The sequence below is a fragment of the Mycobacterium sp. Dal123C01 genome (genome assembly GCF_052566995.1).
On record NZ_CP199580.1, the window covers coordinates 911,595 to 969,265 of the forward strand.

A 57,671-nucleotide genomic window follows, 5' to 3' on the forward strand; every position below is an offset into this window, starting at 1 on the left:
AGCAGCGCCGCAGCGGGCAGCGACCCGCAACGCATCGGCGACCTGTACGCCAGTTTCCTCGACGAGGACGCCGTCGAACGCCGGGGAACCCAACCGCTGCTCGACGAGCTGGCCACCATCGACGACGCCGCCGATTCGGCGGCATTGGCCGCGGCCGTCGGCGCCCTGCAGCGCACCGGGGTGGGCGGCGGCGTCGGCGTCTACGTGGACACCGACGCCAAGAACTCGACCCGCTACCTGGTGCACGTCAACCAATCCGGCATCGGGTTGCCCGACGAGTCGTACTACCGCGACGGGCAGCACGCCGAGGTGCTCACGGCCTACCCGGGCCACATCGCGCGAATGTTCAGCCTGGTGTACGGCGGGGACGCGAACGACCACGCCGATACCGCAACCCGCATCGTGGCGCTGGAGACCAAACTTGCTGCCGCACACTGGGATGTGGTCAAACGCCGCGACGCCGACCTGACCTACAACTTGCGCACCTTCGCGCAGCTGCAGACCGAAGGCGCGGGCTTCGACTGGACCGGCTGGGTCACCGCACTGGGCGGTGATCCCGAGACTGTTTCGGAAGTCGTTGTGCGCCAGCCTGATTACCTCACTGCCTTCGCTGCGTTGTGGGAAAGCGAAGACCTCGACGACTGGAAGCGCTGGGCGCGTTGGCGGTTGATCCGCGCCCGCGCCTCGTGGCTGACCGACGCCCTGGTTGCGGCGGACTTCGACTTCTATGGCCGCCTGCTGACCGGGACCGAGCAGATCCGGGACCGCTGGAAGCGAGGGGTTTCACTGGTGGAGAGCCTGATGGGCGATTCCGTCGGAAAGCTCTACGTGGACCAGCATTTCCCGCCGGACGCCAAGGCCCGCATCGACGCGTTGGTGGACAACCTGCAAGAGGCGTACCGGATCAGCATCAGCAACCTGGACTGGATGACGCCGCAGACCCGGGAGCGCGCGCAGACCAAGCTGCGCAAGTTCACCGCCAAGGTCGGCTACCCGTCGAAGTGGCGCGACTACTCTGCCCTGGTGATCGACCGCGACGACCTGTACGGCAACTACCAACGCGGGTACGCGGTCAACCACGACCGCGAGCTGGCCAAACTGGGTGGACCGGTGGACCGTGACGAATGGTTCATGACACCTCAGACCGTCAACGCGTATTACAACCCGGGGATGAACGAGATCGTCTTCCCCGCAGCGATTTTGCAGCCGCCGTTCTTCGACGCCCAAGCCGACGACGCCGCCAACTACGGCGGGATCGGCGCGGTGATCGGACACGAGATCGGGCACGGCTTCGACGATCAGGGCGCCAAGTACGACGGCGACGGCAACCTGGTCGACTGGTGGACCGACGACGATCGCAGCGAGTTCGGTACCCGGACCAAGGCGCTCATCGAGCAGTACGAGGCCTACATTCCCCGGGAACTCGACGGCGCCCACCACGTCAACGGTGCATTCACCGTCGGTGAGAACATCGGCGACCTGGGCGGGCTATCCATTGCCCTGTTGGCCTACCAGCTGTCGCTGCAGGGCGAGCCCGCCCCGGTCATCGACGGCCTGACCGGTGTGCAGCGGGTGTTCTACGGCTGGGCCCAGGTGTGGCGCACTAAATCTCGTGGGGCAGAAGCGATTCGACGGATAGCCGTGGATCCACATTCCCCGCCGGAGTTCCGGTGCAACGGTGTGATCCGCAACGTCGACGCCTTCTACGAAGCCTTCGACGTTGCCGAGGACGACGAGTTGTTCCTGGCGCCGGCGCGCCGGGTCAGGATCTGGAACTGACTCCCGCCAACGCCTCGATGCGAGCCGGCACGTGCTTGTGCCAGGGCGTTCCGGCATAGGAGTCACGCCACCCCGTCGACGTCAGCGCGTTCGGCGCGACGCCGGGGATGACGGTTTCCCCATCCTTGTGGATGTAGTCGAGCCCAAAACCGTTGGGCAGGGCCGCATGTCCGGCAAGCATCGTCTCGGTGATCTCGATGGTCGCCTCGGCGCTGCCGGCGGCGGTGGTGATGCGCACCCGACAACCGTCGACAAGCCCGAGGTTCTGGGCATCCTCGACGCTGACGCGCAGTGCTCCGTCGGCGTCGCGTTTGCGCCAGGACGGGTCGCGGATTATGTCGTTGGCGGTGTAGGCGCGCCGTTCGCCGACCGATAGCACGATGGGCAATTCCGACGTGGTGAGTTGCGGCGGCATGGCGGCCAGTGCCCGTAAGTCGTCCAGCATTTCGGGGATTTCGAGGGCGATCCGGTGATCGGCGTGGCTGATCAGCGCGAAGTCGTCCTCGTAGTTGTGCGCGGTGAACGTGACTCCCGACGGGCTGTTCAGGATGGCGTCGAACAGCGCGTTGCCGTCGGCGTGGCCGGCTCGCCGCACGGCCTCGGGGTAGGTCATCGCGGTCTTCTGGGCCAGCCCCCACACCGCGGCGGCTCCGGACATACCGTCGGGCAGCGTCGGCCCGAGGGTTTCGTAGAGCACGTACGGAGCCAGCCTCGCCACAGTCGGATTGGCGGCCACGGCGGTGAGAAACGCCTCGGCAAAAACCTGGCGACCCTGTTCGGCGGCCTCGCGCAGGGGCCGCAGGTCCGCCTCGCCGAGGACGCCGAGCGCGCGCACCAGCCGTGCCCAGATCTCCGGCTCGGGCAGCGTTCCCGGTAGTGGTTCGAGCAGCGGCCGGCGCAGGTGAAAGCCGTTGTGCGGGAACTCGAAATTGAAGAAGGTGGCTTCGGTCTTCTCGTATTGGGATGCCGCGGGCAACACGTAGTGAGCCAGCCTTGCCGTCTCGGTCATCGCCACATCGACGACCACCATCAGTTCCAGCGCCTGAAAAGCCGCCCGGCACGCCGTCGAGTCGGCCAGCGAGTGGGCGGGATTAGCGCTTTCGACGATCATCGCCCGGAACCGGTCCGGGTGGTCGGTGAGGATCTCCTCGGGCACGGCGTTGGAGGGCACCAGGCCGGCGATGATGGGTGCGCCGGTGACGGGGGTGCGCCCCGAAACCTGGCTGAACAGCAGCGCCAGCGACGAATGCAGGTGCTGGCCGCCCCTTTTCGCGAAGTTGCCGGTGAGAATCCAGAGCAGTTTGTTCAGGTAGGAACTCAGGGTGCTGTTGGGCGCCTGCTGAACTCCGAGGTCTTCGAATACCGAGACGCTCTCGGCGCTGGCGACGCGACGCGCCGCGGCCCGCAGCAGCTCTTCGTCCACCCCGCAGCGCAGCGCGTAGTCGCCGACCGGGACGTCGCGCAGCGCGTCGCGCACGGTGTCGACGCCGTGCACGTGCTCGGCCAGAAATGCTTCGTTACAAAGGTTTTCCTGAACGAGGATTGCGGCCAGGGCGGCCAGGCACCAGGCGTCGGTGCCCGGCTGCACCCGCAAGTGGAGATCGGACATCTTCGCGGTGTCGGTGACGACGGGGTCAATCACGATCATCGCCCGGTTGGGGTCCTTGGCGATCTCGTTGAGCACCACCCGAGCTCGGGGAAAGCTCTGTGACATCCACGGGTTCTTCCCGACGAACACCGACACTTCGGCGTGCTCGAACTCGCCGCGGGTGTGGCCGCCGTACAGATGTCCGTCGACCCATGCTTCGCCGGTCTTCTCCTGTGCCAGCGCATTTGACCGGTACCGCGACCCCAGTGCCTTCAGGAAGGCGCCACTGTAGGCGCCGCCCAGATGGTTGCCCTGTCCGCCGCCGCCGTAGTAGAAGATCTTGTCCCCGCCATAGGTGTCACGGATGTGCTTGAATCCCTCGGCGATCTCGACAATCGCGGTGTCCCAATCGATTTCTTCGTAGGTCCCGTCGGCGCGCCGGCGCATCGGCGAAGTCAGTCGAGCGCCGTTGTTCTGGTAGTGGTCCAGCCGTAGCGCCTTGTTGCAGGTGTAGCCCTGCGACGCCGGATGGTTCTTGTCGCCACGGATGCGGGCCAGCGTGCGATCTTCGACGTTGACGACGATGCCGCAGTTGCATTCGCAGAGGATGCATGCGGTGGACTGCCATTCAGCGGTCATCGCGGGACTTCCCTTCAGGGGTCGTTTCTAAGCCAGCCAGCAGCGAGCTGCGCAGCTGACGGTGAATGAGATCCAGCGGCGCCACGTCGCGCCGCACCCGGGCCAGCACAATGGCGCCCTCGAGTGCCGAGATGGTCAGCATCGACAGTTCGCCGGCCTGCTCGGCGGGTATGCCGTCGGCGATCAAGCGCTGCGTGATCTGGCCGGTCCAGCGGTCGAATACCGCGGCCGCGCGTTCGACCACGGGCAGCATCCGCTCACGGTCCTCCCCGTCGCCGGATTCCACGGACACGGCCACGATCGGGCAGCCGGCGCGGAAATCGCTGTCAAGCAGCTGGCGCCGGTACTTGTCGATCAGCGTGTCCAGCAGTTCGAGGCCGCTGTCGGCCTTCGCGATAACGGAGCCGACGTGATCGCCGGCGTAATCGACTGCCTCGCAAAGCAGTTGAGTTCGACCGCCGGGGAAGTAGTGGTACGCCGACCCGCGCGGCGCGCCGCTGTGCGCCAGCACGTCGGAGATCGCGGTGGCGTGAGCACCCCGTTCCCGGATCAACAGCGCAGCCGAGACGACCATCCGCTCGCGTGGACTTCGCATCGGGACCCCCTCTACCAGGCTATGTATGATGCTATACATAATCAGTGGCCGGCGAAAGGCCCCAGCCCGACATTGGCGGGGATCAGCTGCTGCGGCGGCTCTGGGTATCGCGCGCGGGCGGATCTTCAGCGGCGGCGGCCCAAAGAACTTCGAACAGGTTGCGGTGCATCTCGACGTACTCGAGGCTCTCCACCACCAGCGCGAAGTTCTCGCGCTTGGACGAAATCATCGCCGCTGACACGTCGCCGATGATCATCGACATCGTGAAGAGGTATTCAGCGGGCACATAACGGGTGCGGCGATAGTCGTCATGGCTGGTGGGCCAGCCGCCGGGCAGATCCTTCTCGGGTGACCTCAGCACATGCAGCCACAATTGACGCTCACGGCGGCCGGCGATGTACTCCTCCATCGCCTCGACTCCCGGCACGCTCAACAAGTCGTGCATCGACAGCACGCCACGCAGCGGCGAAGGCCAGTCCAAGGTCTCGAACAACGCCGTCCTGATACCACTCGCGCCCGCTAGATACCGCATCCGAGGAGCCGTGCCGGCCTTGGCATGAAAGGCGCGCAGCTGTGGCACCACTGATTCCAGGACCCGGCGCCGCTGACTCCATTCGTCCAGCAGGCATTGCGGATCTGCCGCTCGCACAATGGTTCTGGGGCGTCCGCGGGCTTTCGGATCATCGCGATGACTGCCACCTTCGATCAGCGAGATCAACCCACGCTGGGCAAGGCGTTTGGCGATGTCGTAGGCGTTGGTGCGGCTGATCCGCGATGCCTCGGCGAGCTGGGCAATCGTTGCCGAGTCCATGTTGAGCGCAGCCAGGTAGAAGCGAGCCTCCTTCGGTTCCAGCCCGGCTTCAACCAGCTCTGCCCACATCGCGTGTCTCTCTGATCGTCAATGGACGAGGGCCTTTTCCACGCCGACGCCGGTGAGAGATCGAACTTCCATTTCTGCTTGCTTGGCCGGATCCTCGGGCCGGCGTCGCCCGAGGTAGGTTCCGGCGATGCCGAGCGCGAACGCCAGCGGAATGCTGACAATTCCCGGGTTCGCCAGCGGGAACCAGGCGAAGTCATGGTGAGGGAACATCGCCGAGCGATTTCCGGAAACCGCGGGCGAGAAGATGATGAGCACCAGACAACTGACCAGCCCGCCATAGATGCTGAACAAGGCGCCGGTGGTGTTGAACTTCTTCCAGAACAGCGAATACAGCAGGGTCGGCAGGTTCGCCGAGGCGGCGACGGCAAATGCCAGGGCCACCAGGAACGCCACATTCTGGCCCATCGCAAGGATTCCGAGAACGATGGCCAGGATCCCGATCACCACGACCATGTAGCGCGATACCCGAACCTGCTGCTCCTCGGTGGCCTCGCCCCGCTTGATCACACCGGCGTAGATGTCATGAGCGAACGAGGTGGCCGCGGTGATCGCCAATCCGGCCACTACCGCCAGGATCGTGGCGAATGCGACGGCGGCGATCACACCGAGGAACACGGTTCCGCCCAACTTGAACGCGAGCAGCGGCGCCGCGGAGTTCTCTTTTCCGGCGGTCGCGAGGATCACGTCAGGACCGACCAGCCAGGCCGCGCCGTAGCCGATGGCCAACGAGAACAAGTAGAAGCCACCTATCAAGGCGATCGCCCACGTGACCGAGCGGCGAGCCTGGATGGCGGTGGGAACCGTGTAGAAGCGCATCAGCACATGGGGCAGACCGGCGGTTCCCAGCACCAGAGCGATGCCCAGCGACAGGAAGTCCAGCTTGGTGATCTGAGTCGCGCCGTACTTGGCTCCCGGTTCCAGGATGTCTCGACCGGCGACGGCCTCGTTGTGCGAATGGTCTACCACCGCTTGGGCATTGGCGAGCAGCTTGGAGAAATCGCCACGCACCGCGATCACGACGAGTGCAAACATGATCGCCGCCCCCGTCACCAGCAGAACGGCCTTCACCATCTGCACGTATGTGGTGCCCTTCATCCCGCCGATGAGCACGTAGGCGATCATCAACGCACCGACGACCGCGACCACAGTCGACTGGCCAACCTGGCTCCGGACGTCGAGCAACAACGCGACGAGTCCACCGGCACCGGCCATCTGGGCAAGCAGGTAGAACAGCGAGACCGTGAGGGTCGACAAGGCGGCGGCCATGCGGACTGGACGCTGGCTGAGCCGGAAACTCAACACATCGGCCATCGTGAACCGACCCGTGTTCCGCAGCAACTCCGCGACCAAGAGCAGCGCCACCAGCCACGCCACCAAAAAACCGATCGAATAGAGGAATCCGTCATATCCGTAAATCGCGATGGCGCCGGACACGCCGAGGAAAGACGCGGCCGACAAGTAGTCACCGGCGATCGCGAATCCGTTTTGCGCGCCCGAGAACTGACCTCCACCGGTGTAGAAGTCGGTGGCCCTCTTGGTCGTTCGACCGGCCCGGATCACCAATGCCATCGAGCCGGCGACGAACACCCCGAAGACTGCGATGTTGACCAGTGGATTTCCGACGTTGGCAGCAGCAGCAAGGGTAGCGGTCACTCGCCCGCTCCTTCGAGTTCGTTGCGGATCATCGCGGCACGCGGATCGAGCGTTCGTCCGGCGAACCTCACGTAGAGAATCGTGATCCCGAAGGTCGTGACGAATTGGCCAAACCCAAGCACCACACCTAAGTTGATGTGGCCCAACACCTTTGTCGACATGAATGCGTGCGCATACGTGGCGAGCAACATGTAGGCCAGGTACCAGGTGAGGAAGAACGCCGTCATCGGAAAGACGAATCGGCGCAGTCGGTCCCGCAGATCCTGGAACTCCGGGGAGGCTTGCATGCGCACGAAGTCGTCGGGATTCGGCGTCGTTCTTGCCGCGTGCGGTTCTTCGCCCGGGCCGGCAGCGAGGCTTACCGAGGTCGAATTGTTCGCCGAATAGCCATTGTCGGGTGATTGCGGCGACGCAATGGGACCGGTAGGGTCCCTCTGCTGTTCGCTACTCGCCGTTGGCTGTGACACGTGAGCCTCCGAATTCAGCACAAAACGGTGTGTCGCTAAGTGTCGACACACTGGATGAGAGCATTGAATAGTGTTGTGCATCACTATAAGTGGCGATTCGCCATCGGCAACTTAACAGTGAAAGCCTTTACCTCCTACGTCTTTGGCAGAGACTTCCACCCGCACTTGGTTGTCGAGAAATGTCGACAGTCACGCCGGAATCAACGGCAGGACAATCCGATTGACAGCCAATCAGCCGCGGATAAAGTGGGATTCGCGTGTCGACCGGCACCCCAAATATTGTCAATGGATCAGAACAATCTCGAGAAGGGCAACGACATGTCATCGCTCGACCTCCCGAAGGTGGCCGTCGCCGCCGTCAACGCGGCCCCTGTCTTTCTCGACCTGCAGGCCAGTCTCGACAAAGTGGACGACCTCGTCGCAAGCGCGGCTCGGGACGGCGCGCAGTTGGTCGTCTTCGGCGAGGCATTTCTGGCCGGATTCCCGGTCTGGAACGCTGTTCTGGCTCCGATCGATCAACATGGCTGGCACGAGCGTCTCGTTGCCGAGTCGATCGTCGTGCCCAGTCCTCAGACGGAGCGTCTCGGCCGCATTGCCCGTGCGTACGGGGTGACACTGTCCATCGGGGTCAACGAACGCAACCCGAACAGCCTGGGCCAACTCTGGAACTCGAACCTGGTGTTCGACCCGAGCGGGCGGCTGGTGAATCACCGTCGCAAGCTCGTGGCGACCTGGTACGAGCGTCTGACCTGGTCACACGGCGACGCTCACGACCTGCGGCCGGTCGAACTCGGCGGATGGCACCTCGGCGCGCTCATCTGTGGCGAAAACACAAACACGCTGGCGAGATTCACCCTGCTCGCCCAGGGCGAACGGCTGCATATCGCGACCTACCCACCGGCTTGGCCGTTCGACGGCCGGTCCCAGGACTTCGACTACGACCTCGCCGAGTTCATCCGGCTTCGCAGCGCCGCCCACGCGTTCGAGGGCAAGGTGTTCGTCGTTGTCGCGGCGACGACGCTGGACGAGACTGCCATCCGGGCGGTAGCCCGCGGCGACGCCCGCATCGAAAAGGCCTTGACGGCAGCCCCTCCCGCCGCGATGGTGATCGGCCCCGACGGTCAGGTTGTCGCCGGACCGATGACCCAGCAGGAAGGGATCCTGCACGCCGAGGTCGACCTGCAGAAGGAGGTCATCGCCAAGCAGGCCCACGACATCGTCGGCACCTACAACCGTGCGGACATCTTCAGCCTGTCGGTCGACATGAGCCGCCCAGCGATTCTGCGTACGAATCACGCTGCGAGCGAACCGAATCACGGTTCAATCGATCAGCGGTCTTGGGCCCGGGCCGACGCACCAGCATCGACCACCGACGACCACGTCATCGTCACGAACAATTCGGCCTAGGGGCCGTCTGGCTAGTTGGTTATCCAGTCGCTCGAGCCGTCGTTCTTCTTGTACGAGCCACCGCTGGAGTTCTTCACGATGACGGGATCGCCCGGACCGAAGTTGTCGAAGAACCACTTCGCGTTGCTGGGGCTGATATTGATGCAGCCGTGGCTGACGTCGCGCTTGCCCTGGTCATCCACCGACCACGGGGCGCTGTGCACGAAGTCGCCGACGTTGTCGAACCGGACGGCCAGCTCGACGGTCACCTTGTAGCCGTATGTCGAGTTGACCGGAACCCCGTAGGTCGACGAGTCCATCACCACCGAGGGCATCTTCTCTTGCACGTAGTAAGTGCCGTTGGGGGTTTGGTGGTTACCGGACGTCATACCCATCGACATCGGGATCGTCTTCTCCACGGTGCCGTTGCGCGTGACGGTGAGCTGGTGGGTGGCGTCGTCGGCCGTGGCGATCAGCGAGTCTCCGGTCCGGAAGCTTGACCTGGTGCCGCCCGCGTCGATGTTCACCGCAGTGTTGGCGGGCCAGAAACTCAGCGGGCGCCAGCGCAACTGGGTCGGGGTCATCCAGTAGAACTTGCCCGGGACCGGCGGGATCGACGACACGTGCACGGCGGCTTGGGCGGCGCCGGAGTCATCAACGCGCCCCGGGAAATTGATGATGATCGGCTGTCCCACACCCACCATCGAGCCGGTCTTCGGGACGAACGACGGCGTCCCGAACGGCGCCGTGCCAGTGAACGGGGTCGGGTCCTGCCCGTCAGCGGTACCCGCGGCGGCCGGCAGTGCCACCGGCGGCGCCCACGGCGGCGGAGGCGGTGCCAGCGGATCACCCGGCGGAGGCGGAGGTGGCGGCGGCAAACCCGGCAACGGAGGCAGCTCGAAGGGCGGCGGCGGAGCAGGAGGCGCGGCGACCACGCCCGGGTCGCCGGGAACGGGGTCCGGATCCGCCAACGCAGGGCCGGATCCCAGCACCAACACAGCGGCGATTCCGGCTGCGTTCAGAGCCGCGAAGAGGCTTGCCCTCGTCCAGCCCGACATATGCATCCCTCCAGACAGTTGCTGGACCCAGTGTGGCATAGCGGCGTGACCAGCTACCTAATCCGCGCTGGGCGCGGTACCGAGCAGGCGTGCAATCCAGCGCGCTGAGCTGCCAAGTTATGAATCGAGTGAGCTTGACGGGGCAACGTCCAGCATCCGCTTGTTGGCCGCAACGCCGACCAATGCGATCCCCATCAAACCCGCCGACGCGGTGAGCATCAGCGCCACGCTGTGCTCGTACAACAGACCACCCGACAGCGAGCCGGCCATGATGCCGACCTGGAACGCGGTCACGTACAGGCCGGACGCCCCGTCGGGGTCGTCGGCCCCATTGCGCATCGCGGCGGATTGCATCATCGGCGACACGGCGGTGGCCAAGGCCCCCCACAGCACGATCGCGGCGGTCCCGACCAGGGCGGTCGCCGCGGTGGTGCGGTCGCCGAACGCCAGCGCGGTCAGCACCACGAAGGCGCCGGTCAATCCCGCCATGCACACGATGACGGCGCCGCGCGGCCGGCGGTCCAGCGGCCGCGCCACCAGGGGCACCGACAGCAGGCCGGCCAGCCCGTAGGCGGCCAGCAACCAGGCCTGATTCGGCCCGCGCACCCCGACGACGTCGCGGATGATGACCGAGATGTAGGTGTAGGAAACGAAATGCCCGGTGACCGCGACCATCGCGAGCACACTCACCGTGATCAACCGGCCGTTGCGGTGGTGACGCGACCGCGGGCCGACGCAAGCCAACTGACCCTCGGTGAGCACCATTTCCGGCAACATGACCCGGGCGGCGATCGTGACGATGACCGCTGCGGCCAGGACGCACACCACCGCCAGCCGCCAGCCCCACATCAGGCTCAACGCCGCCGTGAGCGGGCTACCGATCACCAGCGCCAGGCTGGTGCCGACATAGATCGACGTGGTCGCGCGTCCCGCATGGCTGGGTGGCACCAGCCGGGTGGCCATCGGGGCGATCACCGCCCACAGCAGGCCGTGGGTGATCGCGCACAGCACCCGTCCCGCGGCCAGCACTTCGAAGCTAGGTGCGAGCGCCGAGATGACCTGCGAGGCGGTCAGGCAGGTCAGGCTGAGCATCAGCGCGCGCCGGCGCGGCCAATGCGCGGTCCAGCGCACCAGCGGAACCGTCGTCAGGGCCGCGACCAGGGCATACCAGGTCAGCAGGGTCCCCACGTAGACGACGCTGACGTGCAGGTCCCGGGAGATCGGGGACAGGGCGCCCACCGGCAGGATCTCGGCCGTGACATAGATGAAGGCCGCCGCGGCCAGCACCGTCAGTTGCGCGGCGATCCGGGGCGTCCAGGTTCGCGCGGTTGCGGCGGCTGTTCCGGTTTCGGCAGTCATGGGGTGGGATGCGGTATCGGCCGGGCTTCCCAGTTCCTGGGTCGTCGTGCCTAATGCGATCACACTGCATTACCGTACGGACCGCAACAGCGCCTTCGGCCCGGTTAGGGCCGCAACATCGGTCTCAACTACGTCACCGATCAGGAACGAACGAGACGCGCGATCGCGGCCGATGCCTCCGCAAGCTTCTCGTCGGCGTCGCTGCCACCCTCGGCGACGGCGCGGGTCACGCAGTGGTTGAGGTGCTCGTCGAGCAGGTTCAGCGCCACCGACCGCAGCGCACTGTTCACGGCGCTGACCTGCGTAAGGACGTCGATGCAGTACTTGTCTTCCTCGATCATCCGCGCGATGCCACGCACTTGACCCTCGATGCGCCGCAGCCGCTTGGCGTAATTGTCTTTCTGCTGCGAATAGCCGTGTGCAGTCGTCATCTCGATCCTTCAAGCCCCTCTCGATACGCGCCTGACCTCACACTATACCCCTGTGGGGTATCACCCGCGTATTGCAGCGTGCTGCGCCCGCGCATAATTGAACGATGCCCTCAACCACCGATGCGGCCCAGCTCGTCGACATCAAACCCCGCAGTCGTGACGTCACCGACGGCCTGGAAAAGGCCGCCGCACGGGGCATGCTGCGCGCGGTAGGCATGGGCGACGACGACTTCGCCAAGCCGCAGATCGGCGTCGCATCGTCATGGAACGAAATCACGCCGTGCAACCTTTCCCTGGACCGACTCGCGAAGGCGGTCAAGGACGGCGTGTTCTCGGCCGGCGGCTATCCGCTGGAGTTCGGCACGATCTCGGTTTCCGACGGCATCTCGATGGGCCATGAGGGCATGCACTTCTCGCTGGTGTCGCGCGAGGTGATCGCCGACAGCGTCGAAACCGTCATGATGGCCGAGCGCCTCGACGGCTCGGTGCTGTTGGCCGGCTGCGACAAATCGCTGCCCGGCATGCTGATGGCCGCCGCCCGGCTGGACCTGGCCTCGGTGTTCCTCTATGCGGGTTCGATCCTGCCGGGGCTGGCCAAGCTCTCCGACGGCAGCGAGCGCGAGGTCACGATCATCGATGCCTTCGAGGCGGTCGGCGCGTGCGCGCGCGGGCTGATGTCCCGCGCCGACGTGGACGCCATCGAGCGCGCGATCTGCCCCGGCGAAGGCGCCTGCGGCGGCATGTACACCGCCAACACGATGGCCAGCGCCGCCGAGGCGATGGGCATGTCACTGCCGGGCAGCGCCGCTCCGCCGGCCACCGACCGCCGCCGCGACGGGTTCGCGCGGCGCAGCGGTCAGGCCGTCGTCGAACTGCTGCGACGCGGCATCACCGCGCGCGACATCCTCACCAAGGAGGCGTTCGAAAACGCGATCGCCGTGGTGATGGCCTTCGGCGGATCGACCAACGCGGTGCTGCACCTGCTAGCCATCGCCTACGAGGCCGAAGTCGCGCTGTCGCTCGACGACTTCAGCCGGATCGGATCGAAGGTGCCGCATCTCGCCGACGTCAAGCCGTTCGGCCGTCACGTGATGTCGCACGTCGACCACGTCGGCGGCGTGCCGGTGGTGATGAAGGCACTGTTGGATGCGGGGCTCATGCACGGCGACTGTCTGACGGTGACCGGTAAGACGGTGGCCGAGAATCTGGCCGACATCGCTCCGCCGGACCCCGATGGCAAGGTGCTGCGCGCGCTGGACAAGCCGATCCACGCGACGGGCGGGATTACCATCCTGCGCGGGTCGCTCGCGCCCGACGGCGCGGTGGTCAAGTCGGCCGGTTTCGACTCCGATGTATTCGAGGGCACCGCAAGGGTTTTCGACGGAGAGCGCGCCGCGTTGGACGCCCTCGAGGACGGCACCATCACCAAGGGGGACGCCGTGGTGATCCGCTACGAAGGCCCCAAGGGCGGGCCCGGAATGCGCGAGATGCTCGCTATCACGGGCGCGATCAAGGGCGCGGAGCTGGGCAAGGACGTGCTGCTACTGACCGACGGCCGGTTCTCCGGCGGGACCACCGGCCTGTGCGTGGGGCACGTCGCGCCGGAGGCGGTCGACGCCGGACCCATCGCCTTCCTGCGTGATGGCGATCGGATCCGGCTCGACGTCAAGAGCGCAACGCTGGACGTGCTAACCGATCCAGCCGAATTCGATTCTCGGCGAGAAGGTTTCACACCTCCCCCGCAGCGCTACAAGACTGGCGTACTGGCCAAGTACGTCAAGCTGGTCAGCTCGGCGGCGATCGGCGCGGTTTGCGGCTAACCCTGCACTATGCGTGGCTAGTCGCGGCGCGCGTACGCATGCCGAAGTAGGTGGCGTTGAGACCCAAGAACGTCATCAATGCACCTGCGACAACATGCGACCAGATGATGCCGGCAGTCAGCGTGACGCCCGGCAGAATCCACGGCGAAACGATGACCCACACGCCGAGTACCGGCAAGATCCAGGTCATCCCGTGCGCGCGGTCCAGCGTTGTCGCGAACCCATATGCCAAGAACGCCACCGCGATCCCGACCACGAGATCACACGTGGAAAGCGATCCCGTCGCACCGAAACCGACGATCCACGGTGAAGCAGCCACATACAGGCCCGTCAACAGACTCAGTCCGAAGGTGAGATGCGCACTCATCGACTCGGCAACGCGCTCATAGCTCGCGCGCAGCGCCAACAGGTCGGGGTGGTGATCGATTGATGAATGGACTGTGCTCATTTTGTGACCTTTCTGTTATGCAGCAAGCCCGTTGTACAACAAGCACTGTGGGCTCACTGCCAACCATCCATCTTCTCAAGAGTACGCGCGATTAGGCCGCGCCAGCAACGAAAATTCATGCCGCGAAATAGCCACGGCTCAGCGCATTTCGCCGATTCCGAGCTACCTCACCAACGCGATCGCAAAACCGTCCCAATGCTTGGCTCCGACGGTCTGGATCACCGCTGTGTCCAGCCGCGGGTGCTCACCCATCGCCTGCAATGTCTGGCGCGTCGCACTCACCTTGGCGTCGGCGGACTCCGGCGACAGGATCCCGCCTTCACGAATGACGTTGTCCACCACAATGAGTGCGCCGGGGCGGGCCAGTTTGACCGCCCACTCCAGGTACGCGACATAGTTCTCTTTGTCCGCGTCGACGAACACCAAGTCGAAAGGACCACCGTCCACCGTCGGCAGGGTTTCCAGCGCCGCGCCGACCACCACCTGCACCCGGTCGGCGACACCGGCCCGCTGCACATTGGCGCGTGCGACCTCGGCATGTTTGGGCTCGTATTCCAGCGTCACCACTCGTCCGTCCGGGCCCGCTCCGCGCGCCAGCCAAATGGTGCTGAAGCCACCGAGGGTGCCGATCTCGAGAATGCGGCGCGCCGCAGTCGCAGTGGCCAGCAGGGACAGGAACTTGCCCTGCTGCCACGACACGGCGATCTGAGGTAGCCCGGCCGCGTTGCTGGCTTCCAGGGCCGCGGCCAACGCCGGATCGTCACCAATGACGGTGCTGTCCAAGAAGGCATCGACGTCTTGAGGGGTGGGTTTCTCGGTCATGTGATCGACGCTAGTCGCGACCGCCGGACCTTCGCCGTAGCACCTGGTCACCCGTCCGGTCCAGCACGGACACCGCTCCGATGCTTTACCAGATACCCGTATGGGGTATACATTGAGATGGTGGCGGCCCGCCCAGGGCAACCACGGGAAACAACCACCGGATTCCGGTGAATCCACCGGAATCCCGTAACGGACAAGGGTGATTCAGATGGCGCAGTACGACGAGGGGACCCTGCTGACCTGCGGTCACGACGGGTGCGGATGTCGCGTCCGCATCGAGGTCGAATGCCACTGCTCAGGCTCAGCCGAGGCCTACCGCTGCACCTGCGGTGACCAATTGGTGCCCGTCAAGTAAAAGCCGTCGGCCGGTCGTGCGTTCGAGCTTCACCTTCAAATTGCCAATCAGCGCGCGAACGCACGACCGGTCAGCTCGGCTTCGGCCGTCAGCCGCAACGCGACGGCCGAAGCGCCGACCGCCACGGCGTAGCGGCCCGACTTGATCTGCCAACTCTGCGCACTGCCGTCGTAGCGGGCGAGCAGGCGTGGGTCGGCCGTGATGCTCACTCGGCAGGTGGCGCCCGGGTCCAACTCGACCCGCTCGAATCCCAGTAACCGCACGCGTCGCTCGCCGGAGGCCTCGGTCAGATACAGCTGCGGGACGTCGGCCCCGCTGCGCTCGCCGGTGTTGACGACGCTGAAGCTCGCGGTCACGGTGTCACCGCCGGTGACCGCCAAGTCGCGGTACTCAAAGCTGGTGTAGGACAAGCCATGACCGAACGCGAACAACGGCGTGTGACCCCTGGCGGCGAACCAGCGGTAGCCGATCTCGGCACCTTCGAAGTAGTCGATGGTGGTCCGTGTCCCCCACCCGTCGCCCAGGTCGGTCAGCTCCGGACGCGGTGTCTGATCGAGGTCGACCGGGAAGGTGATCGGCAGCCTTCCCGACGGATTCACTTGGCCGGCAACGATCTCCGCGATCGCTTGACCACCGGCCTGGCCCGGATACCACGCCTGCACAATCGCGTCCACCGCGTCCCGCCACGGCATGACGACCGGGTTGCCGGTCTCGAGCACCACCACGGTGTTGGGGTTGGCGGCCGCGACGGCAGCGATGACCGCGTCCTGGCCCCACGGCAGCGACAAGTCGGCGCTGTCGAAGCCCTCGCCTTCGACGCGGATCCCGAACACGACCGCGACGTCTGCTCGCCGCGCGGCCAACGCCGCCTCCGCCGGGCTGATCCCAGGATCAAACTCGATCTGCGCGTTGGGAAATTGCTTCCTCAGCTCGTCTAACGGGCTCGACGGCAGGAGGTACAGATTCCGGGTGCCGCCCGTCAGGCCGGGCCCGCCGATCGGAAGGACGTGCGCGTAACCGCCCGGGGGGACGACGGCACTCGACCCGCAGCCCGTCGGCACACCGAGCTGCGCGTGGCCGCCGATGACGGCGATACGGGCACCGGGAGCCAGCGGCAGCACCCCGCGGTTCTGCAGCAGCACGGTTCCCTGCCGCGCGATCCGCAGCGCAATCTCGTGGTGTTCGGCCATATCCGGCTTGGAAAGAGGCCTGGCTGCGGCCCCGCCCTGGTCGATCCCGACCGCGAACATCGACCGTAAGATCCGCCGAACCATGTCGGAGAGGCGGTCTTTGGGCAACCTGCCGTCGGCGTAGGCGGATCGCAGCGGTTCCGTGAACGCCTCGGATTGCCAGAACACGGTGTCGATCTGGGCTCCACATTCTTGGTCCAAACCGTGCAGCGCGCACTCCCAGCTGGGTGTGGCACCCCAATCGGACATGACCCAGCCGCGGTATCCCCAAGCGCCTTTCAGCACGTCGTTGATCAACACGCGATTCGCCGAGGCGTAGTCGCCGTTGACCTTGTTGTAGGCCGTCATCACCGCGCCGGGCTGGGACCGCTCGATGGCGATCTCGAAGGCCAGCAAGTCGGATTCGCGATGTGCGACGGGATCGATGATCGCGTTCAGCCAGTGCCGATTGGTCTCATTGCAGTTCAGCGAATAATGCTTGACCGTCGAGATGACACCCTGCTGCTGTATCCCGTTGACCGACTCCGCGGCGATCGTGGCGGTCAAAAGCGGGTCTTCCGAGACGTATTCGAAATTGCGGCCATTGCGCGGGTCGCGCGCCAGGTTCATCGCGCCCGCCAGTTGCACGTTGAATCCGCGGCTGCGTGCCTCGCGACCGATCACCTGGCCCGCGGCGCGCGCGAGAGCCGGGTCGAAGCCGGCAGCCAGCGCCAATCCGGCCGGCAGCGCGGTGGCGGTATCGCCCGGCCGGTAGCCGGGATTGGTGACCCCGAGGCCGGCGTCGCTCATCCGCAGCGCCGGGACACCGAGCCGGGGGATTCCGGGCACATACCCGGCACTCATCGGAACGCCCGGCGGGATGCGGTCATCGGGCAGCGGCCACAGTTCCGAAACCCCCATCACCGCGACCAGCAGCGTGAATCGCTCGTCGTCGGTCATCCGGCTTTCGATGTCACGCGCCCGGCCGTCGGGGTCGTCTAGTTCGCCCACCGCACACCCTCTTTGGCGTAGACCACCCGCAGCACGTGCCCCAGTTCCGGACCCATCACCAGTTCGGCCAACGTGGTGATCGTCTCGACGAACTCCGGACCGTGCGGCGGCTGTGCCTCGCACAGGTGATGCGCCACTTCGTGCAGCACCACCAGCTCGCGCAGCGCCCAGTCGGCGGTGTCACGGTCGGGAACCGCGATAATGCCTGTGCCATCGCGGTTTTCGTAGTGCGCCGCGGTCGCGGCCCGTCGTGACCGCACGCGCAGCGGTGACACCCCGGGCCAGCGTTCCCGCACTGCCGGTAGCGCAAGCACATCGTCAACATAGCGCTGCGCCGCCGCGACGGAGCCGAATCGCCCCTCCGGGGGCAGCGTCAACTGCGTGCCGAAGAATTCCACGGCCGAAGATCCATGCTCAGCGGCACGGTCGAACAACGTGCGGACAAACTCCTCGGCGGCGTACACCTTGGAGCGTTGGGAATCCCGCTTCGTCGAATCCCCTGCGGTCACGTTCCGAGCGCGCTCCGCGCCCCGGGCAACTCGGGGCTGTCGCCGAGCCGCGCCCGCCGTCCGGCCCGATCACCCGCCCGCCGCGCCGACGACGAATACCCCGCCGTGGCTCGGCTGGCCTGCCAGGTGCCACGCGCTTTGGACGCCCTGCGGTAGTGGTCGTGCAGCTCGACTTCTTTGTCCCGCAATGCAATAGCGGTACCGGGCCGACTGCTACGGTCCTTGGTGGCCTCGCGGCGAGCGTCCTCGCGGGCCTCGCCCAGGCGCCGACCGACGCGGGTCCCGAAAGCCAGCTGGAAGTTGAGCCGGGCAGTGATCGTCGGCGTGGGCCGGTGCGCACCCGAGGCGAGGTAGGCATCCGATGCCCGCACCATCTGGATGACCAGGCTGGCGTACAGGGCGTGGCTGGCGTCGATGTCCTCGCCGAACCCGTAGGCATAGACGAACGTCGAATTCGAGGCGATATCGCAGCGCACGTCGTTGGCCGACGCGATCAGGACAAAGAGCTGCACGTATGTCCGCAGCCCCTTGGTGCCGGCCGTCCCGATCGTGATGGTCCGCTGAGTCGGCGCTTGGGCCGCCGAACGGTTGGACGCATGGGAGCGGGCGACCGCCAAGTCGATGGATGTCGCCGTCGCCAACCGTTGCGCGGCGCTCATGAAGGCATCGGCCTCGTGCGCATTGTCGGTGCCTTCGGCCTGACGCAGCAGCGCGGCGATGCGCGCCAACATTTTGTCGTCAGTCATAGCGCCAAAATACGCGAGCGATCCGACAGTTCGCCTACAGCCGGTCCGTGATCCACGAGACGACGTCGCCCAGCACCTGGTCGCGCTCGGGTTCGTTGAAGACCTCGTGGTAGAGCCCTGGGTAGACCTTCAGCGTGACGTCGGTGGACCCCACACATTCGACTAGGCGGCGACTGCCGGCGACGGGCACCAGCCGGTCGTGCTCACCGTGCACCACCAGCAGCGGCGCGGTCAGTGCCGGTGCCCGCTGCGCCATGGTCTCGCCGACCTGCAGCATGGCCCGGCCGACACCGAACGGGACCTTGCCGTGGTAGACGAGCGGGTCAGCCTTATAGGCCGCCACCACCGCTGGGTCGCGGGATATGGCGTCGACGTCGAGGTCCTGCACCGGCACGCCGGGCAGCACGGCACCGAGGATTTTGGCGGCGAACGCCAGCACCGGCGCCACCTGATCCTGGGCGGCGACCAGTGGCCCGGACAGCACCATCAGGTCGTAATTGTCCGGGCGTTCGACGCCGTAGGCGAAGACGATCCCGCCGCCCATGCTGTGCCCGAGCACGATGCACTTGAGGCCGGGGTGTTCCCGGGTGGCGATACCGACCAGGGTGTCGAAGTCGGCGGTGTACTCGGACACGTCGTGGACCAGCATGCGCTTGCCCCCGGAGCGGCCGTGACCGCGATGGTCCAGCGCGTAGGTGACCAGTCCGGCGGCGGCGAAGCGCTGGGCGACATGGTCATAGCGGCGGGCATACTCTCCGAGACCGTGCGACAGCACCACCACCGCTCGCGGCGGCGTGTCCGGCGTCCAGACGTCGTACACGATGCGCACGCCGCCCAGGCCGTCGAAATTCCGTTCAGTGCGGGTCATGGCTAGTCCTAGTCATTAAGGGCAGCGTAATGGCTCCTGGGGCGCTATCGTCCGCGGCTCTGCGTAGGCTCATCCGGGTGAGCTTGCTCGCGCACAACTCCGACGACGCAGAAATCCCCGCCGCGGGCGGGGGCCACGGCGATTTCTCGGCCCATGCCGAGCCGTACCGGCGCGAATTGCTTGCGCACTGCTATCGGATGACCGGGTCGCTGCACGACGCGGAAGATCTGGTGCAGGAGACGCTGCTGCGGGCCTGGAAGGCCTACGACCGCTTCGAAGGCAAGTCGTCGCTGCGGACCTGGCTGCACCGCATCGCCACCAACACCTGCCTGAGCGCGCTGGAGGGGCGGCAACGGCGGCCGCTGCCCACCGGGCTCGGCGGACCCAGCTCGGATCCGACCGCCGAGCTGGTGGAACGCCGCGAGGTGCCCTGGCTGGAGCCACTGCCCGACCTGACCGAAGACCCGGCCGACCCGTCGGTCATCGTGGGCTCCCGTGAGTCGGTGCGGTTGGCATTTGTCGCTGCGCTGCAGCATCTCTCACCCCGGCAGCGCGCGGTGTTACTCCTGCGCGACGTGTTGCAGTGGCGCTCCGCCGAAGTGGCCGAGGCGATCGGCACCACCACGACCGCGGTCAACAGCCTGCTGCAGCGGGCCCGGTCCCAGCTGGACACCGTCCGGCCCAGCTCCAGCGACCGCCTGGCAGCGCCGGATTCGACCGAAGCGCAGGACCTGCTGGCCCGTTACATCGCGGCGTTCGAGTCCTATGACATCGACCGGCTGGTGGAACTGTTCACCGCCGAAGCGGTCTGGGAGATGCCGCCGTATACCGGTTGGTACCAAGGCCCGCAGGCCATCATCGCGCTGATTCACCAGCAGTGTCCCGCCGAATCTGCGGGCGATATGCGCATGCTCCCGCTGATCGCCAACGGACAGCCCGCCGCCGCGATGTACATGCGCGCCGGCGAGCAGCATGTGGCGTTTCAGCTGCATGTGCTGGATGTGCGCGCCGACGGGGTGTCGCATGTGGTTGCATTCCTGGACGACGCGTTGTTCACGAAATTTGGGCTGCCCCGTTCGCTGTGACGGGGCAGACGCCGATCCCGAGAAGGGTGTAGCCCGTGACGGAGTCCCCCCACATCACGCCGGTGCCCGGCAAGCCATCCCTGCTGTTGGGCGGCTTCGACATTGGCGACCTGGGCTATGTCGCCGAGGAGTTCTTCGTCTCCGGAACGGCGACCTCGTACACCACCACCTCGGACTTGAGTCCCGACGGCCGGTGGCAGGTAACGCCTTCGGATACCGCTGAGTACACCACCCGGATCGTGGCGCTGACGCCGGCGGATCCAGCGCGGTTCAACGGGACGGTACTGGTCGAGTGGCTCAACGTCAGCGGCGGCATCGACGCTCCCGCCGTGTGGATGATGGCGCATCGCGAAATACTGCGCGCGGGCTACGCCTATGTCGCGGTCTCGGCCCAGAAGGTAGGGGTGGACGGCGGCGCGAGCATGCTCGGTATGGACATGTCCCTGAAGAGCCAGGATCCGACCCGGTATGCCTCGCTGCGCCACCCGGGCGACGCGTTTAGCTACGACATCTTTTCCCAGACCGGTGGGCTGGTCAGGACTGCGGGCGACGCAGGCATTTTGCGAGGGCTTCGCGCCGAACACACTGTCGCCCTGGGCGAGTCGCAGTCGGCGATGTTCCTCACCACCTACATCAACGCCGTCGATCCGCTCGCCCAGATCTACGACGGCTTTCTGGTGCACTCCCGATTCGCTACTGCCGCAGCGCTGGACGGCGGTTCCATCTTCGACGAATTGCAGTCCAGCACACCACAAGCGGTCGCCTTCCGTCCCGACCTGCGCGTCCCGCTCGTCACGATCATCACCGAAACCGACCTCTTCGGCGCCGTGCGACATGGCTATTACTTCGCCAGGCAGCCCGACAACCAACGGCTGCGGGTCTGGGAGATTCCCGGGACCGCGCATGCCGACAACTACACGATCCAGGTGGCGCCGATCGACAACGGCTCCGCGCCGCTCAAGGACATCGTGGCCGCCTACGCACCGACCAACATGCTGATGGGTCAGCAACTCGGGCACTACATCAACTTCGCGCCGCAACACCACTACGTCGTGCAAGCGGCGGTTGCCGCCCTGAACTCCTGGGTCGCGAAGGGCGAAGCGGCGCCGGCCGCATCACCCATCGAAATGCGCGAAACCGAGTTGCCACAACCGGTTCTGGACTCGCAGGGTCTGGCACAGGGCGGCGTCAGGACACCGTGGGTGGACGTGCCGATCGCACGGACGTCGGGTGACGGCGCCTGGGAAAATCACGCCGAGAGCGTGATGTCGGCGATCTTCGGTTCCGGCGAACCGTTTGACGAGGCAACTTTAGGCCGGCTCTACCCCGGCGGCGTTGCGGAGTATCTGGACAGTTTCACGGTGGCGCTGGACACCGCCATCGGATCCGGCTTCATCCTGCCCGCAGACCGCGCCGAAATCCTCGAGCTGGCCGGCGCGACCTACCCCGGCGGGGATTCGTAAAGTCGGCGTTCACTTTTCGGCGGACAGCACGTCGCGTACCGCAGCGTCGACGGTGCCCAGCAGCTCCGGATCTATGCCGGAGCGGCCGCGGACCAATATCGAGGCGCTGTTGGCCGTCGGCAGTCCCTCGGCCGGGCACAACCCGTCGGGTAGCTTGCCGATCTTCGGCAGCAGAGCCAATCCGAGCCCGGAGCGCACCGCCGCGTAAAGCCCGGCCAGATCGCCGCATTCGGCGACGATCTCGTAATCGATGCCTTGTTTTTCCAGCAGCGCGAAGGCCGGCTCGCGCAAGGTGCACGGTTCGGCATAGATCACCAGTGGCAGCGGATCTCCCCTACGTACGGTGAATGTCCGCGCTGAGACCCACTGCAGCTGTACGACTCCCGACGCGTTAGCGCGATCGAGCCCCGATCCGTCGAGCATGATCGCCAGGTCGACCAGTCCCCGGTCGATCGCGTCCGCCAAGGAGACGTTGCGATCAAGCCGGAAGCGCGGCCGTCGGTCGGGAAGCCGCTCCCGCAGCACGCTGGTCAGGGCCGGCAACATCACGTCCGCGCCGTGTTCGGTGACGCCGACCGTCAGCACCTTGTGTTCGGTCGCGCCGAGGTCGTCGAGGGCGGCGTCGTGCGCCGCCAATATCGTGCGCGCATGCCGCAGCACCTTCTGACCCGTTTCGGTGAGCAAGACGCCCCGCCCGGAGCGCTGAACCACCGGCTCGCCGACCACACTCTCGACTTTGCGCAGATGCTGGCTGACCGCGGACTGACTGAGGTGTAGCGCGGCGGCGGCACGGTGAAACCCACCACAATCCGCGACCGCGACGAGGCTGCGCAGCGGGGCGATATCGAGCACCTGGGCCATCTCACCACCCTAGTTCGATCAGCAATTATGATCAATCAGTCGGGCGAAAAGCTGGGATTCCCGTCCACCTGTGGATTATCGATCAGTAATCGTGATCGGTAGTGATCGCCAAAAATCGTTGGACGGAATGGGTCGGCCTTCGCGAGTATGGGGGTCATGGACTTGCCCCGCATGCCCTTGAGTACCGCTTCGTCGGTGACGTTGTTCTACGCGCTCGGCTATCCCATCGGAGCGCTCGCGGTGGCCGCGATGACCCCCATGGCCGTTTTGGTGCTGCGATTCGGTTTAGCCGCAATCATTCTGGCGTCCTGGGCCCTGCTGGCCAGGTCGGTGTGGCCCCGGGGAGCGCAGTTCGGTCACGTCGTGGTCGCGGGTCTGTTGATCCAGGCCGTCCAGTTCTGCTGCCTCTACGAGGCGCTTCTGCTCGGAGCGTCCGCGGTGCTCTGTGCGGTGGTGATCGCGATGAATCCGGTCACCACGGCGATCCTGGGCGCGATGTTCCTGCGTGAGCGCCTCGGCTCCCTGCGGGTTGCCGCCCTGGCCCTCGGCGTCGTCGCGGTGCTCGCCGCCTGCGCCAGACGGCTGATGGGCACGCACGGCATCGACCCGGTCATGGCGCTGCTTGTGGTTGGGCTGCTTGGGCTTTCGGCCGGCGGAGTGTATCAACAGCGGTACTGCGCGGGCGTCGACTTCCGCACGATGAGCGCCGTGCAAAATGCCGTCGCGCTCATTCCCGCGGCGGCGCTCGCGATGCTCACGCCCTTCGCCGTGCACGACACGGTCAAAGCCTCCGTCGCGGTCACCGCCATGGTGCTGCTCAACGCCACGCTGGCGGTCAGCCTTTACCTGCGCGCCATCAGTCTTCACGGCGCGGCGGCGGTTGCGATGCTGTTCGCCATCATTCCCGCGGCTGCCGGGGTGCTGTCGTGGCTGATGCTCGGGCAGCGCCCGGACGTCGGTCTCGCGATCGGCCTGCTGGTCGGCGGCCTCGCCTGCTGGCTGAGCAGCAGGGCGGCGACCCGGCACCGCGCGGCGAAGCAACGCCCGCGGCCGGTGTCCGCACCGGCGGCAGGGAACCCGAGCATGGTGGGTTGTTCGGCGTCAGAATAGGCGGCTGTCCGGCGACGGCCCGTCGACCGAACGGACCAGACCGGTCCCGGTAACCATCGGCAGGTCGAGCGCGGACAGCAGTCCGGGCGGGGCCGCGCACACCGCGGGGATGGCGTTGACCATGCGCGACGAGCCCGCGATGCGCGCACCCAGATCGTGGTCGTGGTCCTCGGCCATCTCGAATTCGCACCGCATGCTCGGGGAGCCCTCGATCTCGACGCGATAGGCACCGCGCCCAGTTGCCAATCCGTAGCCGAGGTCCTTGGGCGCAAGGCTGATATGCGGTTGCGGCCAGTCCGGGGCGATGTCGTCGCGCATGCGCGTCACGTGGTCGACGACGAAAGTTGGCTTGTCCCCGACGTAACCGGTCAACGTCGAGCGCATCGCCGCGATGGTCCCGGCCGCGATGTGCCCGGTGGGCGTGTCGAAAGACTCGGTGGCGGGGATCCGTTCGTTGCTCTCCTCGATGTTGTCGATCTTGACGCCCAGTCCCGCGGCGAGCTGGTGTAGCACCGGGCCCCAGCCGAAGGTGAACACCCCCGGCGTCGCCGCGAACGCGGTGAACTCCGGCGACTTGCCGAATCCGAGGATCTCGTACACCGCGGCCTGATCCGGATAGGTGGCGTAGTTGAACATCTCGGTCACCCGAACCGACTCGACGACCCGGGATACCCCGGTAAGTACCAATGGCAGAACATCATTGGCAAATCCGGAGTCGATCCCAGTGGTGAAGAACGACACCCCGCCGTCCAGCGCGGCTTGGCGCAACGGATCGGTGAACGCCCCGTCGACCGCGTCGGGAAAGACCAGCGGCACCACCGAACACGACACTACGTTCTTACCAGCCCGCAGGATCGACACCATGTCCCCGACGGCCTCCAACGGCCGGAGGTTGGCGCCGGCGGCATACACCACCACATCGGCGTCGCCGGCGAGCATCGGCGCCGCGTCCTGGACGGCCACCACGCCGACCGGCGCGATCCCACACAACTCTCCGGCGTCGCGGCCCGCTTTGGCGTCGCTGTGAACGACGAGATCGGTCAGTTGCAGTTCGGGGTGGTCGATCACGCCTCGCAGGGCGATGATGCCCATCGAACCCGGCCCCCAGACTCCCACCTTCAGCACGATTCTTCTCCTAATATTAGGATGGCTAGTCTTACATTTTGGACGGATGCTAGGGAGCCGGGCATGGGTACGTCAACCGCCAAGTCGCCGCCGACCGGTCGGGTGATGGACGTGCTTGCCACGCTGGCGGATTCACCGAACGGGCGGACGTCGGCCGAGTTGGCGAAGACCTGCGGGATCAGCACCTCAACCTGCGCCCTGGTGCTGGCCGAGCTGGAACGCGGGTCCTGGGTCACGCGGCGTGGTGACCGCCGCTTCTGCCTGGGCAGCGGATTGTTCGGGCTGGTGCACGGGCTACGCATGCAGTTCCCCCTGCTGGACCGCGGCCGCGATGCCCTCACCTTCCTGCACGACACCCTTGGCGCCGGCTGCTCGATGTCGAAGATCGGAGGCCGGCACCTGAGCACGGTCGACGCGGTCGGGCACGGCACCGAGGGTGAGCACGCCGTCGGGCAGCGCTTCCCGATCGATCCGCCGTTCGGCCTGGTCGCGATGGCCTGGCGCGACGACGATGACGTCGCGGCCTGGCTGCAACGGGTGATGCCACGGCTGACCCGCGCCGAAATCAGGCAGCATCAACAGGTACTCGCCGATATCCGGGCGCGTGGCTACGGCGCGTGGCGGTTCGACGACACCCACCAATCGCTGCACAACCGCCTGGCCGGGGTGCTCGCGTCGCTGGAGCCGACCGGCCAGGTCACCCGGCAACTCACCACCCTGATGACGATGGTGACGCTGCAGTCGATCACCAACATACTCGAAACAGACTTGGCTTCAACCGAATTCGTGGTCCTGCCAATCTTCGGGCAGGACGGGCAACCGGAATATCAAATCGAGATCCATCTGGGTGGCTGCGCCGGATTGACGCTGACCGCGCTGGACGCCGCCCTGGCGCATGCCCAGGGGCTGCTCAGCGCCGGGGTGGCCTGAGCGGGTGATTACGCTGACGTCATGCCTGCCAACCCCGAGATTCGGCGCGCGGCTGACCGGTCTGTCACCACGACGCCGTGGCTGAAGTCCAGACATTCCTTCTCGTTCGGCGACCACTACGACCCCGACAACACCCACCACGGGCTGCTCGTGGTGAACAACGACGACCTCGTGGAACCGGATGCCGGTTTTGCCACCCACCCGCACCGGGACATGGAGATCGTGACGTGGGTGCTGGAAGGCGAATTGACGCACCGGGATTCCGCCGGCAATCACGGTGTGATCTATCCGGGTCTGGCGCAACGCATGTCGGCGGGCAGCGGCATCCTGCATTCGGAGAAGAACGATTCGTCAACGCAGCCAGTGCATTTCGTTCAGATGTGGGTCGTGCCCGACGAAACGGCGATCTCCCCCGGCTACCAGCAGCACGAGATCGATGAGCAGGCGCTGCGCTCCGGCCTGGTGACCATCGCCTCAGGCATACCGGGGCGTGATGCCGCCATCTTTCTGCACAACCGCAACGCGGCCCTGCACGGGGCGCGGCTGCGGCCCGGCGACACCGTCACCGCGCCCACCGCCCCCTTTCTGCACGTCTTCGTGCCGCGCGGGCGGCTCACCGTCGACGGCGCCGGCGAGCTTGCCGACGGCGACGCGGTCCGGTTCACCGACACCGATGGCCCGCGGTTGACCGCGAGTGAGCCCACGGACCTGCTGGTCTGGGAGATGCACGCAGAGCTGGGCGGCTAGACCAATACAGTGGGCACGACGGACAGGAGCCGGCATGTCGAAAGCGCAGCCGCGGCACGCGGTGCCGAACCCGAAACGGAACGTAAAAGCGCTGAGAACCGTGCGGTTCTGGGCGTTGCCGGTCGGCGCCACACTGGCCCTGATGTCGGCGCTGTGTGCGCTGTATCTCGGCGGAATTTTGAATCCGACCACCAACCTGCGCCATTTCCCGATCGCCGTGGTGAACGAGGACGCCGGCACCGCCGGCCCGAAAATTGTCGACGGCCTGGTCTCCGCGCTGGATAAGAACAAGTTCGACGTCAAGGTGGTATCGCACGACGAGGCCAAGCGGCTGCTGGACAGGGCGCAGGTGTACGCCGAATTGGTGATCCCGCCCACCTTCTCGTCGAATCTGCGCGAGTACGGCGACAGCGCTGTCACGCCTGACCATGCCGACCGGCCGTCGGTCACGATCTTCACCAACCAGCGAGCCGGCACGTTGGGCGCCGGCATCGCCGGGCAGACGCTAAGCCAGGCCATGGCCGCCGCTAATACCAAAGTGGGACAGTATCTTTCGGCGGAGGTCACTCAGCAAACCGGCGGGGCGCCGCTGACCGGAGCGTCGCGTTCGGGACTGGCCAGCCCGATCGACATCAAGTCGGCCGTCTACAACCCGCTCCCCAACGGCACGGGCAACGGGCTGTCGGCGTTCTACTACGCATTGTTGTTGCTGCTGGCCGGTTTTACCGGCAGCATCGTCGTGTCCACGTTGGTGGACTCGTTACTCGGTTATGTCCCGGCCGAATGGGGTCCGGTGTATCGCTTCGCCGAGCAGGCCAACATCTCCCGCTTCCGCACCTTGCTGGTGAAGTGGGGGATCATGGTGGTCCTGGCATTGCTGACGTCGGGGGTCTATATGGCCATCGCCCACGGACTCGGCATGCCCATCCAGCTCGGTTGGCAGTTGTGGGCGTATGGAGTCTTCGCGATCATCGCGGTGGGGGTGACATCCAGTTCGCTGATCGCGGTGCTGGGTTCGATGGGCTTGCTGTTCAGCATGCTGGTTTTCGTGATCCTCGGCCTGCCCTCGGCAGGCGCCACCGTCCCGCTGGAGGCGGTGCCTCCGTTCTTCCGCTGGCTGGCCGAATTCGAGCCGATGCACCAGGTGTTTCTGGGCGTGCGGTCGCTGCTCTATCTCAATGGTGTGGGGGCGTCTGGACTATCGCAGGCGTTGTTGATGACGTCGATCGGGCTGGTGATCGGCCTGTTGGTGGGTGGCATCGTGACGCGAATGTACGACCGCAGCGGGTTCCACCGGATTCCCGGGGCCGTCGAGCTGGCGATCGCCGAGGTCCACCAAGCCCAACACAAGGCGCGCACGGGCAAGCACGAAACCTCGGGTGAACCGAGCGAGGAGAGCCCCAGCGAGCCGGATCCCGAAAGCCTAAGCGAGCAAACGTAATTCGGGCGCGGCCTAAGTGTCACACGTTCGTTATTTAAGTTGACAGTGGGGCTTATGTGACTGATGCTGTGATTGTTGCATCCAAATAAGGGCCGAAAGGGCTGCCGTGCTGACACGACACGCCAGGTTGCGCCGACTGGCAGCCAGCCTCACGGCCATGTTTGCCTGCGCCACACTGGCGAGCGCCTTGGCGTCGCCCGTCGCCCACGCCGCGGACGGCCGCGAAATGCTCGCGGGCGCGATCGGCGCCACCCAGGGCTCCTATCTCGTCTACAACTTCGGGCCCGGACACCCCACGCCGCTGCTGGACGCCGGCGGGCGCTGGTACGAGATGAACAGCGGCGGCCACCTGATGATCATCAAGAACGCGTCGTCACGCCTGGCGCCGCATCTGCTGGTCGACACGCACCGGGGTATCCAGGCGCGCTGCGAGAGCAACCCCGGGGCACGTACTGGCGAGGGGTTGATGCAGGCCTCCGAGCTCTATACGCCCCTGAACGCGTGGCAGCGGATGGGAGAACCGACCATCGCGATCAACGCCAACTTTTTTGACGTGCGCGGACAAAAGGCCGGTTCGTGGCGTCAGACCGGCTGCAGCTCGCCGCTCGGCGCATTCATGGACAACACCAACGGACAGGGCCGCGCCAACCAGGCGGTCACCGGCACCGTGGCCTACCCCGGCAAGCAAGGGCTCTCCGGCGGCGGCGAGAGCTGGTCTTCGCTGACGACGATGATCCTGCCGACCGGTGGCGCGCCGTATGTGGTCTGGCCGCGGGCCAAGAACGACTACGACGCCGCCACCCCGGTGGTGGAGGATCTGCTCAACAAGAACGAGAAGTTCGTCGCGGTGTCCGGCATCGGACTGCTGGCTCCCGGCCAGACTCAACAGCTGCATGACGGCGGGCCCAGCGCGGCGCGGACGGCACTGGCGTACGTCAAGCAACGCGACGAGATGTACGTCTTCGAGGGCGGCAGCTACACCCCGGACAACATGCAGGACTTGTTCCGCGGACTGGGCAGCGATAGCGCCATCCTGCTGGACGGCGGCGGGTCGTCGGCGATCGTGCTGCGCCGCGACACCGGCGGAATGTGGGCCGGTGCGGGATCACCGCGGGGGTCCTGCGATACCCGCCAGGTTCTCTGCGACTCCCATGAGCGGGCACTGCCCAGCTGGCTGGCTTTCAACTAAACATCGTCTAGACATCATCCAAGGCAGCGATTTTCGCCTCCGTCGCGCCGAATCGGAAGATCAGCAGACTGACCGTCACCACCGCAGCGGTGAGTGCGAACACCGGGGCGATGACGAACCGCGACATCGTCGCGCCGAGAAAAGCACCGGCACACATCGTGAAAACGACGGTGAAACGCAGCTTTTGGCGCTCACCCGTGCCGCCGGACAGCCGGCTGTCGATCCCGAGACTGACGATCGTCGACGTCAAAACGGTGGTGGAGAGTTCTTGGATCCCGAACTGGCGGGCGCTGGAGTGCTGCAGTCCGAACGTCACCGCAAGGAAGCCGATGATGATCAGCTTGGTGTTGTCGTGATAGTGCAACACGCCCGCGCCGGCCAGGATCGACAGCGTAACGAGCAAGACGATCTCCGTGGTCAGCACCGTGGTGATCCACGGCCGCGTCCGGATCCCGAAATGCCGAGACAACCGGCCGCTGAGGATGGTGGTGGCGACAAAGGTGGGAAGGGCGACCGCGACCGCGGTCAGGTCGATGCTGGTTCGCGGGGCCAGCCAGAAGCCCAGGAAGATCACGTTGCCGGTCATGTTCGCCACGAACACGTGGCCGAGGACCAAGATACTGAGCGAGTCGGCCAGGCCGGTGGCAAACGTCAGCAACAACAACGCCGCAACGGTCGATCGCTCGGATACCGGCGACGTGGCGGCCACGGGTGCAGTATATTTCGGCGCCACGAGTTCGTCCGGGTTACGTGTGAGGCGTCAGATCCAGCGAGGTGACGGTCGTCATCCTGGTCACCAGCCAACGCCCGTTCACACGCTTCATGAACAGCCGATAGGACAGGTACTTCAGCGCCGGGATGTTCTTGGTCAGCGGACTGGTGGAAGTCGTGTTGGTGTACACGATCACGACCGCGTTCGCACCGTCCAACGTTTCGACCGCCGCGCCGGTGACTTGGGTGCTGTTGCTGATCTTGGCTTGTTTGTTCGGGGCCGCGATGGCGTCGACGAACTTGCGGTACTGGGCCTCAAAGTCACCGCTGAGGTAGGTCGCCGCGCGGTCAGCGAGGCGGTCCATGTTCTCCGGCGTGTAGGTCCATAGCGTCGTGATCGCGTTGGCCGCGGTCCGGGCCACCTTGAGCTTTGTTGCCGCCGTAGCACGGTCGGCCAGATAGGGCTGCATGGTCGCGCCCGCGAACGCCGCAGAGCCGACAAACAGAACAGCGGCCAACACGATGGCGATGGCCATCAACTTCCCACCTAGCGGCCTGCGCCGACGGCCACCCTTTTCGGCCGCCGTCGCGGGCTCGTCGGCGTCCTTCTCGGCCTCCTCGGCCTCCGATTCGGCTGCGGTGTCGTCTGTCTGATCCGCCGCGTCGGTCTCGTCGACGGGGTCCGGGGCGACTTCTGTTGCCGCGGCGGTATTTTCGCCGTCTTCAGCGGTGTCGCCGGGGACCGCGTCGGCGGTCAGACCACCTGCAGCAGGCTGCTTATCTTCCACTGATTCCCTTCCCGCGTAGCAGTTGCCGTCCAACGATTGGTGTTCTCGAATACCTGCTTTTGATCCGCCGATTTGGACGTGACTTCGGTCGCGACCATCACCGTGACGCTGCCATCATCGTTCCACCGTTCCACCGCCGCGCCGAGGATGGTGCCGGTGGCGGGCTCTGCCCGGGCGACCTGCAGCAGGATCTCGTTGGCCTTGTCGCGATACTGCTTGGCGAAATCGCCTGTCGCCTGGGCCATTATCCGGGTGATGTAGTCGTTGGCGTGATACGGGTCAAGGGAGGTGAATTCCGTCATGAACCCGGTCACATAGTTGAGCACCTCGCGGTTCGCAGACGCGGTCCGCTCGCGGGATTCGTGAGAGTTCAACATCAGGGCGCATACCGTGATCGCCGCTGCCATCAGCACCGCGGCAAGCGCGCCGACAAGCGGTAACCCCCGCGGGCGACGCTGCGTCACGGGGTCGGCCGCGACGAGCAGCGCTCCCTCCCCGGGCTGAAACTTACGGCGGGGGCTCATTTTCCGTTCCCGGACGGTTTCGGTTTGGTCAGCACGGTGAGGTTGTCAACGCGCCAATGGCCGTCGCCGTCCTTGGCGAAATTCACCCGGACGGTCGCGGTGATGTACCGCTCCTCGGGCGACGCGCCGCGCCGCCCCTGCAAAAACAGCAGCATCGTCGCCCGATCCGGTGATGCCGATTCGATCGAGCTGTCCATCGACCAGTACTCGTTGACGACGGGGTTTCCCTTTTGGACGATGTCCTGCTGAGCCTTGAGCTGACCCCGGTAATTGTCGGTCGACAACGACTGGGCGCGCGCGAAATCGTCGTGCAACGACTTCGGGTCGTAGGTCAACATCTGCGCGACGATCTTCGGTCCCTGTACCGCGATCTGTGCCCGCGTTTGATCGATCGCCCGATCGTGGGAGTACACCGCCGCGTAGCTCACGACGCCACCCGCCAGGCACAGCCCGGTCGCGGTGAGCAGCGCGATGGCCGTCCACCGCCGGATGTCAGGCTGCGGCCTCCCCGAGTCGGAGCACCGCACTTCGGTGCCCACCAGTATGTCGGCGAAGGTGCGGCGTCGCGAATCCCACAGCGGCCAAAGCCATCCCACCACCGATACGGTGTCGAGCAAGTGAGCCAGATCCCGTAGCAGCAGGCCCCACGCCCCGATGGCTTCGCCGTCGCGATGTAGCACCGCGATTCCGCACAAGGCGCGTCCCAGGCTCCAACCGAGGATGGTCGGCAACAGCAACCGGTTGACCAACATCAACAGGATGGCGAGCCCGAACACGGAGACACACAACCACCACCAGGCGCCGCGGGCCGGCACGGTGAACGACACCAACGCCATCGTCGTCGCCACGGCGATCGCCGGCAGGACGTCGACGGCGAATGCGCAGGCGCGAATATGCCAGGGCGCCAAGGCATTCTCCGATGACACTTGGGTGGCAGTGGTCTGAATGTCCTCGACCACCACCGTCACTTCGTCACCTGGTCGAGCTTGGCGATCCGGTACCGGCCTTCGTCAAGCGCCATTTTCACCCGCAGCCGGTAGCCCGTTTCGTTCTGCGATTGATCGGAAGCCACCGTGACGCGCATTGCCACCAGCACATCGACCGAGCCGTCACGGTTGTTGCGCTCGACCGCTGCCCGAACATCCGCGACCTGAACGTGGACGTTCGCCGACTGATAAGCCTGCACGAGCATTCCGGTGTACAGCACGGCTTGGGCACGGAAAGCATCTGTGCCGCAGTCGATGATCTTCTGCTCGCTGGCGATCATCGCGTTGGTATCGGGTGCCTGCGTCGCCGAAACACAGTCGATCGCCGCCTTGACCGCCGCGTCGTTGTTGCGCGCTATTGCTTGGCTCTCGTGGTGCGAACGTAATGCGAAGTAGCCGCCGGTACCGACGGCACCGGCTAGCAGGACGAGGATCGCGGCGATGCCGGCCAGCCACCCGCGGCCCACCCGCGACGGAGGGCCTGCAGTCGCGGCGTCGGCCTCGACCGACTCTTCAGTGGCAGCATCGATCTGATCGCCTTCGGCTTCCGGCGTTTCCGGATCCTCGGCCACCGGCGCGGCTTCGGCTTCGGTAACGGGCTCGGCCTCCGGGGCTGCGGGATCCTCGGCCGTCGCCTTGGTACCGGTCGGTTCGGCGGCGTCGTCGTCGTCCGATTCTGCCGGAGCCTCGGCCGTCACCTCGGCGTTGGTCTGGTCGGCTCCGACCTCGGATTCTGACGAATCCTCGGCCGTCACCTCGGCGTTGGTCTGGTCGGCTCCGACCTCGGATTCTGACGAATCCTCGGCCGTCACCTCGGTGTTGGTCTGGTCGGCTCCGACCTCGGATTCTGACGAATCCTCGGCCGTCACCTCGGTGTTGGTCTCGTCGGCGGCGTCGTCGGATTCCTGGCGAATCTTCGGTCGTCTCCGACGCAGACGACTAATCATCGACATCGGTGGTGGGTTCAGCCGGCTGGCGCCAGCATCTCCTTCCATCCGTCGTCTCCTGTTTTGGTCGAGTTTTCGACGGAGTATTTGACACCGTCGGGCCCTACCAGTTCACCGCTCTGGGGACTGTATACCGCTGAGGGAGGTCCGCTGGGAGTGTAGACACACGGGTTGGGCTGCTGTCCGTTGCACTGCACGGTACCGGACCCGGGTCGTGACAAGGGGTCACTGGTGGCCGGCGGCGTCCCCGCGACTCGGTCCGAAGGTGCCGGGTTCAGGCCGTTGTTGATCGACGGCGCCGGGATCACCATGCCCGGACGGACCGACTGATCGCATCGCGCTCCCGGCGCGGGGCAGGTCAGGATCTGGTTCGGGTCGCCGAACCAGGGGTTCGTTCCCGCCGGAACATACGGCCTGGGGTCGCGGCACTCCCGCGGCGAGGCAGCCCGCTTGCCCGGTACATCGGTACACGGGATGTTGCGCGATCCACGCACGCTGTTGGCGGGCTGATCCATCGGAATCTTGCAGTAGGTGCCCTGCGGCAGTGCCTGCATGCTGGTGTCGGCCGGGGACCGCCATTCCGCGGCCGGAATGAAGCCGGTCAGACAGGGCGGCGGCTGGTTGATCGACAACGCCAAGTCGAGTGCGGCCTGGTTCGGGAACGGCGCGGCCACCGTCTGGGCGATCGAGGCACCCTGCGGCAGGAACACCAGCACCTGCTCCACACCGGTGTGGTAGCGCTTGAGCAGGTCGAACACCACCTCGAGGTTCGCCAGCGTCTGCGGCAGCGAGTCGCGCACGTCGCTGAATACCGAGTTGACCTGATCGGCGGTAGGCGCCGCTTGAGTCAGAATGCTTTTCACGTTCGTGTCGCGTTGCGCGGCTTGTGCGGCCAACGTGTTCAGGTTGCGCGCCCAGCGCTCGATTGCGTCACCCGACTTGATCTGGCTGTCCAGCACCCCGCCGGAGTTCTGGATGATGTCGTTGACGTTGGTGATGTTCGTCTTGAAATCACCGACGATCGCCTGGGTGGAGTCGACCAGGCGTTGCAGCGCGGGACCCAACCCGCCCACGGATTCCGCTGTCTCGTCGAGCAGTGTGGCGATCTTGTCCTTCGGCAACGCCGCGAGGCCGCGGTTAGCGGTGTCCAGCGCCGGCCCGATCTCGGCCGGCACGGTGCCCTTGGTGATGGTTTGTCCCTCGGCGAAGTACTTTCCCGGGTTCCCCGTCGAGACCAGGTCCAGGTACTGCTCACCGACCGCCGACACCGAGTGCACGTTCGCGATCGTGTCGACCGGGATTTTGTACTGGCTGTCGATACTTATCGTCGCCTGGGCGCCGTGCTCGGTCGGCTCGACGTCGGTGACCTTGCCGATGGTGATGCCTCGGTAGGTCACGTTGGCCGTCGGGTACAGACCGCCCGACGCCGGCAGGTCGGCCTTGAGCGAGTACCTGCCGATCCCGATCAGGCTGGGAACCTGCAGGTAATAGACGCCGAGCACCAGCAGGGAGACAACCGTCAGGACAAGGAACGTCCACAGCTGGCGTCGGATGAATGGAGTTAGCAATTCCTGTCCCCCCTTTCCACCAGCGGGCCGCCGGGCGCGTCATTCGGGTTCGGCGTGTAGCGCACGTCGGGGATCATCGTCTCCGGGTCTCGGCCGAAGGACTGTTCGAGTGCGCGCAGGGCTCCCGACAACCCGGTGCCCGTGAGGAACGCGTTGTCGACGGAGCTGTAGGTCACATCAAGCGTGAGCGAGATGTTGATGTAGTCACCGCGGAACATCTTCGGCACGGTGTCGATGTCGAACGGCTGGGTCAGGATCAGCTTCAGCGCGCCGATCAAATACGGCGACGAGCGGCCGAGTTCCTTCAGCGGGCACTGCAGCGACTGCAGGTCGGTGTGCAGCGGTCCGCGGGCCTCCGACAGGTACTGGTCGGCGGACTGGCTGAGTCGTCCGACCGAATCGACGGCGTTGATCAGCAGGTTCTTGGTGTCGGCGAAATGCTTGATCAGCGGCGGGAGGTCGGTCAGCACTCGATCCAGGACGTCCGACCGGCCTCCGACGTAGGTCAGCAACCGGTTGGTGGAGTCGATCGCATGGGTGATGTCATCGCGCTGCTGGTTGAGCTGGGTGGTGAAGGTGTCCAGCTTGCCGAGGAAGGACCGGATCTGCTCCCCCCGCCCGTTGAAGATGTTGTAGACCTCGTTCTGCAGCACTTCCAGGTTCGGGATGCCGCCACCGTGCAGGATCAACGACAGGCTGGCCAGCGTCTGCTCGGTCGTGGGATACGACGTCGCATTCTTCAGCGCAATGGTGTCGCCGTCCTTCAAGAGCTCCGGCGACGGGTTGGGCGGTGCGGCCAGCTCCACGTGCTGAGAACCCAGCAGCGAAGTTTGGCCGATCCTTGCGATCGCGTTTTTCGGCAGCTTGACGCTCTTCTTCACGCCCAGCGTCAGCGTGGCCACCCAGTTCTTCAGGTTGATCGCGCGGATCGAACCGACGAAGACGTCGGCAACCATCACCTTGCTGTTGCCGTTGATCGCCAGGGTGTCCGGCACCTGCACATAGATGGTGTAGGCCCCCGAGCCGTCGCCCGGACCGCCCGGAATCGCGACGTTGGAGATACCCCGCCACCCACACGAGCTCAGCATCATGGCGATCACCAGCAGCACCATGCCCTGCCAGGCCCCGCGGCGGATCATCGCGCGCCTCAGTGCCGGTCGGTTCGGCTTGCTCCTCGCGGCTACGCCGCTCATCGCGCGCCTCACTGGCCCAGCCCTGCGTCAACGGGTGCCGGACCACCGGCATTGGGTGCCGGGACCGCGACCGGCCCAGGCGTCGGTGCGACCGGTCCCGGGATCACTTCCGGTCCCGGCGCCGGGGGTTGGATCGGCGTCGGAGCCCGCAACCCGATGGGCGGCAGGATCGGGTTCTCGTCGTAGGCGTTCGGCGGCCCCGGCGGGGTTTGGTATTGGGACTGCACGGGCTCGATGTTGGGGCCGCCCATCAGTTCGGCAAGCGATTCGGGAGTCATCAGGCCCGAGGTAATCGGCCCAACCTGCTGGCCTTGCATGCCCGGGGCCACGATCCAGCCGTGCTGGGTGTTGCGGTGCGAGGTGGGCGTATCCGGCACCCAGATCCCGGGGACGGTCGTGTCCTTATAGCCGTTCGGTGGGTGCAGCCGGTCTTCGGAATACGCGACCTCTTTGGGCAACACCTCGGCGGTGCTGAACAGGTTCACGCCGAACGGCAGGTAGTTGAACTTGATCGCGTCGAGGACCGGTGCCAGGTACTGCGCACACAGCTCGGCGGATTCCTGGTACCCGAGCCGGCTGCCGGCCTGAATCGAGCTGCAGATGAACTGCATCGGGTTCGCGAAGTTGGTGATCGTCGGAATGGCGACAACCGAACCGTGCGACGGGTGATAGATCTGGTTGATGTTGGCCGCGGCCGTCGGGAGGACGTGCAGGGCGGTCTCCAGCCCGTTCAGCGGATCGGGTTGCAGCAGCGTCGACGTCGCGGTGGCCAGGTTGTTGACGTCGGTCGTCAAGACCTCGCGGTTCTTGGCCAGCCACGGGCGCACCGTGGTCAGCAGGCTGTCGAACTGCTGGAGGGCATTGGAAAAGTCGCCGTCGCTGGACGCGAGCCGACCGGTGACATCCGCCAGGTTCTGGTTCAGCGCGACAAACTGCGCATCGTCCTGGTGCAGCGCGTTGACGAACAGCGCCAGGCTGCGCACCACCGCAAAGAAGTCGCCGCGACCCTCGTTCAACGCGGTCAACGCCGACGACAGGCTGTTGAGGGCGGTGTTGATCTGCTTGCTCTTGCCGGCCAGGCCGTCGGCGAAGGACGAGATGACCTCACCGAACGGCCCCGTCGGCTGGTCCTTGGTCGGGCCCAGCTTCGAGATGATGTTGGTGATGCTGTTGCGCAGTTCGTCCCACTCCACCGGCACCTGGGTGCGCTCTTCGGGAATCACGGCGTTATCGCTCAGCGTGGGCCCACCCTTGTAGGGCGGTTCCAGCTGGATCGCACGCGACGCCACCAGGGTGGGGTTCAGGATCACCGCGGAGGCATTGGCGGGAACCTTGTATCGGTTCTCGTAGTGGAACGTCACCTTCATCTTGTCGCCAGCCGGCTCGATGCTGTCGATCGAGCCGACCCGCAGGCCCATGATCTGGACCTTGTCCCCCTTGTAGAGGGCGTTCGCCGCCGGGAAGTAGGCGACCACAGTGTTATTCGTCAGCTTCTCGAACAGCCGGTAGCCGACATATCCGACGACGAGGGCCACTACCACCACCAGCGACCCGACGATCACCGTCGTCCGGGACAGCCTCGGTAGCCGAATGTTGCGGATGTCAAAGATGGTGCTCAATTCTGGCTACCTCCCGTGACACCACTACCGCCCGAACCGCCCGGGTTGATGAACGGCGCCGGCAACTGGTTCCCAGGTCCGGCCGGTGCCGGTGGTCCCGGTGGCAGACCCGGCGCGAACGCCGACGGTGGCGGCACCGGACCGGCCGGCCCCAGGTGCTCGGTGCGCGCGCCCGGTGGGGCTTGCGCCGGCAGGGGCACCGGAGTGCCCGGAACATTCGGGGGCGGGTCACCCGGGCGCCCGGCGATCGGGATGCCAGGCGTGGGCGGCAGACCGTCGGGGTTCGGCGGCGATGTCGCGACGTCGACCGGGGCGGGGAAGCCAGGCCCGCCGAACGGGCCCATACCCGCGCCGGCGCAGGGCAGCGGATTCCATGGCCGCGGCAGACCCTCGTCCCCGACGGTGACGTTGCCGCCGGGGTTCGCCGGCGTGTACGAGCACGGCGATCCGGGCGGGATGGCCGGCCCGGGATGTTCCGGGGTGCCTTCCAGCACCGGCGGAGCCGGCGGCGGCGCACCGTTGGGGAACCGGGTGCCGTTGGGATCGGGCCACCGGTATTCCGGCAGACCGGCACTGCGCCAGAAGTTCTCCGGGTCGATGCCGCGCTTCTTGAACGCCGCGTCCACCCACGGCTGGACGATCTGGTAGAGCGCCAGGTTGTGCAGGACCACCTTGAAGAACGGTCCCGACGCGATGGCCTCATTCAATGACGGAAGGAACTTGCCGACCTCGGTCAGCCCCTGCGCCACGTCGTCTTTGCGCTGGACCAGGATGCCGCTGATCGTGCGCAACTGTTCGAGCACGTGGTTCAGGTTCGGGTTGTCGTTGATCAGGCCCTTCACCTGCTCCGAGAACGCGGCGACGTTGCCCAGCAACGCGTTGATGGCTTGTCCGCGTTCGTTGAATGCGGCCAGCAGCGTCTTGGCGTTGACCAGCAGGCGGTCGACCTGCTCGCTGCGGTCGCCGAGGACGCTGGCGACCTGGTTGGCCTGGGCAAGCAGATGCTTGACCTCCGCGTCACGCTTGCCGACCGTGTCGGAGAACTTGGCGACACCGTCGAGCGCGGCGCTCAGGTGCGGGTAGGTCTGATCGATGGTCTGCGACAGCACATGCAATGACTCCTTGACGGTGTCGATGTCCCAGCCGGACGCGGCCTTGGTGACGTCGAAGAACGCGTCATAGATCTGATAGGGAGTCGTGCTCTGGCCAACCGGCAAGGTGGCACCGGGCCGTAGCTGCTGGGAGCCCCGTGTCTCGATCTCCATGACCTTCTTACCGAGGATGGTGTCGGTGCGGATCGCCAGCCGGCTCTCGGTGCCGATGGTGTTGGTGCCGATCGAGAACTTGATCACGATGTGGTCGCCCTCAATGTCGAGAGCCTCCACCTTTCCGACGTCCATGCCGGCGATGCGCACCTTGTCGCCGGCACTGACGCCGCCGGAGTCGGTGAACTGTCCGTAGTAGGCCGGCCTGGCGAACAGGATCGGGACGCTTGTGATGCTCTGCCCGACGCCGATGACGAGCAGCGTGACGATGATGCCCATCATGCCGATCCGAAGCCGGTTCGGAGGTTCCAGCGTTCTCATTGCGGGGTGCACCTACCCGTCGGCTGCTGGAAGAGCCGGACCGTACGGACCGGGCCGCCGCCCTGCAGACCATTGATCTTCAACGTGATGTCGCAGGCGTAGAAGTTCACGAAGTCGCCGTAGGACCCGATGGCGCGCCCGATCATGTTCAGCGCGGTCGGCACCTTCTTGAGGTAGTCCTGCAGTTGGTCTTGCTGGTCGATGAGCGGCTGCTGAATCGCGTCGAGGTAGTTGAGGGACTTGTGCAGCAGCGCGCGGTCCTCGCCCAGCAGGTCGGCCACCGTGCCGGCGGCGTTGCTGATGTGCGCGGTCCCGCCGGCCAGCTGATCGCCGTGGTCCTTCAGGCCAGTGATCAGCACCTCGAGATTGTTGATGGTCTGATCGAATTGCTGACGATGCCGAACCGTCGTGTCCAGAACGATGTTCAGGTTCTTGATCACCTCGCCGATCGCCTGGTCACGCTCGCCGATCTGGTTGGTCAGTTGCGCGGTCTGGTCGAGGATGTCGTTGATGGTGCCGCCCTGCCCCTGGAACACCGTGACCAGCGCGGTCGCGATGCTGTTGACCTTTACCGGGTCCAGCGCCCGAAACAGCGGCTTGAAACCACCGATCAGCGCGTCGAGGTCCAGGGCCGGCGAGGTACGCGCCAGCGGGATGAATCCACCCGGCGGCAGCACCTTGTCGGTGCCCTCGCCCTCGCCGCGCTTGAGCTCCAGGTACCGGTTGCCGATCAGGTCGAGGTAGCGGATCTGCGCCGTCGTCGACTGATACAGCGGAATCGAGCGGTCGACGTTGAATTTCACCCGCACCCGCGTGCCGCTGGCGACCAGCTCTACGGTGTCGACCTTGCCGATCTCCACGCCGGAGGCGCGAACGAATTGGCCCTGCCGCAGCCCACTGATGTTGCTGAATTCCGCCGAGTACGCGTTGGTGCGGTCAAACCGCATCTGGCCGAACACCACGATGATCATCACAGTGAACAGCAGCAGCACCAGCGAGAAGATGCCGAGTCGAATGAGCGTACCGGTGATTTTCATGGGTTGATCGTGTTATCCCCTACCTGACGGCCCCAGACATACTCGATCGCGTAGGGCGAACCGGTGTCGAGGTGGTTGTACGGCGCGATGCTGTTGCCGGAGTCCATCACCAACTCGGGCGCGGGCCAGAGGTCGTGGGTGATGTGCTGCCAGCAACCCGGCGCACCGCCCGGTCCACCACGGGCATTCACCCGCGGCAGGTTCTCGGGATAGGTGTAGGGGTTCGGCGCTCCGCCGACCACGCCGGCCAGGCCGCCGACCAAGCTGGCGATCGTGGCCACCGCCGAGACGGGGTTGGCCAGCAGGCCCAGGCCGGATAGCGCCTCGGTGTGGGCGTTCAGCGAGTACCCGTTGCCGGCCAGGAAGGAGGCGGCCTTGGGTTCGATGTCGTGGTAGTTGCGCAGGGTGCAGAAGATCGCCGGGCTGTAGGTGTCCAGCAGCTGCGCCGATGGCACCAGGTCAGCGGCGCCGCGCGCCAGATACGGTCCACCCTTCTCGAAGAGCTCCGCGCCGGTGTTGCCGAACCCGGCCGCCGACAACAGTGCTTGGTCCAGGTCTTTTTGCTGCTGGTTGATCGTGCGCGAGGTGATGACCGCGTTGTTGAGGAAGTCGAACAGGTCCGGCGAGGCGTTGGCGTAGGTGTCACCGAGGCCGGCCAGCTGCTGGATGTCGTGGCGGATCTGCGGCATCTGTGGGTTGACGTCGTCGAGGACCGCGTTGGCGTTGACGATCGACTGCCCGAATCGCTCGCCCAGCCCGGCCAGCGATTGCGCGGCCGCGCTCAGCGTCAGGTTCAGCTTGACCGGATCCACCTTCTCCGAGATCGAGGTGATGGTCTGGAACAGCGTGTTGATCTCCGTCGTCACCGACCGCGCGTCGATCACTGTCTGCGCGGTGAGCTTTTGCGGTGACGGGCTTTGCGGCGTTGTCAGCGACACGTATTTACCGCCGAACACCGTGGTGGCCTTGATGTCGGCGTTCACGTTCGACGGGATCAGCGATAGGTACCTGGGATAGACGTCCAGGGTGAATTTGGCCGCCGGTTTACCGTCGCGCACGATCTCCGAGATGGTGTCCACCCGGCCGATCTCGACACCGTTGTAGGTGACCTTGGAACCCGGATCCATCACCAGCCCGGCCCGCGACGCCAGCATCGTCAGCGTGGTCTTGGGGGTGAAGTTCCCGCGGAACTGCCCGTAGACCAAGACGAAGAGCAGCACCGCGATGACCAACGAGCCGATGCCCGCCAACTTGTAGGGCGGCGTCCGCGCTGCGTTGATCTTGCTGGGTTGGGCCATGGCTACACCGTTAACGCGAAGTTCGGGTTGACGCCGTAAAGCGCCAACGCTGCGGACAACACGACAACCTGCACCGAGACCAGGGAGAAGCGCATCGAACGGCCGACCGCCTCGCCGACGCCGACGGGCCCGCCGCCGGCGTTGTAGCCGTAGAAGCAGTGGGTGATCATCACGACCGCCGTGATGATGATGGCCTCCAGGAACGACCAGAACACGTCATCGGGGCGCAGGAACGTCCGGAAGTAGTGGTCGTAGGTGCCGCTGGATTGCCCGTAGAGCACGGTCGTGGTGATCTGCGGCGACAGGAAACACATGATCATCGCCATCGCGTAGAGCGGAATGATCACGACCAGCCCGGCCATGAACCGCGTGGTCGCCAGGAACGAGATCGACTTGATCCCCATCACTTCCAGGGCGTCGATCTCTTCGCTGATCCGCATCGCGCCGAGCTCGGCGGTGGCTCCCGCGCCGACCGTGGCGGCCATCGCGATGCCGGTAACCACCGGGGCCGCGATGCGCACGTTGATTAGTGCGGCGAAGAAGCCGGTGAACGCCTCGACCCCGATGTTGCCCAGGGATGCGAAACCTTGGATCGCGACTAGGGAGCTACCGGAGAGCGTGACGAAACCGACGATGGCGACGGTGCCACCGACGACGGCCATGGCCCCGGTGCCCATGCCGATTTGGGCGATCAGCCGCAGCGTTTCCTTGCGGTAGTTGCGCAGCGCGTGCGGCACCTGCCCGATGCAGACGATCCCGAACCAGGCCATCTTGCCGATGTCGTCGAGCCCCCGGCCGGCAGCACCGCCGTAGCGATTCAGGTTTTCGGCTGCCCGCGGGAACCTGGCACGCACTATGTCGACGTTAGTCATGTCAGTGTCCCGTTCCGAATCGCACGCCGATTGTCGTCAGAATTACGTTCACCGCGTACAGCGCGACGACGCAGAGCACCACGGTTTCGTTGACGGCGGTGCCCAGGCCCTTGGAGCCACCGCGCACGGTCAGTCCCCGGAAGCAGCCGACCAGGCCGGCGATCAGGCCGAAGATCGCGGCCTTGACGGTCGCGATGACGACCTCGGGCAGGCCGGTGATGGTGGTCAGGGTGGCCAGGTAAGCGCCACCCGAGACATTTTGCAGATACACCCCGAACAGATAGCCACCCACCAGGCCGACGGTGATGACCAGGCCGTTGAGCAGTGTGGCGACCACGGTCGCGGCGATCACCCGGGGCACCACCAGCCGGTGGATCGGGTCGATGCCCAGCACCTCCATCGCGTCGATTTCCTCGCGGATGGTGCGCGCGCCCAGGTCGGCGCAGATTGCGGTGGACCCGGCGCCGGCGACCACCAGCACCGTGGTCAACGGGCCGAGCTGGGTGACCGCACCGATCGCCGCGCCGGCACCGGACAGGTCGGCGGCACCGAACTGGGCCAGCAGCACGTTGAGCGTGAAGATCAGCAACACGGTCAGCGGTATCGAGACAAAGACGGTCGGCAGGAACGCGACGCGCATGATGAACCAGCCCTGCAAGATGAGCTCGTGCCACTGGAATGGCCGACGGAATAGCGCCCTGCCGGTCAGGACACACATCCGGAAGAATCCGCCGATCAGAGTCAGCGGCGTCTCCAATTGGTCGCGCACATAGCCGACCAAATGCGGACGAGTCGACGTCGTCACCATCGCCCCCTCACACCGGCACCGCGCGCCTCGTGGCGCCGCGAATCGTGTCGCACGCCCCCCCCTTGCACGGATCCCACATGTGTGACCACCGACTCCCTACTGGCAAGTAGTAACGGAGACCACAGGAATGTACCCGATGGCCAAGCACGTGTGAACCGCATCACCACAATTAACCCTTCGTCAACAGCGGGCAAACGTTACAGTTTCTATTGGCTTTCCTCCCCCGCCGTGAAATCCCTTGAACTAGACTGGGTTTGAGTTGTGTCCGCAGTTCCGTAGCGCCGCCGTAGCTCAGTCTTGAGGACCTTCCCGGCAGGGTTGCGAGGTAGCGCGTCGACCACCTCGAAGGCCTTGGGGTGCTTGTAGCGTGCGAGCCGCTCGGTCAGGAACTCGTCCAGATCATCCAGGCGCGGCCCGTCGTCGGTGATCGCCGCGACCGCGATCGGCACCTCGCCCCACTTCTCGTGGGCACGGCCGATGACCGCGACCTCGACGATGCCGGGATGGCCGGCAAGAACGTTCTCCACTTCGGCGCAGTAGATGTTCTCGCCGCCGGAGATGATCATGTCCTTCTTGCGGTCCACCACCCAGATGTAGCCCTCCTCGTCCGTACGGACGAGGTCTCCGGAGTGGAACCAGCCACCGGCAAACGCCTCCGCGGTGGCCTGCGGGTTGTTCCAGTAACCGCTCATCAATGTTGGTGCCCGATAGACGATTTCGCCGATTTCACCGATCGGCACGTCGTTCATGTTTTCGTCGACCACGCGGGCGGCGACGGTCGGGATCACCTTGCCGACCGATCCCCGTTTACGAATCGCGTCCTCACCGAGCAACATGCAGGTGACCGGCGACATCTCTGTCTGGCCGAACGCCGCCAAAATCTGGGTTCCGGGGAACGTCGCCGACATCTCCCGCAGCAGCGCATCCGGAGCCGGTGCCGCGCCCCACGACATGATCCGCAGCCTCAGCTCACGGGGTCGGGCTTGCTGCTCGGCGCAGACCGCCTGCCACTGGGCCGGGACCAGGAAGATGCCGGTGACCTTTTCGGCCGCCAACACGTCGAGCAACTGCCCGGGGTCGAATGCGCCGAGGGGATAGATCACCGTGGGCAGGCCCAGCAGGAGCCCACCCAGCAGGTTCCCGACCCCGGCGATGTGGAAGAGCGGGACGCCGATGAAACCGACGTCGTTATTGATGTCGGCGCCGTTGGTGTAAAGCCCGGTCATCGTCTGCCCGGTCAAGTTGGTGTGGGTGAGCACCGCGCCTTTGGGACGCCCGGTGGTGCCCGAGGTGTACATGATCAGGGCCGGCGAGTCGTTCGGGACGTCCGCCGGCTCGGCCGCGTCGGCGGCCTCCTCGATCAGGTCTTCGTAGCCGAGCACGCTGTCGTCGCTCGAGCCGCCGGCCACGACGACCGTGTCAAGGAGCGGCTGGATGTCGCGGACCCCGGTGGCCACCGGAGCGAGCACCGCTTCGGTGACCATTACCCGCGCTTCGCAGTCTTCGACCAGGAAACCGATCTCGGGCGGGGTGAGCCGGAAGTTCAGTGGAACCGCGATGGCCCCGAGCATGTTGGTGGCCAGCATGGCCTCGACGAACTCGGCGCGGTTGAGCATCAGAATCATGACCCGATCCCCGAAGCCGACCCCCCGCCGGCTTAGGGCACCGGCCAATGCGCTGACCCGACCGTGCAGGTCAGCCCACGTCAGAGTCCGACCCATGAACCGCAGCGCGACGGCGTGCGGCTGCATCAGCGCGTGCCGCTCGAGCTGGTTGACCCAGTTCTGCCGCCGGGCCAGATACGGCTGCTCAGTCGGGTGTGACGGCTGTGATGCTTGTGCCTCGTGGCTAGCAAGTTGCGCGGTCAACTAATACCGTCCCTTCACTCGCGCACCGCTTGCGACAGGTTGATATTTGATAAAACATAGTGTTGTGTGGGTCACACTATGGCCTTAACGCCCTGATGACAAGCCCCGTTGCGCTCTGAAAACGCCCTGAAAACGCCCCCGAAAACCCTGGCAGCCGACGTGAACTTACCGCTATCTACGCGAACCCATGGCAGGCGGCGACAGCTGCGCCGGGCGCAGCTGTCGGACGAGGTCGCGGGCCATCTGCGGGCGGCGATCATGTCGGGGACGTTGCGCCCGGGAACATTTATCCGCCTCGATGAGACCGCGGCCGAACTCGGGGTCAGCGTGACGCCGGTGCGCGAGGCCCTGCTGAAGCTGCGTGGTGAGGGCATGGTGCAGCTGGAGCCGCACCGCGGCCACGTCGTGCTGCCCTTGACCCGCCAGGACATCGAGGACATCTTCTGGCTGCAGGCCACTATCGCCAGGGAACTGGCCGCCGCGGCCACCGACCACATCACCGACATCGAAATCGACGAGCTCCAGCGCATCAACAATTCGCTCGAGGCGGCAGTCGGGTCCAGCGATCCCGAGACCATCGCCGGCATCGAGTTCTCGTTCCATCGCGTCTTCAACCAGGCCAGCCGGCGGATCAAGTTGGCCTGGTTCCTGCTCAACGCCGCGCGGTATATGCCGGTGCAGGTGTACGCCGGCGATCCGCAGTGGGCTGTGGCGGCGGTCGACAATCACCGGCAGCTGATCGCCGCGCTGCGCCGGCGCGATACGCCCGCGGTGATCGAGCACACGGTCTGGCAATTCACCGATGCGGCCCAGCGGCTCACCGAAATGCTGGACGCGGCGGGGATTTTCGGGTAACCGGGCGGTTCGCCCTAGTTGGCGGCCAGCTGTTCGGCGCGCAACTTGAGGTTCTCCGCCAGGTGATCCAGCACGTTGTTCAGCATCGACTTCACCAGCGGCGCGGGCACCGGCAGCGACGGTTCGACGTCGATGTCGACGGTCAGCAAGCTCGAGGCGCCGGTTTCCACCACGCTGAACAGCTGCTCCTGTTTCTTGAACAGCTCGCCTTGCTGCATGACGGTCTGAATCTGGTTCGGTCCCGGGTAGTACACGGCCTGGATGTAGGTTCCCTCGAAGCCTTGGTAGCCGGCGTCCAGGCGCAGCTGACTGGGCCGGCCGTCGTCATAGCGCGCAAGCACCCAGCAGCCCTTGACCCCGTCGCTCCACTCCGGGTACTGCTCGAAATCCGCGACGATCGCCATGACCGCGGCGGCGGCGGCGCCGACCTCTACGGTCTTGCTCAAAACAGGCATTGGCGAAGCATAACCGGGTAAGCGAAAGCCCCAGCACAGGGCGCTATCTGGGCCAAACTCTAGGTCGATTCCTCGACGCAGGCCGTCGACAGCAGGGACCGGATGGGCTCGGGAATCGGAACGGATTTGCGGCTGGCCCGGTCGACGTAGACGTGCACCCAATGCCCGAGCGCGGTAACCGGCAGCGACGCCTGGCCCTCTTTCGAGCCCTCTTTCGACTCGAACACGCCGAGCCGGTAGGTGACGCTGCTGCGGCCCAGCCGCGTCACGGCAAGGCCCACCTGGAGGTCCTGCGGAAATTGCAGTTCGGAGAAATAGCGGCAGCCCGACTCGGCGACGACGCCCAGCGCCGGCATGGTGATCGGGTCAAGCCCGGTGCCGAGGGTGATCCAGGCATTGATCGCGGTGTCGAACAGCTGGTAGTAGACCGCGTTGTTGAGGTGGCCGAACATGTCGTTGTCGGCCCACCGGGTGCCCACCGGCCACAACACCGGGAAGTCGCCGCTGGTGAGCTGCTCTGGTGCTGGCGGGATCCGCATAGCCATAGTTGTATTTCAACATGTGTGGCCCGGGTGCCCGGCTAGTCGCCGTAGAAGGCGCCCGTTAGCGCATTGCCTTGCAGCGTGAACAGCCGCTCGGACGCCGACCAGTCGGGCAGCAGTGAATCGAAGCCGTGACAGGTGCGGGGAAACACGTGCAATTCGGTGGAGACCCCGGCGCGCAACAGCCGCAGCGCGTAGTCGATCGCTTCGTCGCGGAACGGATCGATTTCCGCGCAGGTGATCAAAGTTGGTGGTAGACCGTGCAATTCGTCGCGCCGTGCCGGCACGGCATCCGGTGATCCGGGCTCTTCGCCCAGGTAGTAGTGCCACATCAATGCCGCGGCCTCGCTGTCGAAGGCCGGGCTGGTGCGAAACTCCGCTTTCGACGCGGTAGCGCGATCGTCGAGCACCGGCTGATGGAGCAGTTGGAACACGACGGGCGGCAGCGATCCATCGGCGGCACGTTGTGCCAGGGAGGCGGCCAGGGTGGCCCCGGCGCTGCTCCCCGCGACGGCCAGCCGCACGGCATCGACACCCAGTTCCGCCGCACTGCCGGCCACCCAATTGAGCACCACGGTCGCGTCGTCGAGTGCGGCCGGGTAGGGGTGTTCCGGGGCCAGCCGGTAGTCGACCGACACCACTGTGCAGCGGGCGCGACGGGCGAGTTCCGCGCACTGTCGATGATCGGTGTCGAGGTTACCCAGCGCGAATCCGCCCGCGTGGCAGTAGACGACCGCCGGTGCCGGCGACGGGCCGCCGCGATAAATGCGGACGGGTACTCGCCCGGATGCGGCGAGCACGCTGCCGTTTTCGATGTGCACGCCCGGCATGTCGGTGAGTTCGGCGGCGTCCCGGCGGCGCTGGTCGAACGGACCGCGCATGACCCCGATCGCTTCCGGGGAGAAGGACGTTCGGGTGGTCGCAATCGCGCGCAGCACGGGATCGAGGCGCCGCGCGCCGTCCAATTCCGTCACCGACTCGTCCGGTCCGGCGCGGTGCGGGCCTGGCTTTCGGCGGCGGACGCGGCCCAAGCCGGAGGGCTGGAGAAGGCGAAGTCGGCGGGTCTGAACCTGCGCGTCATCTCCCAGAAGCTACGCGCGCTTCGCGGCCACTGCGTGACCACGCGCCCATTCGGAGCGCGGAAGTAGTTGCTGCACTGGGTGGTCCACACGGTCCCGACCATCCACTGGTCGATCTTGGCGATGAACTGCGCCAGCGCGGACGGTCGCACCGCCACATAGGTCTTGTCCTGGCGCCGCATGTACTTCAGTACTCGCACGATGTAGCGCGCCTGAGCTTCCAGCATGAAGATCACACTGTTGGAGCCGACATTCGTGTTTGGTCCGTAGAGCATGAAGAAGTTCGGGAATCCGGGAACGGCCATGCCGAGATATGCATGGGCCCCTTCACTCCAGACCTCGCGCAGTGTCGTTCCGCCTTCTCCGGAAACATCCAGCTGTCCGAGATAGTCGGCCGCGGCATAGCCGGTCGCGCACACCACGACGTCGACTTCGCGTTCGGTGCCGTCTTCGGTGACCAGGGACCGAGCCCGCAGGTAGCGCGCCGGACTGGTCAGCACCTCGACGTTGGACCGGGTCAGCGCGGGCAGGTAGTCCGACGAGAACACCAGCCGCTTGCAGCCCATCGGGTGGTCCGGAGTCAGTTTGCGGCGCAGTTCTTCGTCGGCGACCGTCTTTTCAAGCAGGCCAAGCGCAATCGCGGTGAAATCCTGAGTCTTCTCGCTACCATGCTCGATCACCGAGATGTTGGATTCGCTGCGCAACCACAACCGGGTCCGGTACAGCTTTTTGGCGAACGGCAGATGGGCGAAGACCCAGCGCTCCCGTCGTGTGTAATGCCGGTCTGGTTTGGGCAGAATCCAGGTCGGCGAGCGCTGCACCGAATACACCTGGCCGGCCACCTTCGCGAGTTCGGGCACCAGCTGCGACGCCGTCGATCCGGTTCCCAACACGGCCACCCGCGCGCCCGCGAGGTCGACCGAATGGTCCCAGCGCGACGAGTGCATCACCGTTCCGGCGAACGGCTCGTGCTCGACGAGTTCCGGGAAAAGCGGCCGGGTGAACAGACCGACGGCGGACACCACGACATCGAAGTGGTGCTGTTCGCAGCCGGTGGTCGTCAGGCACCACTGTTGGGAGTCCTCCTCCCAACGCGCCGTGTGGATTTCGGTGCGCAGTCTCAAATGTGGCCGCAGCCCGTATTTGTCGGCGCAGCGCACAAAGTACTCAAGAATCTCGGGCTGCCCCGACCACAGCCGCGACCAACGCGAATTCAAGTCGAAGGAGAACGAATACAGATGCGACTTCACGTCGCACGCCAGGCCCGGATAGGTGTTGATCCGCCACGTGCCGCCGACGTCTTCTTCACGGTCGAAGATGGTGAAGTCATGAAAACCGGCACGGGACAGCAGGACTCCCAGCGCCAGGCCACCCGGGCCGGCGCCGATGATGCCGACCGACAAGGTCGTTCTCATCGAATCTGCAGGCATTGCCCGCCATCGACGACCAGTTCCGAACCGGTGATGAACGACGCAGCGTCCGACACCAGAAAGGCGACCGCGTCGGCGATTTCGGTGGGCTGCCCCAGCCGCCCGAACATCGCTGTCGCCGTCAGCCGGGTCTGCGTCGTCTCATCGAGCATCGAGGTCGCGATCGGCCCGGGGAACACCGCGTTGACCCGGATGCCGGAGGGGCCGAGTTCGGCCGCCGCGGTTTGGGTCAGACCGCGAAGCGCCCACTTCGACGATCCGTATGCGCAGTGTGCGGGGAACGGGCGGATCGCCCCCGTGCTGCAAATGTTGACGATGGCAGCGTGTTTCGCCTCCTGTAACTGGGCAAGCGTGGCGCGGATGCCCAGGAATGCGCCCAGACAGTTGACGCGCCAGGCGTTTTCGAAGTCCTCGGCCGTCTCGTCGGCCAGCGCTGCGCGATGCAGCACTCCGGCGTTGTTGACCAGTGCGTTCAGCATCCCGAATCGAGCCACTGTTTTCTCGACGGCGGCCTCCCACTGCTGCGGGCTGGTCACGTCGAGTTCGATCGCGATCACCCCGTCGTCACCCAGTTCACCGACCGCAGTGACGATGTCATCGGCCCGCCGATCGCAGGCCGCCACGGAATACCCTTCGGCGCGAAGCTTTTTGACGATAGCCCAACCCTGGCCGCCCGCGGCGCCGGTGACGAGTGCGACGCTCATGATGACGGAACCTCCGGGCTGTCGGACAGGCCTTGGCTGGTGATGAATTGGCAGCGCCGACGCTGGAAACGCCAGTGCCCGTGGCGACGGACCAGTTGATCGTCGTACATCGCGGGCCGCAGCTGTAGGTCCCCGGCTCTGACGAACAGTACCTGCGAGCGTGCCGTCGCGGTGTCGTCGCGGACGTCGATGCGCGAAACCCCGGTCATATGCAGTCCGCGTGGCGCATCACGAAACATCTTGGCGATCCCCTCAGGCCCGGCGAAAGACCGTCCGTACACCACGAATTCCGCATCGGCGGTGAACAGCTGCGCGCACGCGTCGATGTCGCCGGCGTCGAGGGCGAGCGCGTAGCCGGCTATCAGTTCGCGAACCGCGGTGTGGTCGTCGGTCACTGTCCGGTCGCCTCACGGAGGTGCTCGATCGCGCCGCGCCGCAACGCCTGCGATTCGGCGGCCAGGGTGATCATCGCAAAGCCGAGCTGCGCCATCGCGTGACCGGTCTTGCCCTCGTTGGCGTGAATCCCGGTGACCAGTCCGGCTTCGGTAGCGACGCGATGAATGTGCACGATCGCGTCCAGGACTTCCGGGTGTCTGGTTGACCCAACGGGGTCGACTCCCATCGAGATCGCCAAATCGGCTGGCCCGATATAGATTCCGGCCAGGCCGTCTACCGCGCAAATGGCGGTGAGATTCTGCAGTGCCGCGGCGGTTTCGATCATCGCGAACACGCTCACCCGCGCCTCGTGGGCGGCGGGGTCGAGCCCCAGGCTGGCGCGCAGCGGGCCGAAGCTGCGCAGGCCCGCCGGTGGATAGCGGGTGGCGGCCACCGCCGCGGCGGCCTGGCCGGCCGATTCGACCATCGCGATGAACACGGCATCGGCGCCGGCGTCGAGCACCCGCCCGATCGGTGCGGGATCGGCATTGGGTAGCCGCACCGCGGTCGCGATGGGCACCTGCTCGAGGCGCCGCAACATGCCGGCGATATCGGCGTCGTCGAGGTATCCGTGCTGAGCGTCGAAGCCGACGTAATCGTATCCGGCGCGCGCGAATTCCTCCGGTCCGATCAGCGTCGGGCCGGTGATCCAGCCGCCCCATATCGGTGTCGTCTTGTGCAGCGCCTGCTGGAAGTTGCTCTGCGGCATCTGGGGCATGCTCATTGCTCGATCGCGATCTTCACGCGCTCGGGAACCGGCCGGCAGGCCAGGTCGAACGCGCCCTGCACGTCGTCGACGCCGAAGGTGTGGGTGAGATAGGAGCCGAGCAGCTCAGGATGGTCTGTGGCGAATTTACTGGCGAGCTCGAGTACCCGCCGCCGGTCAAGCGTCACACCGGATTTCAGGGTCAGGTTGTTGCGCAGCATGAGACGCATGCTAATCGGGTAGGCCTCGTCGTCGGCAACGCCGAAGTAGAAGACGGTGCCGCCGGGCGCGGCGGCTTCGATGGCGTGGCCCAGCGTGGCGACCTGATGGCCGACGGCCTCGATGACGATATCGGCGCGGTCGGCGGGCGCCAATTGGCTGACCCACCGGTCGCTGCTCGCGCGGACGACATCGTCCACACCGAATATCGTTGCGAGGCTTCGGCGATCGATGGGGTCGACGCCGGTGACGCGGCGGGCACCGGCGGCCTTGGCGACGTAGGAAAATAACAGCCCGATCGAGCCCTGACCGATGATCGCGACGTGACGGCCGGCCAGGTCGGGCAGTTGCTCGCAGGCATAGAGGACACACGCCAGCGGCTGCAGGCCGACCGCCTGCCCCGGGGTGAGTGCCGGGTCGTAGGGCGCGAGCCCGTTGCCGTCGCTGACCACCCGCTCCATCATCCCGTCGAAACCCGAGGCCCAGCCCACCACGCGATCGCCGGGACGGTGCTGGCGATGCCGGCTGGCGATCACCTCGCCGGCCACTTCGTGGATCGGGAACCCGTCCTTCTCGGCGGCGCTTGGTCCGTCGTCACCCGGGAGTCTGCCTTTGGCGCCCCGGAAGCCCGGCAGGTCGCTGCCGCACACCCCGGCGGCCAAGAACCGCAGCAGCACCTGACCATCGGCCAGGTCGTCGGGGGTTTTGTCAGGGATCGACGTTCGCTCGAATACGTAGGGAGCGATGATCCGGTAGGACCACACGTCAGACCTCCACCGGGATCTGGTTCCATCCCCACTGGAAGCTGGACGGCAGCCGCGTGGCGGCGTCACCCTGGATCGCGTAGTCCGGCACCCGCCGAAGCCATTCGGTCAGCAGCACATCGATTTCCAGCCTGGCCAGGTGGTAGCCGATGCAGAAATGCTGGCCGCGGCCGAACGCCAGCGACCGCTTGATGGGCCGGTTCCAGATGAACTCGTCGGGGTTTTCGTACTCCCGTTCGTCCCGGTTCGCCGAGGCCAGCAGCGTGATGATGCGTTGACCCGGTTTGAGCGTCTCGCCGTGAATGTCGAAGGGTTTGCGCACAGTTCGGGCGAACCACTGGGCCGGAGCGCAATACCGGATCATTTCCTCCCGCGCGAGCGGGACGTTGGTGGCCGGGTCGGCGCGCACCGCGGCCAACTGATCGGGGCGCTTGCTGAGCTCCCAGAGCCCGTGCGCGACGATCTTGGGCACGGTTTCGGTGCCGCCGATGAAGATGCAGAGCATCTGGGTCGCGGCTTCGACGTCGTTCAGCGCGCTGCCATCCGGCAGCCGATAGCCGAGCAAGCCGTCGACGACGGGCAGCGCGTCTCCCGACGAGCCGGCACGGCGGCGCTCGACGACCGGAGTCAGGAACCCCAGGTAGTTGGGCCGGGCTTCGGCGGTGTCGACGCCCACACCCGGCTCGGCCAGGCTGCCGGTGTTGACGGCCGCCAACACCTGCGCCGCGAGATCGTCTGGGAGACCGAGCAGTCCACACACCATCGCGGCCGCCACGATCCCGCCGTACTCCTGAGTCAGGTCGAACGATCCCCGCGGCAGCAGCAGGTCGAGCCGTTGGTTGGCCAGGGCGCGGATCCTGTCCGCCAGCCCGGCGACCGACCTGGGCCGTAACGGCGCCGAATGCGCCCGCCGGATCTCGCCATACAGGTCGGCGTCGAACACCGCGTGAAATGGCAACGGATGCAACGGTGGATCCTCGACCGGCCCGGTGTTGTGCTTGGCCAGGACCGCCGTCGGCGGCAACGTACCCTCCGATGCGACGAATGTCCCGTCGTTGACCTCCAGCACTCGCCAGATGTCCTCGAAGCGAGACAGCGCGAAGGTATCCCACTGCGGCAGGTAGTACAGCGGGTGGTCGTCGCGCAGAATTCGGTAGTACGGCAACGGGTTTGCCATTACCCGCGCATCAAAGGGGTCGTAGCTGAAGTCCACTGGTGCCTGCTGATCGGTCACTGCAGCGGAGAGGGCGGTAGCGCCTGCAGAATCGAGTCTTCCCAGCCGTCGCGCAATGCCGGCGCCACACTCATCCAGGTGACGATCTCGGCGGGTGGGCTCTCCTTCCACGAGGGGTAGTGGTTGGCGAAGCATTCCCAGCCGCCGTCCAACGCCCAGTAATGGATGACCTCGTTGTAGCGGAAGGTGGTGGTGAAGGAACCCAGCCAGCGCTTACCGGTGCGCTCCGACCACGGGACATAGAGGCGTTCCAGCTCGCGGATGTAGTCGTCTTGCCGTCCCGGCTTTGTTTGCATGATCTCCTGAATCACCAGCGGCGCAGCAAAATTGGCCTCGCGCAGCTGGGCCAGGGTTTTGTTGCTGGGCCCGGGGTACATGATTCGCCCTTCGCCCGAGGCGCCGATCTCGCCAAGAAACGCCGACCACTTGCCGGCCGCTGCCTCGTGACTGCCACCGCGTGCCTGGGCCGCTCCGATCCTGGCGTAGTCGGCGAACCCGTCGATCTCCCAGATGACCGTCGCCTGTGGCCAGTGACCGTTGTAGGGCGTCGATTCCCAGATCGCGAACAGCCGGGCGCCGAGCTCCTCCATCATCGGCTGGTAGCTATCGGCGAAAGCCTCAGTGAAACGGTCGCCGTGGCCGGAGCCCAGCGAGATTGTCTCGTGCAGGTAGAGCAGGGTGTGGCCGTGATACTTCTTCATCAGTCGAGCCGGACCAGCTCTGAATGGACGCGCGAACAGCTCACCTCGCATAGCAGCGTCTCGGTCGGTTCGACTGGGGTGCCCGGGAACCCGGCCGCCGCAAGGGCATAGCCCTTGAATTTGCGCGCCGCCGCGCTGAGCACGTGCTGCGCGCTGGTCATCCCGCGGTTCACTCCCAACGGCCACCCGTCGCCCCACAGCGCGACTTCGGTCAACCGATCGTCCAGCGATTTGAGCACCTTGTCACGTACCCGTTCGTCCGCGGTGAACGCCTCGGCGCTAACGGCCAGCGTTTGGCTCGTCGAGCCCATCGCGGTCGGGACGAACTCCGATTCGGTGTCCACCACCCCGACCCCGAGGATGCGCAGCGCCCGGGCGTCGTCGTTGCCCGGCAGCAGGACGGTCACCTCCCACCCGGCCATCACCCGGTCGTAGAGCCATCCCCCGGCCGAGTGCACGACATCGACGGCGCTGCCGGCAACCACGTCCAGCCGATATCGCAGGCACTCACCGTTTGCTCTTGCGGCGGCGACCCGCGCGCTCTGGCTGATGTCGAACGTCGGAGTGACCATCAAATCCATTCCTCACCGCCACACCGCGGAGTGCATTGGGTTTCAGGCATCCAGCTGCAGCGCTTGTCATGGGCTTTCTCAAGGGCTGAAGCCGCCTCACGCAACGGGTGACGCGGCCCATCGCATAGCGTGACACTTTTGCCGAAATTTGTAAAGCTTCTCCGAGCGGTCAGGAGTCGCGGCGCGCCTTCAGTTCGGCCAGTATTTCGTCGGTGTGCTGCCCCAGTTCCGGTGCCGCCGAGCGGGGCGCCCACGGGGTGCCGTGGAAATCCGCCGGGGTGGCCACCATCGAGACGCCGGATTCCCCGTCGGGCACATCGACGATGCCGCCCGCGGCGTGGAATTGCTCGTCGGCCACGACATCTTCGAGCGAGTTGATCGGCGACCAGAAGAAATCCGGTTCGGCCGCAAAGGCCTGCGCCCATTCGTCCAGCGAGCGGGTCGCGAAGATCTCGTCCAGCTCGGCGATCAGCGTCACCCCGTTGACGGCACGGGCCCGGGCATCGCTGAACAGCGGGTCATCGAGCCATTCGGGACGGCCGACGACGCGACACAGCGGAGGCCAATGCCGGTCGCCTTCGAGACCGACGATCCAGAAGCGTCGCCCGTCGCCGGCGGCGTAGTTGTTCATGCACGGATTGCCCATCGTTTCGCGCTCCCCGACGGCGATCGGCTGGCCGGTCAGCAGATAGGTGTTGAGGTCGAAGCTCACGGTGTAGGCACCCTGGCGGTACAGCGAGGTCGTCACCAGCTGACCGGCGCCGGTGCGTTCGCGGGCCAGCAGCGCCGCGCAGATGGCCGCGGCCAGGGTCATTCCGGCCGAGTGGTCACCCATACCGCCCCGCTGAAACGGCGGCGTCTGGCCGGGCCGGGTGAGCAAGTGGGCCACTCCGGCGCGGGACCAGAACGCTGCCACGTCGTAGGCGGCCCGGTCGGCGTCGGGGCCGGTTTCGCCGTATCCGGTGATCAGGCCGTACACCAGGCGAGGATTGTGGGCGGACAGTGACTCGAAATCCAGGCCGAGGCGTTGCAGCGCGCCAGGGCGGACGTTGGTCACGAAAACGTCTGCGTCGGCCAGCAATTCGAAGGCGGTATCGCGGCCCTCGCCGGTGGTGAGGTCCAGCACGATGCTGCGCTTGGAGCGGTTGTCCATTTCGAACGGCGGGTTGACCCCGAGGTCGCAGCCCAGCATCCGGCCGAACATTCGCCCCGGATCACCGGCCGGCGGCTCGATCTTGATGACGTCGGCGCCCCAGTCGGCCAGGATCCCGCTGGCGGCCGGCCCGGCCACCCACACTCCGAGCTCGACGACTTTGATGCCCGCTACCGGTCCTGCCATGGGTACGTTCCTACTCCGTACTGTTGCCGCGCATTCTTCCTGGGTCACCGGGTTGACGTCCGCAAGGCCTTCCGCTCAGGCTTTCGAGTGTGCACTGCGGGTTTCGAGTGTGCGCTGAGGGTGCAGTTCGGCCCCAGATCTCGCCGTGTACGCACGCCCAAAGCCGTCAAGGCACAACGGCTTTGGGCGGCGGCACGGTGATCGAGTTACGCGGCTAGCGACCCGGCAGTCCAAAGATGGATGGCGCCGCGGGACCAGCGATCCCCGGCGAAAACGGAACGGCCAGGCCAGGGTTGGTCATTGGCAACTGGCCCGGAATAGGCAGGCCGGCGCCACCACCCACGCCCGGCAGCGGGAAAGGCATTTTTCCGTTGGCGACCGATGCCATCATGCTCGGGCACTCCATTTGGATGGCCATACCGGCCACCATCCCCGCCATGCCTGGCGGAAGGCCGGATTTTCCGGAAAATTGCGACATCACCGACGCGAGCGTCGCGCCCGGCTTCACCAGCATTGGACAGATCGACTGCCCGATCCCGGTGAGGGAGCCGGTGACTGAGCCGTTGGGCGGGTCCGCATGCCCGGCAGCCGGTGCCGTCGCTCCGGCCGTGAGGACTCCCACCGTGACCACGAGCGGACGAAGCACCGCTGAAGCCGCACCGCTGCGACCTACCCGCGCCTGGGGTGGGTGAACCCGTGAGGTGCGACGGACTCGATCAATCCTTTTGCGGTACATCGTCAGTGCGGTCATTCATCTCCTCGGTCGTGGCGGAAGTGCGGCAGCGCACTCATTTCACTTTGATAACAATGGGCCCCTTTTGTCTCGTTTACGACACGGTTAGGTCAAGCTTTGTGATCTGGCCGTTTCCTTACCGTTGCCTCAAGTACGCGTCGCGACGCTTCGGCGTTTGCTATCGGCCCGGCCGCCAGTTGTGAGTGCGGTCAACGCTTACCGGGGTGATGTGACCGGGTAGCCGGCTCGGCCGCTGATCTGCTCATCGATGAATCTCCGCTGCCCGCCGTATCGGAATACATGCGGGCACCGTGCGACGGCTGGCCGCGGTAAGCCCACCAACACCTGCGGCCTACCGACACCACACCAGGAGAAAGGGGATCGTCATCGTGGTGACAATCTCAGACAGTTCGGTTCTGATTACCGGAGGCAATCGCGGCATTGGACGCGCGCTGGCCGAGGAGGCCCTGAACAGGGGGGCCGGACGGGTATACGTCGGTACCCGAAAAGCATTGGTCGACACCGGCGATCCCCGGGTCACGCATTTGGCGCTGGACATCACCA

At 65.8% G+C, this 57,671-nt stretch carries 55 protein-coding genes and 1 pseudogene (2 of these 56 cut by a window edge); 13 read left to right on the forward strand and 43 right to left on the reverse strand.

The window, feature by feature from the left end:
- Positions 1–1,779, forward strand: the 3' portion of a protein-coding gene (locus tag ACTXG5_RS04330) for a M13 family metallopeptidase (protein WP_445162517.1). The gene continues 207 nt to the left of window position 1, outside the view; the window shows 1,779 of its 1,986 coding nt (coding positions 208–1,986); its start codon lies off the left edge, out of view; the stop codon is at positions 1,777–1,779.
- Here the strand turns inward: ACTXG5_RS04330 and ACTXG5_RS04335 are convergent.
- From ACTXG5_RS04335 to ACTXG5_RS04355, 5 genes are all read right to left on the reverse strand, one after another.
- Positions 1,763–4,006: a molybdopterin-dependent oxidoreductase gene (locus ACTXG5_RS04335; RefSeq protein ID WP_445162518.1), complete on the reverse strand. Its 2,244-nt coding sequence runs from the start codon at positions 4,004–4,006 to the stop codon at positions 1,763–1,765. The two genes, ACTXG5_RS04330 and ACTXG5_RS04335, sit on opposite strands and share 17 nt — an antisense overlap.
- Positions 3,996–4,601 (reverse strand): TetR/AcrR family transcriptional regulator, encoded by a 606-nt coding sequence (locus ACTXG5_RS04340; RefSeq protein ID WP_445162519.1) that lies wholly within the window; start codon positions 4,599–4,601, stop codon positions 3,996–3,998. The genes ACTXG5_RS04335 and ACTXG5_RS04340 overlap by 11 nt, the downstream gene beginning before the upstream one ends.
- 82 nt (positions 4,602–4,683) lie before the next feature.
- A complete protein-coding gene (locus tag ACTXG5_RS04345) occupies positions 4,684–5,481 on the reverse strand; it encodes a TrmB family transcriptional regulator (RefSeq protein WP_445162520.1) in 798 nt (265 codons plus the stop codon).
- A gap of 18 nt (positions 5,482–5,499) precedes the next feature.
- The gene (locus tag ACTXG5_RS04350; protein WP_445162521.1) at positions 5,500–7,134 is read right to left on the reverse strand and encodes a solute symporter family protein; all 1,635 of its coding nucleotides are present in this window, start codon (positions 7,132–7,134) and stop codon (positions 5,500–5,502) included.
- Positions 7,131–7,427 carry a DUF485 domain-containing protein gene (locus ACTXG5_RS04355; RefSeq protein WP_445164259.1) on the reverse strand — a complete coding sequence of 99 codons (297 nt, stop codon included), beginning with the start codon at positions 7,425–7,427 and terminating at the stop codon, positions 7,131–7,133. Before ACTXG5_RS04355 ends, ACTXG5_RS04350 begins: the two co-directional genes overlap by 4 nt.
- Before the next feature lie 459 nt (positions 7,428–7,886).
- Between ACTXG5_RS04355 and ACTXG5_RS04360 the strand changes: the two genes are divergently transcribed.
- The gene (locus tag ACTXG5_RS04360; RefSeq protein WP_445162522.1) at positions 7,887–9,008 is read left to right on the forward strand and encodes a carbon-nitrogen hydrolase family protein; all 1,122 of its coding nucleotides are present in this window, start codon (positions 7,887–7,889) and stop codon (positions 9,006–9,008) included.
- 11 nt (positions 9,009–9,019) lie between these two features.
- Here ACTXG5_RS04360 and ACTXG5_RS04365 read toward each other — a convergent pair whose 3' ends face one another.
- The 3 genes from ACTXG5_RS04365 to ACTXG5_RS04375 all read right to left on the reverse strand — a co-directional run bounded on the left by ACTXG5_RS04365 (position 9,020) and on the right by ACTXG5_RS04375 (position 11,835).
- Positions 9,020–10,045, reverse strand: a complete 1,026-nt coding sequence (locus ACTXG5_RS04365; protein ID WP_445162523.1) for a L,D-transpeptidase — start codon at positions 10,043–10,045, stop codon at positions 9,020–9,022.
- A 117-nt stretch (positions 10,046–10,162) separates the two neighbouring features.
- The gene (locus ACTXG5_RS04370; RefSeq protein ID WP_445164260.1) at positions 10,163–11,404 is read right to left on the reverse strand and encodes an MFS transporter; all 1,242 of its coding nucleotides are present in this window, start codon (positions 11,402–11,404) and stop codon (positions 10,163–10,165) included.
- A gap of 140 nt (positions 11,405–11,544) precedes the next feature.
- Positions 11,545–11,835 carry a metal-sensitive transcriptional regulator gene (locus tag ACTXG5_RS04375; RefSeq protein ID WP_313865114.1) on the reverse strand — a complete coding sequence of 97 codons (291 nt, stop codon included), beginning with the start codon at positions 11,833–11,835 and terminating at the stop codon, positions 11,545–11,547.
- A 104-nt stretch (positions 11,836–11,939) separates the two neighbouring features.
- Here ACTXG5_RS04375 and ilvD point away from each other — a divergent pair, with 104 nt between their 5' ends.
- Positions 11,940–13,655, forward strand: a complete 1,716-nt coding sequence (ilvD, locus tag ACTXG5_RS04380) for a dihydroxy-acid dehydratase (protein ID WP_445162524.1) — start codon at positions 11,940–11,942, stop codon at positions 13,653–13,655.
- Positions 13,656–13,662: 7 nt separating this feature from the next.
- Here the strand turns inward: ilvD and ACTXG5_RS04385 are convergent, their stop codons facing one another.
- Complete coding sequence (locus ACTXG5_RS04385) at positions 13,663–14,103, reverse strand: SPW repeat protein (protein ID WP_445162525.1); 441 nt, start codon at positions 14,101–14,103, stop codon at positions 13,663–13,665.
- 162 nt (positions 14,104–14,265) lie between these two features.
- Positions 14,266–14,925, reverse strand: coding sequence for an O-methyltransferase (locus ACTXG5_RS04390; protein WP_445162526.1), 660 nt, complete (start codon positions 14,923–14,925; stop codon positions 14,266–14,268).
- Between the two features lie 208 nt (positions 14,926–15,133).
- Between ACTXG5_RS04390 and ACTXG5_RS04395 the strand changes: the two genes are divergently transcribed.
- Positions 15,134–15,280, forward strand: a complete 147-nt coding sequence (locus ACTXG5_RS04395; RefSeq protein WP_445162527.1) for a metallothionein — start codon at positions 15,134–15,136, stop codon at positions 15,278–15,280.
- Positions 15,281–15,327: 47 nt separating this feature from the next.
- On the opposite strand, the gene ACTXG5_RS04400 is transcribed toward ACTXG5_RS04395, so the two are convergent.
- The 4 genes from ACTXG5_RS04400 to ACTXG5_RS04415 are packed head-to-tail and all read right to left on the reverse strand — an operon-like array spanning position 15,328 to position 19,544.
- A complete protein-coding gene (locus ACTXG5_RS04400) occupies positions 15,328–17,409 on the reverse strand; it encodes a beta-glucosidase (RefSeq protein ID WP_445164261.1) in 2,082 nt (693 codons plus the stop codon).
- Between the two features lie 38 nt (positions 17,410–17,447).
- Positions 17,448–17,969, reverse strand: a complete 522-nt coding sequence (locus ACTXG5_RS04405) for a TIGR04338 family metallohydrolase (protein WP_445162528.1) — start codon at positions 17,967–17,969, stop codon at positions 17,448–17,450.
- Positions 17,966–18,715, reverse strand: coding sequence for a DUF2786 domain-containing protein (locus ACTXG5_RS04410; RefSeq protein ID WP_445162529.1), 750 nt, complete (start codon positions 18,713–18,715; stop codon positions 17,966–17,968). Before ACTXG5_RS04410 ends, ACTXG5_RS04405 begins: the two co-directional genes overlap by 4 nt.
- A gap of 34 nt (positions 18,716–18,749) precedes the next feature.
- A complete protein-coding gene (locus ACTXG5_RS04415) occupies positions 18,750–19,544 on the reverse strand; it encodes a lysophospholipase (protein ID WP_445164262.1) in 795 nt (264 codons plus the stop codon).
- Here ACTXG5_RS04415 and ACTXG5_RS04420 point away from each other — a divergent pair.
- Positions 19,537–20,668, forward strand: a pseudogene (locus ACTXG5_RS04420) (sigma-70 family RNA polymerase sigma factor). The gene ACTXG5_RS04415 and the pseudogene ACTXG5_RS04420 sit on opposite strands and share 8 nt — an antisense overlap.
- Positions 20,669–20,703: 35 nt before the next feature.
- The gene (locus tag ACTXG5_RS04425) at positions 20,704–22,131 is read left to right on the forward strand and encodes an alpha/beta hydrolase domain-containing protein (protein ID WP_445162530.1); all 1,428 of its coding nucleotides are present in this window, start codon (positions 20,704–20,706) and stop codon (positions 22,129–22,131) included.
- Positions 22,132–22,140: 9 nt separating this feature from the next.
- On the opposite strand, the gene ACTXG5_RS04430 is transcribed toward ACTXG5_RS04425, so the two are convergent.
- Positions 22,141–22,992, reverse strand: coding sequence for a LysR family transcriptional regulator (locus tag ACTXG5_RS04430; protein ID WP_445162531.1), 852 nt, complete (start codon positions 22,990–22,992; stop codon positions 22,141–22,143).
- A 171-nt stretch (positions 22,993–23,163) separates the two neighbouring features.
- On the opposite strand from ACTXG5_RS04430, the gene ACTXG5_RS04435 reads away from it, so the two are divergent.
- Positions 23,164–24,102 carry a DMT family transporter gene (locus ACTXG5_RS04435; RefSeq protein ID WP_445164263.1) on the forward strand — a complete coding sequence of 313 codons (939 nt, stop codon included), beginning with the start codon at positions 23,164–23,166 and terminating at the stop codon, positions 24,100–24,102.
- On the opposite strand, the gene ACTXG5_RS04440 is transcribed toward ACTXG5_RS04435, so the two are convergent.
- A complete protein-coding gene (locus ACTXG5_RS04440) occupies positions 24,094–25,227 on the reverse strand; it encodes an NAD(P)H-dependent amine dehydrogenase family protein (RefSeq protein WP_445162532.1) in 1,134 nt (377 codons plus the stop codon). The two genes, ACTXG5_RS04435 and ACTXG5_RS04440, sit on opposite strands and share 9 nt — an antisense overlap.
- A gap of 63 nt (positions 25,228–25,290) precedes the next feature.
- Here ACTXG5_RS04440 and ACTXG5_RS04445 point away from each other — a divergent pair, with 63 nt between their 5' ends.
- The 4 genes from ACTXG5_RS04445 to ACTXG5_RS04460 all read left to right on the forward strand — a co-directional run bounded on the left by ACTXG5_RS04445 (position 25,291) and on the right by ACTXG5_RS04460 (position 29,534).
- Positions 25,291–26,157, forward strand: a complete 867-nt coding sequence (locus tag ACTXG5_RS04445) for a MarR family transcriptional regulator (protein WP_445162533.1) — start codon at positions 25,291–25,293, stop codon at positions 26,155–26,157.
- A 21-nt stretch (positions 26,158–26,178) separates the two neighbouring features.
- Positions 26,179–26,904, forward strand: coding sequence for a pirin family protein (locus ACTXG5_RS04450; protein ID WP_445162534.1), 726 nt, complete (start codon positions 26,179–26,181; stop codon positions 26,902–26,904).
- A gap of 34 nt (positions 26,905–26,938) precedes the next feature.
- A complete protein-coding gene (locus ACTXG5_RS04455; protein WP_445162535.1) occupies positions 26,939–28,345 on the forward strand; it encodes a YhgE/Pip domain-containing protein in 1,407 nt (468 codons plus the stop codon).
- A 79-nt stretch (positions 28,346–28,424) separates the two neighbouring features.
- Positions 28,425–29,534, forward strand: coding sequence for a phosphodiester glycosidase family protein (locus ACTXG5_RS04460; protein WP_445164264.1), 1,110 nt, complete (start codon positions 28,425–28,427; stop codon positions 29,532–29,534).
- Between the two features lie 7 nt (positions 29,535–29,541).
- Here ACTXG5_RS04460 and ACTXG5_RS04465 read toward each other — a convergent pair whose 3' ends face one another.
- From ACTXG5_RS04465 to fadD5, 14 genes are all read right to left on the reverse strand, one after another.
- A complete protein-coding gene (locus tag ACTXG5_RS04465; RefSeq protein WP_445162536.1) occupies positions 29,542–30,243 on the reverse strand; it encodes a YoaK family protein in 702 nt (233 codons plus the stop codon).
- Between the two features lie 37 nt (positions 30,244–30,280).
- Positions 30,281–31,033: a mammalian cell entry protein gene (locus tag ACTXG5_RS04470; RefSeq protein ID WP_445162537.1), complete on the reverse strand. Its 753-nt coding sequence runs from the start codon at positions 31,031–31,033 to the stop codon at positions 30,281–30,283.
- Complete coding sequence (locus ACTXG5_RS04475; protein ID WP_445162538.1) at positions 31,000–31,557, reverse strand: mammalian cell entry protein; 558 nt, start codon at positions 31,555–31,557, stop codon at positions 31,000–31,002. The genes ACTXG5_RS04470 and ACTXG5_RS04475 overlap by 34 nt, the downstream gene beginning before the upstream one ends.
- Positions 31,554–32,525: an RDD family protein gene (locus ACTXG5_RS04480; RefSeq protein ID WP_445162539.1), complete on the reverse strand. Its 972-nt coding sequence runs from the start codon at positions 32,523–32,525 to the stop codon at positions 31,554–31,556. Before ACTXG5_RS04480 ends, ACTXG5_RS04475 begins: the two co-directional genes overlap by 4 nt.
- The gene (locus ACTXG5_RS04485; protein ID WP_445164265.1) at positions 32,522–33,241 is read right to left on the reverse strand and encodes an Mce protein; all 720 of its coding nucleotides are present in this window, start codon (positions 33,239–33,241) and stop codon (positions 32,522–32,524) included. Before ACTXG5_RS04485 ends, ACTXG5_RS04480 begins: the two co-directional genes overlap by 4 nt.
- Positions 33,242–33,507: 266 nt before the next feature.
- Positions 33,508–35,058, reverse strand: a complete 1,551-nt coding sequence (locus ACTXG5_RS04490) for an MCE family protein (RefSeq protein ID WP_445162540.1) — start codon at positions 35,056–35,058, stop codon at positions 33,508–33,510.
- Positions 35,052–36,197, reverse strand: a complete 1,146-nt coding sequence (locus tag ACTXG5_RS04495) for a virulence factor Mce family protein (protein WP_445162541.1) — start codon at positions 36,195–36,197, stop codon at positions 35,052–35,054. The genes ACTXG5_RS04490 and ACTXG5_RS04495 overlap by 7 nt, the downstream gene beginning before the upstream one ends.
- A 62-nt stretch (positions 36,198–36,259) precedes the next feature.
- A complete protein-coding gene (locus ACTXG5_RS04500; RefSeq protein ID WP_445162542.1) occupies positions 36,260–37,870 on the reverse strand; it encodes an MCE family protein in 1,611 nt (536 codons plus the stop codon).
- Entirely contained in the window at positions 37,867–39,456 is a 1,590-nt protein-coding gene (locus tag ACTXG5_RS04505) for an MCE family protein (protein WP_445162543.1), read from the reverse strand. The genes ACTXG5_RS04500 and ACTXG5_RS04505 overlap by 4 nt, the downstream gene beginning before the upstream one ends.
- Entirely contained in the window at positions 39,453–40,493 is a 1,041-nt protein-coding gene (locus ACTXG5_RS04510) for a virulence factor Mce family protein (protein WP_445162544.1), read from the reverse strand. Before ACTXG5_RS04510 ends, ACTXG5_RS04505 begins: the two co-directional genes overlap by 4 nt.
- A complete protein-coding gene (locus tag ACTXG5_RS04515) occupies positions 40,490–41,791 on the reverse strand; it encodes an MCE family protein (RefSeq protein ID WP_445162545.1) in 1,302 nt (433 codons plus the stop codon). Before ACTXG5_RS04515 ends, ACTXG5_RS04510 begins: the two co-directional genes overlap by 4 nt.
- Before the next feature lie 2 nt (positions 41,792–41,793).
- Positions 41,794–42,663: an ABC transporter permease gene (locus ACTXG5_RS04520; protein ID WP_445162546.1), complete on the reverse strand. Its 870-nt coding sequence runs from the start codon at positions 42,661–42,663 to the stop codon at positions 41,794–41,796.
- A gap of 1 nt (position 42,664) precedes the next feature.
- Positions 42,665–43,468, reverse strand: coding sequence for an MlaE family ABC transporter permease (locus tag ACTXG5_RS04525; RefSeq protein ID WP_445162547.1), 804 nt, complete (start codon positions 43,466–43,468; stop codon positions 42,665–42,667).
- 209 nt (positions 43,469–43,677) lie between these two features.
- Complete coding sequence (gene fadD5 / locus ACTXG5_RS04530) at positions 43,678–45,339, reverse strand: fatty-acid--CoA ligase FadD5 (RefSeq protein WP_445162548.1); 1,662 nt, start codon at positions 45,337–45,339, stop codon at positions 43,678–43,680.
- Positions 45,340–45,498: 159 nt separating this feature from the next.
- Here fadD5 and ACTXG5_RS04535 point away from each other — a divergent pair, with 159 nt between their 5' ends.
- Positions 45,499–46,194, forward strand: a complete 696-nt coding sequence (locus ACTXG5_RS04535) for a GntR family transcriptional regulator (RefSeq protein WP_445162549.1) — start codon at positions 45,499–45,501, stop codon at positions 46,192–46,194.
- A gap of 14 nt (positions 46,195–46,208) precedes the next feature.
- On the opposite strand, the gene ACTXG5_RS04540 is transcribed toward ACTXG5_RS04535, so the two are convergent.
- The 13 genes from ACTXG5_RS04540 to ACTXG5_RS04600 form a co-directional block, all read right to left on the reverse strand.
- Entirely contained in the window at positions 46,209–46,649 is a 441-nt protein-coding gene (locus ACTXG5_RS04540; RefSeq protein WP_445162550.1) for an SRPBCC family protein, read from the reverse strand.
- 59 nt (positions 46,650–46,708) lie between these two features.
- Positions 46,709–47,188, reverse strand: a complete 480-nt coding sequence (locus tag ACTXG5_RS04545; protein ID WP_445162551.1) for an acyl-CoA thioesterase — start codon at positions 47,186–47,188, stop codon at positions 46,709–46,711.
- A gap of 41 nt (positions 47,189–47,229) precedes the next feature.
- Entirely contained in the window at positions 47,230–48,165 is a 936-nt protein-coding gene (locus tag ACTXG5_RS04550) for an alpha/beta hydrolase (RefSeq protein WP_445162552.1), read from the reverse strand.
- Positions 48,162–49,700 carry a flavin-containing monooxygenase gene (locus tag ACTXG5_RS04555; protein ID WP_445162553.1) on the reverse strand — a complete coding sequence of 513 codons (1,539 nt, stop codon included), beginning with the start codon at positions 49,698–49,700 and terminating at the stop codon, positions 48,162–48,164. Before ACTXG5_RS04555 ends, ACTXG5_RS04550 begins: the two co-directional genes overlap by 4 nt.
- Positions 49,682–50,404: an SDR family NAD(P)-dependent oxidoreductase gene (locus tag ACTXG5_RS04560; protein WP_445162554.1), complete on the reverse strand. Its 723-nt coding sequence runs from the start codon at positions 50,402–50,404 to the stop codon at positions 49,682–49,684. Before ACTXG5_RS04560 ends, ACTXG5_RS04555 begins: the two co-directional genes overlap by 19 nt.
- A complete protein-coding gene (locus ACTXG5_RS04565; RefSeq protein WP_445162555.1) occupies positions 50,401–50,799 on the reverse strand; it encodes a nuclear transport factor 2 family protein in 399 nt (132 codons plus the stop codon). The genes ACTXG5_RS04560 and ACTXG5_RS04565 overlap by 4 nt, the downstream gene beginning before the upstream one ends.
- Positions 50,796–51,557: an HpcH/HpaI aldolase family protein gene (locus ACTXG5_RS04570; protein ID WP_445164266.1), complete on the reverse strand. Its 762-nt coding sequence runs from the start codon at positions 51,555–51,557 to the stop codon at positions 50,796–50,798. Before ACTXG5_RS04570 ends, ACTXG5_RS04565 begins: the two co-directional genes overlap by 4 nt.
- 2 nt (positions 51,558–51,559) lie before the next feature.
- Positions 51,560–52,528: a zinc-binding dehydrogenase gene (locus tag ACTXG5_RS04575; protein ID WP_445162556.1), complete on the reverse strand. Its 969-nt coding sequence runs from the start codon at positions 52,526–52,528 to the stop codon at positions 51,560–51,562.
- Position 52,529: 1 nt separating this feature from the next.
- Positions 52,530–53,741, reverse strand: coding sequence for a cytochrome P450 (locus tag ACTXG5_RS04580; protein WP_445162557.1), 1,212 nt, complete (start codon positions 53,739–53,741; stop codon positions 52,530–52,532).
- 17 nt (positions 53,742–53,758) lie between these two features.
- A complete protein-coding gene (locus ACTXG5_RS04585; protein WP_445162558.1) occupies positions 53,759–54,463 on the reverse strand; it encodes an NIPSNAP family protein in 705 nt (234 codons plus the stop codon).
- Positions 54,463–55,035: a hypothetical protein gene (locus ACTXG5_RS04590; RefSeq protein ID WP_445162559.1), complete on the reverse strand. Its 573-nt coding sequence runs from the start codon at positions 55,033–55,035 to the stop codon at positions 54,463–54,465. Before ACTXG5_RS04590 ends, ACTXG5_RS04585 begins: the two co-directional genes overlap by 1 nt.
- Positions 55,036–55,204: 169 nt before the next feature.
- Positions 55,205–56,374 carry a CaiB/BaiF CoA transferase family protein gene (locus ACTXG5_RS04595; protein ID WP_445162560.1) on the reverse strand — a complete coding sequence of 390 codons (1,170 nt, stop codon included), beginning with the start codon at positions 56,372–56,374 and terminating at the stop codon, positions 55,205–55,207.
- Positions 56,375–56,588: 214 nt separating this feature from the next.
- Entirely contained in the window at positions 56,589–57,125 is a 537-nt protein-coding gene (locus tag ACTXG5_RS04600) for a hypothetical protein (RefSeq protein ID WP_445162561.1), read from the reverse strand.
- A gap of 371 nt (positions 57,126–57,496) precedes the next feature.
- Between ACTXG5_RS04600 and ACTXG5_RS04605 the strand changes: the two genes are divergently transcribed.
- Positions 57,497–57,671, forward strand: the 5' end (the start) of a protein-coding gene (locus tag ACTXG5_RS04605; RefSeq protein ID WP_445162562.1) for an SDR family NAD(P)-dependent oxidoreductase. It continues 560 nt past the right edge of the window; only the first 175 of its 735 coding nucleotides appear in the window; its start codon is at positions 57,497–57,499; its stop codon lies beyond the right edge, outside the window.

Coding starts and splice junctions, on each gene's coding strand:
- ACTXG5_RS04335 (WP_445162518.1), bottom strand. CDS start 4,006: ATGACCGCTGAATGGCAGTCCACCGCATGCATCCTCTGCGAATGCAAC.
- ACTXG5_RS04340 (WP_445162519.1), bottom strand. CDS start 4,601: ATGCGAAGTCCACGCGAGCGGATGGTCGTCTCGGCTGCGCTGTTGATC.
- ACTXG5_RS04345 (WP_445162520.1), bottom strand. CDS start 5,481: ATGTGGGCAGAGCTGGTTGAAGCCGGGCTGGAACCGAAGGAGGCTCGC.
- ACTXG5_RS04360 (WP_445162522.1), top strand. CDS start 7,887: ATGGATCAGAACAATCTCGAGAAGGGCAACGACATGTCATCGCTCGAC.
- ACTXG5_RS04365 (WP_445162523.1), bottom strand. CDS start 10,045: ATGTCGGGCTGGACGAGGGCAAGCCTCTTCGCGGCTCTGAACGCAGCC.
- ACTXG5_RS04370 (WP_445164260.1), bottom strand. CDS start 11,404: ATGACTGCCGAAACCGGAACAGCCGCCGCAACCGCGCGAACCTGGACG.
- ACTXG5_RS04375 (WP_313865114.1), bottom strand. CDS start 11,835: ATGACGACTGCACACGGCTATTCGCAGCAGAAAGACAATTACGCCAAG.
- ilvD (WP_445162524.1), top strand. CDS start 11,940: ATGCCCTCAACCACCGATGCGGCCCAGCTCGTCGACATCAAACCCCGC.
- ACTXG5_RS04385 (WP_445162525.1), bottom strand. CDS start 14,103: ATGAGCACAGTCCATTCATCAATCGATCACCACCCCGACCTGTTGGCG.
- ACTXG5_RS04390 (WP_445162526.1), bottom strand. CDS start 14,925: ATGACCGAGAAACCCACCCCTCAAGACGTCGATGCCTTCTTGGACAGC.
- ACTXG5_RS04395 (WP_445162527.1), top strand. CDS start 15,134: ATGGCGCAGTACGACGAGGGGACCCTGCTGACCTGCGGTCACGACGGG.
- ACTXG5_RS04400 (WP_445164261.1), bottom strand. CDS start 17,409: ATGACCGACGACGAGCGATTCACGCTGCTGGTCGCGGTGATGGGGGTT.
- ACTXG5_RS04410 (WP_445162529.1), bottom strand. CDS start 18,715: ATGACTGACGACAAAATGTTGGCGCGCATCGCCGCGCTGCTGCGTCAG.
- ACTXG5_RS04430 (WP_445162531.1), bottom strand. CDS start 22,992: ATGGCCCAGGTGCTCGATATCGCCCCGCTGCGCAGCCTCGTCGCGGTC.
- ACTXG5_RS04435 (WP_445164263.1), top strand. CDS start 23,164: ATGCCCTTGAGTACCGCTTCGTCGGTGACGTTGTTCTACGCGCTCGGC.
- ACTXG5_RS04445 (WP_445162533.1), top strand. CDS start 25,291: ATGGGTACGTCAACCGCCAAGTCGCCGCCGACCGGTCGGGTGATGGAC.
- ACTXG5_RS04450 (WP_445162534.1), top strand. CDS start 26,179: ATGCCTGCCAACCCCGAGATTCGGCGCGCGGCTGACCGGTCTGTCACC.
- ACTXG5_RS04455 (WP_445162535.1), top strand. CDS start 26,939: ATGTCGAAAGCGCAGCCGCGGCACGCGGTGCCGAACCCGAAACGGAAC.
- ACTXG5_RS04475 (WP_445162538.1), bottom strand. CDS start 31,557: ATGAGCCCCCGCCGTAAGTTTCAGCCCGGGGAGGGAGCGCTGCTCGTC.
- ACTXG5_RS04495 (WP_445162541.1), bottom strand. CDS start 36,197: ATGATCCGCCGCGGGGCCTGGCAGGGCATGGTGCTGCTGGTGATCGCC.
- ACTXG5_RS04505 (WP_445162543.1), bottom strand. CDS start 39,456: ATGAGAACGCTGGAACCTCCGAACCGGCTTCGGATCGGCATGATGGGC.
- ACTXG5_RS04510 (WP_445162544.1), bottom strand. CDS start 40,493: ATGAAAATCACCGGTACGCTCATTCGACTCGGCATCTTCTCGCTGGTG.
- ACTXG5_RS04515 (WP_445162545.1), bottom strand. CDS start 41,791: ATGGCCCAACCCAGCAAGATCAACGCAGCGCGGACGCCGCCCTACAAG.
- ACTXG5_RS04520 (WP_445162546.1), bottom strand. CDS start 42,663: ATGACTAACGTCGACATAGTGCGTGCCAGGTTCCCGCGGGCAGCCGAA.
- ACTXG5_RS04540 (WP_445162550.1), bottom strand. CDS start 46,649: ATGCCTGTTTTGAGCAAGACCGTAGAGGTCGGCGCCGCCGCCGCCGCG.
- ACTXG5_RS04545 (WP_445162551.1), bottom strand. CDS start 47,188: ATGCGGATCCCGCCAGCACCAGAGCAGCTCACCAGCGGCGACTTCCCG.
- ACTXG5_RS04555 (WP_445162553.1), bottom strand. CDS start 49,700: ATGCCTGCAGATTCGATGAGAACGACCTTGTCGGTCGGCATCATCGGC.
- ACTXG5_RS04560 (WP_445162554.1), bottom strand. CDS start 50,404: ATGAGCGTCGCACTCGTCACCGGCGCCGCGGGCGGCCAGGGTTGGGCT.
- ACTXG5_RS04570 (WP_445164266.1), bottom strand. CDS start 51,557: ATGCCCCAGATGCCGCAGAGCAACTTCCAGCAGGCGCTGCACAAGACG.
- ACTXG5_RS04585 (WP_445162558.1), bottom strand. CDS start 54,463: ATGAAGAAGTATCACGGCCACACCCTGCTCTACCTGCACGAGACAATC.
- ACTXG5_RS04590 (WP_445162559.1), bottom strand. CDS start 55,035: ATGGTCACTCCGACGTTCGACATCAGCCAGAGCGCGCGGGTCGCCGCC.
- ACTXG5_RS04595 (WP_445162560.1), bottom strand. CDS start 56,374: ATGGCAGGACCGGTAGCGGGCATCAAAGTCGTCGAGCTCGGAGTGTGG.
- ACTXG5_RS04600 (WP_445162561.1), bottom strand. CDS start 57,125: ATGACCGCACTGACGATGTACCGCAAAAGGATTGATCGAGTCCGTCGC.